Origin of the sequence: Terribacillus sp. 7520-G, assembly GCF_002271665.1 — a bacterium.
Lineage (GTDB): Bacteria > Bacillota > Bacilli > Bacillales > Amphibacillaceae > Terribacillus.
On the sequence record NZ_NQFP01000023.1, the window covers coordinates 57,672 to 115,342 of the forward strand.

The 57,671-nt window shown below is 46.9% G+C and carries 56 protein-coding genes (1 of these 56 only partly in view); 34 read left to right on the top strand and 22 right to left on the bottom strand.

Annotation, left to right across the window (positions count from 1 at the left end; genetic code table 11):
* The 6 genes from CHH53_RS08780 to CHH53_RS08805 all read left to right on the top strand — a co-directional run.
* Positions 1-463, top strand: partial view of a S1C family serine protease gene (locus CHH53_RS08780; RefSeq protein ID WP_095215746.1) — the end only. It extends 746 nt beyond the left edge of the window; only the last 463 of its 1,209 coding nucleotides appear in the window; its start codon lies off the left edge, out of view; it ends in the stop codon at positions 461-463.
* Between the two features lie 368 nt (positions 464-831).
* On the top strand, positions 832-3,147 hold the full coding sequence (locus CHH53_RS08785; protein ID WP_158221520.1) for a YhgE/Pip domain-containing protein: 2,316 nt from the start codon (positions 832-834) through the stop codon (positions 3,145-3,147).
* A gap of 21 nt (positions 3,148-3,168) precedes the next feature.
* The gene (locus CHH53_RS08790; RefSeq protein WP_095215748.1) at positions 3,169-3,726 is read left to right on the top strand and encodes a TetR/AcrR family transcriptional regulator; all 558 of its coding nucleotides are present in this window, start codon (positions 3,169-3,171) and stop codon (positions 3,724-3,726) included.
* Positions 3,727-3,897: 171 nt separating this feature from the next.
* Positions 3,898-4,851: a mannose-6-phosphate isomerase, class I gene (manA, locus tag CHH53_RS08795; RefSeq protein WP_095215749.1), complete on the top strand. Its 954-nt coding sequence runs from the start codon at positions 3,898-3,900 to the stop codon at positions 4,849-4,851.
* Positions 4,852-4,985: 134 nt separating this feature from the next.
* Positions 4,986-7,010, top strand: a complete 2,025-nt coding sequence (locus CHH53_RS08800; RefSeq protein ID WP_095215750.1) for a penicillin-binding transpeptidase domain-containing protein — start codon at positions 4,986-4,988, stop codon at positions 7,008-7,010.
* 89 nt (positions 7,011-7,099) lie between these two features.
* Positions 7,100-7,366 carry a hypothetical protein gene (locus CHH53_RS08805; RefSeq protein ID WP_095215751.1) on the top strand — a complete coding sequence of 89 codons (267 nt, stop codon included), beginning with the start codon at positions 7,100-7,102 and terminating at the stop codon, positions 7,364-7,366.
* 19 nt (positions 7,367-7,385) lie between these two features.
* Here CHH53_RS08805 and CHH53_RS08810 read toward each other — a convergent pair whose 3' ends face one another.
* Positions 7,386-8,852, bottom strand: coding sequence for an amino acid permease (locus CHH53_RS08810; RefSeq protein WP_233134970.1), 1,467 nt, complete (start codon positions 8,850-8,852; stop codon positions 7,386-7,388).
* Positions 8,853-9,177: 325 nt separating this feature from the next.
* Positions 9,178-10,599: an amidase family protein gene (locus CHH53_RS08815; protein WP_095215752.1), complete on the bottom strand. Its 1,422-nt coding sequence runs from the start codon at positions 10,597-10,599 to the stop codon at positions 9,178-9,180.
* A gap of 471 nt (positions 10,600-11,070) precedes the next feature.
* On the opposite strand from CHH53_RS08815, the gene CHH53_RS08820 reads away from it, so the two are divergent.
* Positions 11,071-12,432, top strand: a complete 1,362-nt coding sequence (locus CHH53_RS08820) for an amino acid permease (RefSeq protein ID WP_095215753.1) — start codon at positions 11,071-11,073, stop codon at positions 12,430-12,432.
* A gap of 36 nt (positions 12,433-12,468) precedes the next feature.
* On the opposite strand, the gene CHH53_RS08825 is transcribed toward CHH53_RS08820, so the two are convergent.
* Both CHH53_RS08825 and CHH53_RS08830 read right to left on the bottom strand, forming a co-directional pair.
* Positions 12,469-13,146 (bottom strand): ABC transporter ATP-binding protein, encoded by a 678-nt coding sequence (locus CHH53_RS08825; RefSeq protein WP_095215754.1) that lies wholly within the window; start codon positions 13,144-13,146, stop codon positions 12,469-12,471.
* A gap of 15 nt (positions 13,147-13,161) precedes the next feature.
* The gene (locus tag CHH53_RS08830) at positions 13,162-14,640 is read right to left on the bottom strand and encodes an ABC transporter permease (protein WP_095215755.1); all 1,479 of its coding nucleotides are present in this window, start codon (positions 14,638-14,640) and stop codon (positions 13,162-13,164) included.
* A gap of 203 nt (positions 14,641-14,843) precedes the next feature.
* Between CHH53_RS08830 and CHH53_RS08835 the strand changes: the two genes are divergently transcribed.
* The gene (locus tag CHH53_RS08835) at positions 14,844-15,521 is read left to right on the top strand and encodes a response regulator transcription factor (protein ID WP_198946037.1); all 678 of its coding nucleotides are present in this window, start codon (positions 14,844-14,846) and stop codon (positions 15,519-15,521) included.
* Positions 15,518-16,948, top strand: a complete 1,431-nt coding sequence (locus CHH53_RS08840; protein WP_095215757.1) for a sensor histidine kinase — start codon at positions 15,518-15,520, stop codon at positions 16,946-16,948. Before CHH53_RS08835 ends, CHH53_RS08840 begins: the two co-directional genes overlap by 4 nt.
* 25 nt (positions 16,949-16,973) lie before the next feature.
* On the opposite strand, the gene CHH53_RS08845 is transcribed toward CHH53_RS08840, so the two are convergent.
* The 3 genes from CHH53_RS08845 to CHH53_RS08860 all read right to left on the bottom strand — a co-directional run bounded on the left by CHH53_RS08845 (position 16,974) and on the right by CHH53_RS08860 (position 20,718).
* Positions 16,974-19,391 (bottom strand): immune inhibitor A domain-containing protein, encoded by a 2,418-nt coding sequence (locus CHH53_RS08845; protein ID WP_369819871.1) that lies wholly within the window; start codon positions 19,389-19,391, stop codon positions 16,974-16,976.
* 504 nt (positions 19,392-19,895) lie between these two features.
* Positions 19,896-20,357: an 8-oxo-dGTP diphosphatase gene (locus tag CHH53_RS08855; protein WP_233134973.1), complete on the bottom strand. Its 462-nt coding sequence runs from the start codon at positions 20,355-20,357 to the stop codon at positions 19,896-19,898.
* Between the two features lies 1 nt (position 20,358).
* Complete coding sequence (locus CHH53_RS08860) at positions 20,359-20,718, bottom strand: Lin0512 family protein (protein WP_095215760.1); 360 nt, start codon at positions 20,716-20,718, stop codon at positions 20,359-20,361.
* A 113-nt stretch (positions 20,719-20,831) separates the two neighbouring features.
* Here CHH53_RS08860 and CHH53_RS08865 point away from each other — a divergent pair, with 113 nt between their 5' ends.
* Positions 20,832-21,284, top strand: coding sequence for an NUDIX hydrolase (locus CHH53_RS08865; protein ID WP_095215846.1), 453 nt, complete (start codon positions 20,832-20,834; stop codon positions 21,282-21,284).
* 63 nt (positions 21,285-21,347) lie between these two features.
* Here CHH53_RS08865 and CHH53_RS08870 read toward each other — a convergent pair whose 3' ends face one another.
* Positions 21,348-22,349: a LacI family DNA-binding transcriptional regulator gene (locus CHH53_RS08870; protein ID WP_095215761.1), complete on the bottom strand. Its 1,002-nt coding sequence runs from the start codon at positions 22,347-22,349 to the stop codon at positions 21,348-21,350.
* A 179-nt stretch (positions 22,350-22,528) separates the two neighbouring features.
* Here CHH53_RS08870 and CHH53_RS08875 point away from each other — a divergent pair, with 179 nt between their 5' ends.
* On the top strand, positions 22,529-23,854 hold the full coding sequence (locus CHH53_RS08875; RefSeq protein ID WP_095215762.1) for a 6-phospho-beta-glucosidase: 1,326 nt from the start codon (positions 22,529-22,531) through the stop codon (positions 23,852-23,854).
* A gap of 48 nt (positions 23,855-23,902) precedes the next feature.
* On the opposite strand, the gene CHH53_RS08880 is transcribed toward CHH53_RS08875, so the two are convergent.
* Complete coding sequence (locus CHH53_RS08880) at positions 23,903-24,883, bottom strand: LacI family DNA-binding transcriptional regulator (RefSeq protein ID WP_095215763.1); 981 nt, start codon at positions 24,881-24,883, stop codon at positions 23,903-23,905.
* A gap of 106 nt (positions 24,884-24,989) precedes the next feature.
* Here CHH53_RS08880 and CHH53_RS08885 point away from each other — a divergent pair, with 106 nt between their 5' ends.
* A complete protein-coding gene (locus CHH53_RS08885) occupies positions 24,990-25,817 on the top strand; it encodes an HAD-IIB family hydrolase (RefSeq protein ID WP_158221521.1) in 828 nt (275 codons plus the stop codon).
* Between the two features lie 492 nt (positions 25,818-26,309).
* Entirely contained in the window at positions 26,310-27,566 is a 1,257-nt protein-coding gene (locus CHH53_RS08890; protein ID WP_095215765.1) for a DNA polymerase IV, read from the top strand.
* Position 27,567: 1 nt separating this feature from the next.
* On the opposite strand, the gene CHH53_RS08895 is transcribed toward CHH53_RS08890, so the two are convergent.
* The 3 genes from CHH53_RS08895 to CHH53_RS08905 all read right to left on the bottom strand — a co-directional run bounded on the left by CHH53_RS08895 (position 27,568) and on the right by CHH53_RS08905 (position 30,884).
* On the bottom strand, positions 27,568-28,887 hold the full coding sequence (locus CHH53_RS08895) for an MATE family efflux transporter (protein ID WP_095215766.1): 1,320 nt from the start codon (positions 28,885-28,887) through the stop codon (positions 27,568-27,570).
* A 127-nt stretch (positions 28,888-29,014) separates the two neighbouring features.
* Positions 29,015-29,491, bottom strand: coding sequence for a FixH family protein (locus tag CHH53_RS08900; RefSeq protein ID WP_158221522.1), 477 nt, complete (start codon positions 29,489-29,491; stop codon positions 29,015-29,017).
* A gap of 16 nt (positions 29,492-29,507) precedes the next feature.
* The gene (locus CHH53_RS08905) at positions 29,508-30,884 is read right to left on the bottom strand and encodes a PepSY-associated TM helix domain-containing protein (protein WP_095215768.1); all 1,377 of its coding nucleotides are present in this window, start codon (positions 30,882-30,884) and stop codon (positions 29,508-29,510) included.
* A 315-nt stretch (positions 30,885-31,199) separates the two neighbouring features.
* Between CHH53_RS08905 and proC the strand changes: the two genes are divergently transcribed.
* From proC to CHH53_RS08945, 8 genes are all read left to right on the top strand, one after another.
* The gene (gene proC, locus CHH53_RS08910) at positions 31,200-32,021 is read left to right on the top strand and encodes a pyrroline-5-carboxylate reductase (protein ID WP_095215769.1); all 822 of its coding nucleotides are present in this window, start codon (positions 31,200-31,202) and stop codon (positions 32,019-32,021) included.
* A gap of 53 nt (positions 32,022-32,074) precedes the next feature.
* Positions 32,075-33,169 (top strand): glutamate 5-kinase, encoded by a 1,095-nt coding sequence (proB, locus tag CHH53_RS08915; RefSeq protein ID WP_095215770.1) that lies wholly within the window; start codon positions 32,075-32,077, stop codon positions 33,167-33,169.
* Between the two features lie 16 nt (positions 33,170-33,185).
* Positions 33,186-34,448: a glutamate-5-semialdehyde dehydrogenase gene (locus tag CHH53_RS08920; RefSeq protein ID WP_095215771.1), complete on the top strand. Its 1,263-nt coding sequence runs from the start codon at positions 33,186-33,188 to the stop codon at positions 34,446-34,448.
* A 224-nt stretch (positions 34,449-34,672) separates the two neighbouring features.
* Positions 34,673-35,620 carry an iron-hydroxamate ABC transporter substrate-binding protein gene (locus CHH53_RS08925; protein WP_095215772.1) on the top strand — a complete coding sequence of 316 codons (948 nt, stop codon included), beginning with the start codon at positions 34,673-34,675 and terminating at the stop codon, positions 35,618-35,620.
* Positions 35,621-35,622: 2 nt separating this feature from the next.
* Complete coding sequence (locus CHH53_RS08930) at positions 35,623-36,639, top strand: FecCD family ABC transporter permease (RefSeq protein WP_095215773.1); 1,017 nt, start codon at positions 35,623-35,625, stop codon at positions 36,637-36,639.
* The gene (locus CHH53_RS08935; protein WP_095215774.1) at positions 36,629-37,657 is read left to right on the top strand and encodes a FecCD family ABC transporter permease; all 1,029 of its coding nucleotides are present in this window, start codon (positions 36,629-36,631) and stop codon (positions 37,655-37,657) included. The genes CHH53_RS08930 and CHH53_RS08935 overlap by 11 nt, the downstream gene beginning before the upstream one ends.
* Positions 37,658-37,666: 9 nt before the next feature.
* Positions 37,667-38,413: an alpha/beta hydrolase gene (locus CHH53_RS08940; protein WP_233134975.1), complete on the top strand. Its 747-nt coding sequence runs from the start codon at positions 37,667-37,669 to the stop codon at positions 38,411-38,413.
* A gap of 71 nt (positions 38,414-38,484) precedes the next feature.
* Positions 38,485-39,126, top strand: a complete 642-nt coding sequence (locus CHH53_RS08945) for a FusB/FusC family EF-G-binding protein (RefSeq protein ID WP_095215776.1) — start codon at positions 38,485-38,487, stop codon at positions 39,124-39,126.
* 42 nt (positions 39,127-39,168) lie between these two features.
* Here CHH53_RS08945 and CHH53_RS08950 read toward each other — a convergent pair whose 3' ends face one another.
* Positions 39,169-39,840 carry a hypothetical protein gene (locus CHH53_RS08950; RefSeq protein WP_095215777.1) on the bottom strand — a complete coding sequence of 224 codons (672 nt, stop codon included), beginning with the start codon at positions 39,838-39,840 and terminating at the stop codon, positions 39,169-39,171.
* 334 nt (positions 39,841-40,174) lie between these two features.
* Between CHH53_RS08950 and CHH53_RS08955 the strand changes: the two genes are divergently transcribed.
* From CHH53_RS08955 to CHH53_RS08965, 3 genes are all read left to right on the top strand, one after another.
* Positions 40,175-40,561, top strand: coding sequence for a PH domain-containing protein (locus tag CHH53_RS08955; RefSeq protein WP_095215778.1), 387 nt, complete (start codon positions 40,175-40,177; stop codon positions 40,559-40,561).
* Positions 40,562-41,016: 455 nt separating this feature from the next.
* Entirely contained in the window at positions 41,017-41,670 is a 654-nt protein-coding gene (locus CHH53_RS08960) for a DUF3298 and DUF4163 domain-containing protein (RefSeq protein WP_095215779.1), read from the top strand.
* Between the two features lie 83 nt (positions 41,671-41,753).
* Positions 41,754-42,719: a Gfo/Idh/MocA family protein gene (locus CHH53_RS08965; RefSeq protein ID WP_095215780.1), complete on the top strand. Its 966-nt coding sequence runs from the start codon at positions 41,754-41,756 to the stop codon at positions 42,717-42,719.
* A gap of 36 nt (positions 42,720-42,755) precedes the next feature.
* On the opposite strand, the gene CHH53_RS08970 is transcribed toward CHH53_RS08965, so the two are convergent.
* From CHH53_RS08970 to CHH53_RS08990, 5 genes are read right to left on the bottom strand one after another with little or no spacing between them, the layout of a single operon-like run.
* Positions 42,756-43,412: an ABC transporter permease gene (locus tag CHH53_RS08970; protein ID WP_095215781.1), complete on the bottom strand. Its 657-nt coding sequence runs from the start codon at positions 43,410-43,412 to the stop codon at positions 42,756-42,758.
* 15 nt (positions 43,413-43,427) lie between these two features.
* A complete protein-coding gene (locus CHH53_RS08975) occupies positions 43,428-44,345 on the bottom strand; it encodes an osmoprotectant ABC transporter substrate-binding protein (RefSeq protein WP_095215782.1) in 918 nt (305 codons plus the stop codon).
* Positions 44,346-44,363: 18 nt separating this feature from the next.
* Entirely contained in the window at positions 44,364-45,017 is a 654-nt protein-coding gene (locus CHH53_RS08980; protein WP_095215783.1) for an ABC transporter permease, read from the bottom strand.
* 18 nt (positions 45,018-45,035) lie between these two features.
* Complete coding sequence (locus tag CHH53_RS08985) at positions 45,036-46,166, bottom strand: betaine/proline/choline family ABC transporter ATP-binding protein (RefSeq protein WP_095215784.1); 1,131 nt, start codon at positions 46,164-46,166, stop codon at positions 45,036-45,038.
* Between the two features lie 15 nt (positions 46,167-46,181).
* Positions 46,182-46,865, bottom strand: a complete 684-nt coding sequence (locus tag CHH53_RS08990; RefSeq protein ID WP_095215785.1) for a TetR/AcrR family transcriptional regulator — start codon at positions 46,863-46,865, stop codon at positions 46,182-46,184.
* Positions 46,866-47,028: 163 nt separating this feature from the next.
* On the opposite strand from CHH53_RS08990, the gene CHH53_RS08995 reads away from it, so the two are divergent.
* From CHH53_RS08995 to pbp4b, 8 genes are all read left to right on the top strand, one after another.
* Positions 47,029-49,077: a CocE/NonD family hydrolase gene (locus tag CHH53_RS08995; protein WP_198946039.1), complete on the top strand. Its 2,049-nt coding sequence runs from the start codon at positions 47,029-47,031 to the stop codon at positions 49,075-49,077.
* A gap of 217 nt (positions 49,078-49,294) precedes the next feature.
* The gene (locus CHH53_RS09000; RefSeq protein ID WP_158221523.1) at positions 49,295-49,690 is read left to right on the top strand and encodes a tetratricopeptide repeat protein; all 396 of its coding nucleotides are present in this window, start codon (positions 49,295-49,297) and stop codon (positions 49,688-49,690) included.
* 119 nt (positions 49,691-49,809) lie between these two features.
* Positions 49,810-49,953 carry a hypothetical protein gene (locus tag CHH53_RS17320; RefSeq protein ID WP_158221524.1) on the top strand — a complete coding sequence of 48 codons (144 nt, stop codon included), beginning with the start codon at positions 49,810-49,812 and terminating at the stop codon, positions 49,951-49,953.
* 310 nt (positions 49,954-50,263) lie between these two features.
* A complete protein-coding gene (locus tag CHH53_RS09005; RefSeq protein WP_095215848.1) occupies positions 50,264-50,593 on the top strand; it encodes a PadR family transcriptional regulator in 330 nt (109 codons plus the stop codon).
* The gene (locus tag CHH53_RS09010) at positions 50,590-51,339 is read left to right on the top strand and encodes an HAAS domain-containing protein (protein ID WP_095215787.1); all 750 of its coding nucleotides are present in this window, start codon (positions 50,590-50,592) and stop codon (positions 51,337-51,339) included. The genes CHH53_RS09005 and CHH53_RS09010 overlap by 4 nt, the downstream gene beginning before the upstream one ends.
* A gap of 99 nt (positions 51,340-51,438) precedes the next feature.
* A complete protein-coding gene (locus CHH53_RS09015) occupies positions 51,439-51,633 on the top strand; it encodes a helix-turn-helix transcriptional regulator (RefSeq protein WP_095215788.1) in 195 nt (64 codons plus the stop codon).
* On the top strand, positions 51,634-52,101 hold the full coding sequence (locus CHH53_RS09020) for a hypothetical protein (protein WP_095215789.1): 468 nt from the start codon (positions 51,634-51,636) through the stop codon (positions 52,099-52,101). It abuts the gene before it with no gap.
* 159 nt (positions 52,102-52,260) lie between these two features.
* Positions 52,261-53,553, top strand: coding sequence for a penicillin binding protein PBP4B (gene pbp4b / locus CHH53_RS09025; protein WP_369819872.1), 1,293 nt, complete (start codon positions 52,261-52,263; stop codon positions 53,551-53,553).
* A gap of 24 nt (positions 53,554-53,577) precedes the next feature.
* On the opposite strand, the gene CHH53_RS09030 is transcribed toward pbp4b, so the two are convergent.
* Positions 53,578-54,171, bottom strand: coding sequence for a C39 family peptidase (locus tag CHH53_RS09030; RefSeq protein ID WP_095215791.1), 594 nt, complete (start codon positions 54,169-54,171; stop codon positions 53,578-53,580).
* A 180-nt stretch (positions 54,172-54,351) separates the two neighbouring features.
* Here CHH53_RS09030 and CHH53_RS17650 point away from each other — a divergent pair, with 180 nt between their 5' ends.
* On the top strand, positions 54,352-54,444 hold the full coding sequence (locus tag CHH53_RS17650) for a putative holin-like toxin (RefSeq protein ID WP_233134979.1): 93 nt from the start codon (positions 54,352-54,354) through the stop codon (positions 54,442-54,444).
* Between the two features lie 144 nt (positions 54,445-54,588).
* Here the strand turns inward: CHH53_RS17650 and CHH53_RS09035 are convergent, their stop codons facing one another.
* On the bottom strand, positions 54,589-55,308 hold the full coding sequence (locus CHH53_RS09035; protein ID WP_095215849.1) for an ArsR/SmtB family transcription factor: 720 nt from the start codon (positions 55,306-55,308) through the stop codon (positions 54,589-54,591).
* A 94-nt stretch (positions 55,309-55,402) separates the two neighbouring features.
* Between CHH53_RS09035 and CHH53_RS09040 the strand changes: the two genes are divergently transcribed.
* Positions 55,403-55,996, top strand: coding sequence for a flavin reductase family protein (locus CHH53_RS09040; RefSeq protein ID WP_095215792.1), 594 nt, complete (start codon positions 55,403-55,405; stop codon positions 55,994-55,996).
* Between the two features lie 36 nt (positions 55,997-56,032).
* Here CHH53_RS09040 and CHH53_RS09045 read toward each other — a convergent pair whose 3' ends face one another.
* Together CHH53_RS09045 and CHH53_RS09050 are read right to left on the bottom strand one after the other, a co-directional pair.
* Positions 56,033-56,710: an HAD family hydrolase gene (locus tag CHH53_RS09045; protein ID WP_095215793.1), complete on the bottom strand. Its 678-nt coding sequence runs from the start codon at positions 56,708-56,710 to the stop codon at positions 56,033-56,035.
* A 12-nt stretch (positions 56,711-56,722) separates the two neighbouring features.
* Complete coding sequence (locus CHH53_RS09050) at positions 56,723-57,487, bottom strand: DeoR/GlpR family DNA-binding transcription regulator (RefSeq protein WP_095215794.1); 765 nt, start codon at positions 57,485-57,487, stop codon at positions 56,723-56,725.
* Positions 57,488-57,671: the final 184 nt, after the last annotated feature.

Sequence of the window (57,671 nt, forward strand, 5' to 3'; positions counted from 1 at the left end):
CGGTGCCCTCATCAATATGGCCGGACAGCTGATTGGAATCAACTCGATGAAGATAGCCGAATCATCTGTCGAAGGAATCGGTTTTGCCATTCCGGTTGACAGCGCAGTCCCTGTAATGGAACAGCTGGAGCAGAATGGGCAAGTGGAGCGTCCGTACCTGGGAGTGGAAGCATACTCATTAAATGAGATTCCAGCCTCTGAACGGGCGGAACATCTGGGCTTGCCGGGCGATATGGAAAATGGAGTCTATATTTGGAGTATCGAGCCACTATCTCCGGCAGAAAATGCCGGATTACAGGAGCTCGATGTCATTACAGAACTGGATGGTCAATCGATAGCAGATATGACATCCTTACGGAAGCATCTTTATGAAGAGAAACAAATCGGCGATAAGATGAAGGTAACTTATTATAGGGATGGAGAAAAGCATGAAACCACTGTAACATTAAGTGCACAGCAATAAGGCAGCCTTATATAGGCTGCTTTTTTAGTTATGCACAACCTGTGGATGTGTATGAGGATAACATACTCTATTTTGTAGGGAACAAATATTCTTATCACTAAATAAAGAATCGGCTTTGTGAATATGTGGATAAGTATGTGGGTAAAGTGTTCATAGTCTGTGGAGCACTGTGTATAAAGATGTTATGCACAAGTTATGCACAGCAACAGTGGATAAATCATGTAAGCGAAAACATGGGAAAAAATGAGCCTAACCGTTGTCGGAGCAGGCTTTTTCTGCTATTATTAGCTAGTAAATTGACCATAATCCCATTTTGGTCATTCGGTCTATGTGGACAACTCGGTGAAGAATATGTAGGAGGAAAAGTTATGAACATGTTGAAGAAGGAATGGCTTCGCATATGGAAAGACCGGAAAATGCTTCTGGCCATATGCGGTATACTGGTTGTTCCTCTGCTTTATAGTGCTATTTTTCTGGCGGCCAACTGGAATCCATATAATAATACTGACAATTTACCGGTCGCTGTCGTAAATCTTGATAAGGGATCCACCTTCGAAGGCAAGGAACTTCATGTCGGCAGCGATTTTGTGGATAACCTGAAAGACAATGACAAATTTGACTGGAAGTTCGTCGATGAGTCAAAAGCTATGGATGGTCTGAAATCAGAGGATTACTATATGGTAGTAAAAATTCCGGAGGATTTTTCTGCAAATGCAGCTACCTTGCTTGATGAAAATCCGAAACAGATGGATATCGATTACTATTCCAATCCGGGGAAGAACTATCCAGCTTCCAAGATTACGGATAGTGCGATGCAGCAATTGGATAAAGAGGTGGCAGAGCAGGTCACGAAGGAATATGCCCATTCCGTATTTGCCAGTCTATCGGATGTTGCAGACGGTCTGAAGCAAGCAAGCGACGGTTCCAAGGATCTTGCCGATGGCTCGAATGAAATCAATGAAGGGGCCAAGAACTTGAGCAAGAATCTTGCCAGTTTATCGGCTAATACAGCCACTTATACAGAGAAAGTGGGTGAAGCAGATGCTGGTATGCAGGATTTGGATCAAGGTATACAAGACCTTGCCTCTCAGTATCCTGAGCTTGATCAAGGAATCACGAAGGTCAATGATGGCCTGCAGGCTTTAAATGGCAAAAGCGGGGAACTGGTCGATGGATCGGATACATTGGTATCTGCCATGGATGATTTGACGAGCGGTCTTGATCAGCTGGAGCAAGCAACAGACCAATTAGCTGGTAAGTTTCCTGAGCTGAATAATGGAATCGCTTCTGCTAATGAGAAAGCACAAGCAGTAAAAGGGGAACTGGAAGATGCTCAATCCAGGCTGTCGGATTTGATGACATTGGCAGAGCAGCTGCAAGACTCGCAGCGGCAAATGGAGGATCAGCAAGCTGAACAGCTGCAAAAAATAAAAGATGCAGTAGCAGTCAGCCAGCTGTCTGATGAGCAGAAAAAAGAGCTCCAAGCCCAGATAGAGCAAATTGGGGGAGCTTCTCCGGATATCCAGCTCCCGGATATCGATCCCGAAGCAATTAAGCAGCAGCTGACAGAGGTCACAGCACAGCTGGATCAAATCAATAAGCTGGCAGAAGGTGCGCAGCAGACACAGACAGCATTGAACAGCATTAATGATGCGGCGGGCAGACTATTGGCTGGCGCGACGGATATCCAATCGGGTCAAAAGGACTTGAATAGCGGTATAGATGCATATACAGATGGTGTGAATCAATTAGCAGATGGTGCACCTGCATTGGTATCCGGTTCCCAATCCGTGACGGATGGATTGAACCAGCTGCAGACAGGCAGCAGCAAGCTTACTGCCGGATTGGATCAATTGAATGCCAATGGTCCGCAATTGGCTGACGGTGCGCAGCAGCTGACAGATGGTTCAAAAACGTTATCCGACGGTACACAAAGTGTGACGGATGGAAGTAATGAACTGCATGATGAGCTGGCTAAAGGTGCTGAAGATGCAAATATCAGCACGAGCGATAAGACGGATACGATGTTTGCGAGTCCGACGGATGTGAAGGATGAAAAGCTGAGCACTGTGCATACCTATGGGGAAGGGCTTGCGCCATACATTCTTTCCATCGGCTTGTTTGTCGGGGCACTCGTATTCACGAACATCTTCCCGCTTCGCGATCCGGCCGGTGAACCGACATCCGGCTTCGCCTGGTTCCTGAGCAAATTCAGTATCATCCTGTTTGTCAGTGTGCTCCAATCTTTATTTGCAGTCATCATGCTTGTCCATATTGTCCATTTGGAAGTGCATAGTGAATGGCGATTGCTTGTATTTGCCATCCTGTTCAGCCTGACAAGCTTCCTGTTGATTCAGCTATTGACAGTTGCATTGGATAATGTGGGACGCTTCTTGGGTATCATCGCGTTGCTGATTCAAATCGGTGCAGGAGCAGGAACTTATCCGGTTGCGCTGCTCCCTGAATTCTTCCAAGTCATCCATAAGTTCGTACCGATGACATATGCCATCAGCGGCTTCCGGGAGATCATTTCGATTGGTGATGACTGGGGCTTCCTCTGGCAGCAGGCAGGTTACTTAAGTATCTTTTCTGTGATATTCTTGGCATTGACAATTCTGGTCTATATATTGCAGGCTCGTAAATTAAAAAAAGACAACAAGGATGAGGCTGCTGTTTCCATGTAAAAGAAAAAGGGGTAGAGAACAATGATAACAGACAAAAAAGAACGAATTATCGAAGCAGCGGCTATGTCCTTCAGTCAATTTGGTTTCAAAGCGACAACAATGGCTTCCGTCGCAAAGATAGCCAAAGTGGCAAAGGGCACGATATATACATTCTTTGAAAGCAAAGAATCATTGTTCTCGACCATCCTTGAACGGACAATGAAACAGCTGCGGCAAGCGGCGGATGCAGCGATACAAGAGGAGGCAGCTTTTCATGAGAATATCCAAGCCATGCTCGATGCGATCCTTGGGTTCCGTGAAAGCCACCAGCTGCTGATCAAATTGAGCCAGGAAGCAAAGGAACTGGGTACAGTGGAAGTATTGGAGATCCTTAATCAGGTAGAGAGATTGATCCTTGATTACATCAAGACGGTCATCGTGAAAGAAACGACAAAAGGCTTTGTCACCAAGCACGATCCCGAGCTTCTGGCCTTTCTCGTGTATAAAACATACATTGCCCTGATCTATGATTGGGAACGCCAGCACAAGCCGCTTCCGAAAGATGCGATAACGGAGATCATCAAATCACAGATCCACTGAGAAAACCGCTGCGTGAATCGCAGCGGTTTTCTTTTCATGCTTCACACGGATGGATCCGGCACACATCATCTAAAAACTTGCAGGAATAAGACAATAATTATATGGTCAGATTCAGGGAACTATTGGTAAAATGAAATTGGAAGAAAGTGCTTAAAAGTGAGGAGATCTTTTATGTATAAACAAGAGCCCATTTTTCTGGATCCCGCTTTGCAAGAACGAATCTGGGGAGGAACCAAACTGGCGGATGTATTCGGTTATCAATTGCCATCCGATCATACGGGCGAGGCTTGGGTGATCTCTGCGCATCCGAACGGTCCGAGCAAAATCCGCAATGGTGAACTAGCCGGGAAAACATTACTGGATGCATGGCAGGATCATCGGGAGTTATTCGGAGAGCATGAAAATGAGGACTATCCGCTGCTTGTGAAGCTCCTTGATGCTAAAACCGATTTGTCTGTACAGGTGCATCCCGCTGATGACTATGCCCGAAAAGTGGAGGATGAGCCTTATGGGAAAACGGAGTGCTGGTATGTGGTGGATGCAGAGCCTGGAGCTGAGATTGTTTTTGGACATCATGCACAAACAAAAGAACAGCTTGAACGGATGATAGATAATGGAGAATGGAATCAGCTCCTGCGCCGGATTCCGGCGAAAAAGGGTGATTTCATCTATGTTCCGAGCGGGGCCATCCACGCTATCGGGGCAGGTATCGTCATCTTGGAAACCCAGCAAAGCTCCGATATAACTTATCGTGTGTATGATTATGACCGCAAGGACGATCAAGGGAATAAACGGGAGCTGCATTTGGATGCTGCCAAGGCGGTTTCGACTGTTCCACATGAAACAATCGAAACAAGGGAATCTCCTGTAAAGGTTGGGACAAGAACAGAGCAGAAACTAGTAGAAAGTGAATATTTCACCGTTTATCATTGGCAAATAGCAGGAGAAACTGAATTAGAAATGCCAGGCTCGTTCCTGCAAGTAAGTATCATTGAAGGTGGCGGTGAGATCGTGATTGAGGATCGATCCTATGAATTGAATAAAGGCGATCATTTCGTGCTTCCGGTTCATATCAAGACATGCAAGTTGAAAGGGCAGCTGGAAGCGATTGTTTCCCATGTATGAGAGCAAGTGACAACTTGCTCTTTTTTTGATGGGTTTTGTCTATTTCCTGGGAAATACACGAAGAAATTCTGCAAAGTTTTTCCTCCCCTATGCTATAATTGGGGAACAGTTTACAGAGACAGGAAAGGTGAGCTATGAAACGATTAGCAGCAATATTATTTGTGGTTTGTATGGTGTTCCTGCTTTCCGCTTGTTCGGATGATCAGTCAGCGAAGGAAGGACTCGATCAGTTTGTCGACAACTGGAATGCCCAGGACTTCGATAAAATGTATGATCAGTTGTCCGAAGAATCGCAAAAAGATATTTCCAAGGAAGATTTCATTAAACGGTATACAGATATTTATGATCAGGCTGGAGTATCCGATTTGAAGGTCACGGCAGGTGATGTGTCTGAAGAGGATGAAAAATCAGATGCGGATACCCAACAGCTTCCTTTATCTGTCAGCATGCAGACGGTTGCCGGAAAAGTGGAGTTTGACAAAAAAGCGGAGCTTGTGAAAGTAGATGGGGAAGACGGTGCGACTTGGAAGGTGAATTGGGACCCTTCCTATATCTTTGCCCAGCTTAATGACAACGAAAGCGTCCGTATAACTTCAGTGGAACCGGAACGCGGCCGGATCTTGGATACGAATGGGGAAGAGCTGGCATTCAATGCAACGGTTCCATCCGTCGGAATCATTCCGGGTCAGCTGGAGGCGGACGGAATGAGCCGGGATGAGGCCCTGGATCAAGTGGCTGAGGTCCTTGATATGGACAGGGAAGAAATTGACGCTCTGCTGGATCAGAGCTGGGTGACAGATGAAGTGGATGTACCGATTAAAATATTGCGCCCTGATCAGCGTGACCTGGCTAAGGAGGTCGATTCACTTCCTGGTGTCCAAATAACCGACACAACTTCAAGATTCTATCCATATGGGGAAGCTGCAGCACATTTGACCGGATATGTGAAAAAAGTGGATGCAGAGTTCCTCGAGAAAGATGACAATGCTTCCAATTATGATGCGGATTCCTATGTTGGCTCGACAGGATTGGAATCCGTCTATGAGGATAAGCTTCGAGGCACTATCGGATGGAAGATCTATACGGTTTCAAAGACGAGCGATGAACAAGAAGTGATTGCCGAGACGGAGGTGCAGAACGGGGAAGATGTCGAGACGACAATCGATATCGGTACCCAAGAAAAGATTTACGATCAGCTGAAGGACGACAGCGGGGCATCAGTTGCCCTGGATCCCAAATCTGGAGCTACCTTGGCACTGGTGAGCACACCATCCTATGATCCGAATAACTTCATTTTCGGCTGGGATGATGAGGAATATGAAAAACTATCCAATGATGAACATAGTCCATTCTCAGCTAAATTCAATAAAGCCTATGCTCCTGGTTCGACCATCAAGCCGCTTACAGCTGCTATCGGATTGGAAAATGGCGTCATTACACCAGACGAGAAGAAGCATATCGAAGGGCTGAAATGGGACAATGATGGCAAATTCGGAAATTACAGTGTGACACGTGTTTCGGATAGCTTATCGGATGTTGACCTGGAGAATGCATTGATCACATCGGATAACATATACTTTGCGCAGACGGCCGTGGATACAGGAGCGGAAAACTTTGAGAAAGGCTTGAAATCTTTCGGTTTTGGTGAAGAGCTGGATTATGAGTTCCCGACCGCAGCCTCATCGATTTCCAATGATGGCTTGGACAATGAGACACTTCTTGCTGATTCCGGCTATGGGCAAGGACAGGTGCTTATGTCTCCGCTTCATTTGGCAGCGGCTTACACTCCTTTCGTCAACGATGGCAACTTGATTAAGCCGACGCTGCTCAAGTCGAAAGCTGAAAAGCCTGTCGTATGGCATGAAGGTGTCCTGCCTAAAGAAGGTGCAGATGCAATCACGGAAGGACTTCGGGGTGTTGTGGAAGATGAACGCGGCTCGGCGCATAATCCTGTAGTGGATGGACTGACATTGGCAGGTAAAACTGGTACTGCGGAATTGAAGCAAAGCCAGGATGATAAGAATGGCACAGAAAATGGCTGGTTTGTTGCGTATGATTATGATAATCAGGATATGCTGATCAGCATGATGGTAGAAGGTGTTCAGGATAAGGGCGGCAGCCATTATACTGTTGAAAAAGTGAAAAATGTATTCAAATGAGGCAAAGCGTGCGGATGATCCGTGCGCTTTTTCTATATTTGGAAAAATAAGCTATAATGAAAATGAATGGGAGGAAGGAGATAAGGATAATGGAAGAAAAACGATATTCGCCATCTGGCACGTTAGCACTTGGCATTGTGACGATTCTCATCCCGGTGATCGGGATTATAACAGGTATTCTGGCAATCATATTTGCAAATAAGAGTCTCAAAATAACAGATGACGCAGAAGCGATAAAGGCATTATATCTCGGCGGAAGGGTATGTGCGATAATTGGGCTGTGCTACCAAGGCTTGATTTTCATTTATTTGATTTTTGTAATCGTGATAGCGTTAGCAGCTCCAGGATTTTATTGACGAAAAAACAGCCTCGGACTCAGTCCGGGGCTGTTTCATGTTCGGGAGTCGTCAAATCGACATCCTCGAGCTTATGCACTTTTGTTTTATATTTCACCTTGTAGATAATCCAGCAGAGCAAAAAGATCGGGATGCCGATATAGGAAGCAATAAAACTGCCGATATCAAAACCATCTTCCGTAAAGGATGATAGACTCTGTCCGACTACTACAATGATGCTTAAGGTGAGCGCGAATAATGGGGCAAAGGGATAGAATTTCGCCCTGTATGGCAAATCCTTTAGATCGTAGCCCTGTGCTACATACGCTTTGCGGAAACGATAATGGCTGATTGCAATACCGATCCAGATGATGAATCCAGTCATACCGGCCACATTCAACAGCCATGTGTAGACGATACCGTTTCCGAAGAAGGATGTCAGGAAGGCCGCACAGCCAACTGCTGCAGTACCGATCAAGGCATTGACGGGTACACCATTCTTATTCAATTTGCCAAGGAAGCGAGGGGCTTTCCCTTCTTTCGCCAAATTCCACAGCATCCTGGTGCTTGCGTACATACCAGAGTTCCCGGCAGATAAGACTGCTGTCAGGATGACCGCATTCATCACAGATGCCGCAAAGGCGATACCAGCTTTTTCGAAGACGAGTGTGAATGGGCTCAGCTGGACATCTTCACTTGCCAAGCTGTCTGTCGTATATGGAATCAGCATTCCGATCACGAAGATAGCCAGGATATAGAATAGCAAAATACGCCAGAAAACAGATCGAATCGCTTTTGGTATCGATACCTTTGGATTATCTGCTTCCCCTGCTGCTGCACCGAGCAATTCCGTCCCCTGGAAGGAGAATCCTGCTGCCATGAACACACCGATCAAAGCAAGGAAACCGCCATTGAATGGGGCATCGCCTACGGTAAAGTTCGAGAAGCCTGGCGATTCCCCGCCTAGGATTCCGACTATCATCAAAAGACCGACGATGATGAATACAATGACCGTGATGACCTTTATCAAGGCAAACCAATATTCAGATTCCCCGAAGCCTTTGACAGAAATATAATTCAATAGGAACATGATGATCAGACTGGCGGCACTCCAGATCCAGGATGGCGTATTGGGGAACCAGAAATCCATGATCAATGTCACGGCAACCAGCTCGGCTGCTATCGTCGCGGCCCAGCTGAACCAATAGTTCCATCCCAGGGCAAAACCAAGAGATTCATCCACGAATTTTGTCGCATAGGTGCTGAAGCTTCCCGAGACAGGCATGAAGGCCGCCATCTCAGCCAGACTGTTCATCAGGAAGAAGACCATGCAGCCAATGAGGGCATATGCCAGCAGCGCTCCGCCAGGGCCAGCTTGACTGATTGCACCTCCGCTGGCAAGGAACAGGCCTGTCCCGATGGTTCCTCCAAGGGAGATCATCCCCAAATGACGGGCTTTGAGCTTTCTTTGTAAGCCTGGCTCTGTGTTGTTTTGTTTGTTGCCCAATTCTTTCACCTCGTCTATAGTATGGCATGCTGCCGTGAACTTAACGAAAAAAGCCGTATCGGATATTCTTGCTAATCCGAACGGCTTATTTTATACAACAGCATCATTCCAGAATAAATAAGATATCGCAGCATATGAATATATATCATGTGCTCGTTCTGTCCCCATTCGGTCCAGATGCAGCTTTTCACTTTGTTTGGAAAAGCCGCATATCACACTCATTGATTGATGATTGCCTATGCAATCCAATGAGTTCTTATGCAATTAAAAACATCCCTAACTTTACTATACAACACGAGATATTTCAACTGTATTCCGGAATGGATTATTTTGGAGCTTTACGGTGCTTTGTGGCGCACTCGTAGCCATAGCCGATTTCTATTAAGGTAGTTTCCTCAAATGCGCCGGCTGTAAACGTAATTCCGAATGGTTCGCCAGTCTCTGTGTAACCAGCAGGCACGGTGATCGACGGGTATCCTGCCTTGGCTGCGATGTCGCATCCATGATAGCTGGGGAAAATGACTGCATCAAGTCCTGCATCCGACATGACAGGATCCAGGCCTTCCGTGCGGGATTCTCTTATGTCGGCCAGCCGATCCCGTAAATATTCTGCCTGTTTAAGCGTCCCATCCGTCTTCTCGGCAGCTTCAAGGATATCTTGACCATGTATGAGGGCAGACTCGGTGTTGATGCGATTCCATTCGATCACTTCTTTCAATGTATGGGCCGGAAGATGCGGGGATACTGTTCGCAGGTATCGGTTCACGCCGTGCTTGAATTCATGATACAGCACGCTTGATTCCCTGGTGATTTCCGGAACTTGCACATGGATAAGCTCAGCACCTTGAGTCCGCAGTACCATAAAGGCTTTTTCCATAAGCTCGCGTTTTTCGGGGGACAGGCTATTCAATGTGTGCCCATCTATACCAAGACGCTTACCCTGCAATCCCTCTTTTTGGAGTGATGCTGTATAATCTGGGAGAACCGGAGCCGATAGCGTGGCTGGATCCGATTCATCCTTGCCGGCGATCACTTGAAGCAGGATGGCCGCATCTTCGACGGATCTCGTCATCGGCCCTGCAGTATCCTGACTGTGAGCAATGGGAATGATGCCATTGCGCGATACAAGTCCCACGGTCGGCTTGATGCCGACCAATGAATTGCTGCTGGATGGGCTGAGGATGGAGCCGCTTGTTTCCGTTCCGATACCTGCAGCGGCCAAATTATCAGCAATAGCTGCACCTGTCCCAGAGCTGGAGCCGCCGACATCGAAACTTCCGTAAGGGTTTCGTACTTGACCGCCGCGGGCGCTGTAGCCATTCGGCATAGGCTCTGACATGAAGTTTGCCCACTCCGTCATATTGACCTTTCCTAAAATGATGGCACCAGCTTCACGCAGCTTTCGGACGATGAAGGCATCCTGCTTGGCATAGTTATCAGCAAGTACAAGGGTCCCGGCACTTGTGTGCATGCCATCCGCCGTATCTATGTTGTCTTTGATCAAGACAGGAATACCATGAAGCGGTCCGCGCAGCTGTTCTTCTTTTCTCTCCTTATCCATTTGTCCTGCAAGGAATAATGCATCTGGATTGACCTCCAGCACACTATTTGTCCCGCCCTGGACGGAATCTTTCTTTGCTATCCGTTCCAGATAGGCTTCGACCAAGGCAGTCGATGTCAGTTTACCTGCTGTCAGGTCGTTCTGTAAGGATGATATAGTTGCTTCTTCGAATGGAAAAGTATTCATGGACTGGATTCTCCCCTGTAATATGTGTATGATAAAAAAACTTCTATAATTTGGCCAAAACAGCTATACTCATTATACTAAATTTTCTTACAATGAAACATGAGAGACTTTGATTCATCCGGGAACACATAAATATACAGAGGCAGATCGATCTTGTGTTGGTCAGACCAATAGCATCACAGCCACCTGGCTAGGCTTGCAGAATCGGCAGGGATGAAATTTGTAAATACTATTTTCTGGTTATCTTGCGTCATATGATCCATAACGTATCAATTTTTTGTACAACTGACTATTGATTTTCGATTTTATGGTTTATCTTTGTGTCCATTTGAGATAGCATATGGAATAACCCGTACGCTTGCGGGCGTTTCGGTATCAATTATTTTTACTATTATCTTTCCATCGACCTGCTTCTGTGCTGCTGCGCACCAATATGCAAGAGGAAAATGATAGTAGGCAAGGGGCATAGACATGGCAAGAAATGATCGATCATCAAATGATTTACACAAAGGTTTAAAAAACCGCCATGTGCAGATGATTGCGCTTGGCGGAGCAATAGGAACAGGCTTGTTCTATGGTTCTGCATCCTCGATCGGATTGGCTGGACCGGCAATTGCACTTGCATATCTTATCGGCGGCATCATGATTTTCTTCATTATGCGAGCACTGGGCGAACTATCGGTGGATACACCGAATTCGGGTTCCATCAGTTATTACGCCTATCAGAATCTAGGTGATTTCTTTGGATTCGTCTCAGGCTGGAATTATTGGTTCAATTATGTGGCAGTAAGCATGGCGGAACTGACGGTTGTCGGTATCTACGTCCAGTATTGGTTCCCGAGTGTCCCGACTTGGGTGACGGCATTTGGCTTCCTGATTTTGATTACATGCATCAATCTATTAAGTGTCAAACTGTATGGGGAGTTCGAATTCTATTTTGCCATCATCAAAGTTGTCGCAATTATCGGGATGATCATCCTCGGCTTGGTAATCATTTTAACTGGTATTGGGAATGATGGCGTTCCTACGGGCTTCTCCAATTTGTTTGATGAGGGAGGCTTCATGCCGAATGGCCTGACAGGTGTGATCTTGTCACTTGTGCTTGTCATGTTCAGTTTCGGCGGGGTCGAATTGGTGGGTATCACAGCCGGAGAAGTGGATACACCGAAGAAGACGATACCAAAGGCAATCAATCAAGTGGTCTACCGGATATTGATTTTCTACGTTGGTGCGCTGCTTGTCATCATGTCCGTCTTCCCATGGAATCAAATCGACGGCCAAAGCAGTCCATTCGTGCAAATATTCGATGGCGTCGGCATTCCGGCGGCTGCAGGGATATTGAATGTCGTCGTCCTTACTGCCGCAGTGTCTGCACATAACAGCAGCCTTTACAGTAATGGACGGATGCTGCATTCCTTAGCCAAGCAAGGGAATGCACCGAGGTTCTTGGGCAGGGTCGGCAAACGTACCGGTGCCCCGGTGGCAGCGATTCTGGTGTCATCTGGGGTAGCAGCGATAGCTGTAATCATAAACTTCCTGTTTCCTGAAAAAGTATTCAGCTATCTGATGGCAATTGCGACCATAGCCGTTGTCATCAACTGGATCATGATTGTCATCATCCATCTAGCTTTCCGGAAACGAATCGGAAAGGAAGCAGCAAGTAAACTCTCTTTCAAACTGCCGCTTCACCCGATATCCAATTATCTTGTCTTGTTATTCCTGATTGCCGTAATCGTCATCATGGGATTCATCCCGGATTACCGTCTGGCACTGTTCATCTTGCCGATATGGGTGATCATTCTATCCGTCGGTTATAAGCTGAAACGAAAATGAAAAATGCGTATCCTGGAGGGGATACGCATTTTTATTTTAGATATGCTGCAGCAGACGGAAGCTGCCGTTGGATAGCTGTATGTTTACATCTGACTGAGCCGCGATTTGTGGATCATGGGTGACCATGATCACGCATTTGTTCTCTTGGTGGGCAAGGTCGATGAAGAGCTTCACGATTTCCTTGGATGTCTTGTCATCCAGGTTGCCTGTCGGTTCATCCGCTACGATCAAGTCCGTGTCACAGCAGAAAGCCCTGGTGATGGCCACGCGCTGCTGCTGTCCGCCGCTGAGTGTGAGCACACGCTGCTTTGCATGCTCCTCGGAGATACCGACCTTCGCCAGCATTTTTAGGATATAATCTTCTTGGTCACCCACTTTTTTCCCTGTAATAGCCATTGCGGATGCTATGTTTTGATAAGCTGTCATGTAAGGAATCAGATTATAAGACTGGAAGATGATCGAGACATAATCATGGCGGAATTTCCCGAGCCCCATTTTACGGATCGATTTCCCGTCATATTCGATGTCCCCTTCCCTAGGCTTGTCCAGCCCTCCTGCCAAAGACAGGAAGGTGGTCTTGCCCGATCCGGAGGTGCCGGTGATCGTATAGAATGTATTTTTATGAAAATCGATACTCACATTTTGGAATAAAGCATTTTCTTTGTCGGTGTACCAGTAGCCAACGTCTTTGAATGCCAATAATGGTGCTGTCATAAATACCCCTGCTTTCTATTCTTGTTTTGTCAAAATGCTTTTCGGCTGCAATCTTAGGATCGAAATGGATGGGATAAGAGCTGCAATGACAGCCACTGCCAATCCGATACCGCCTAGTATCAAGATATTTTCCCATGTTATGTTGATATTCAGGCTGCTGATTGCTTCACTCGGCTGGCTGAATGCATCAGAGACAGCTTGTCCCGGACCGCCGCCCATCGGACCGCCGCCACCGCCAGGTCCTTGCTGCATGGAGGAGGACGAAGTATCGGCGGATGCAGTCGTTTGCTGAACCAATAGCTGATTACCTAGTACGTTAGCAATCGGATTTCCAAAAAGGGAAGATAATCCAACTGCAACGATGGCGATGACCACGATTTCGGTAATGAACTGTCCTGCAAGCTTCCATTTCTTTTCTCCTATCGCCATCAGGACACCCATTTCATATTTACGTTCCCGAATGGAAAGCATGACGATCAACGCAAGAATGATAGCACCGGCAATCGTCACTAGATAGACGATGTTCTTTGCGAAGGAAGCAACATTTTCGATTGGTCCGACCATTTGCTGATAAAGGTCATCATTTGCATCCAGTTCATAAACATCGAAATCGACATCTGTTTTCTTGGCAGCGGCCAGGAATGCATCGATATTTTCTGCATCATCCATTTGGTAAGTCACGGATTCGACCGTATCCGTGTAGTCTTCGCCTTTAAGCGTGTTGGCTGCTGTATATGGCACATAGATCGTGTTGTACGGATTCAGGAAGGAGAAGTTCATTGCCTGGTCGCTTCCTGCAGAACTTGTTTCGTAAATACCGACGATTTCCAATTCCTGCGTGATATCTTCATCATTTGAGGAGCTGATGGTGATGGTGTCTCCGATAGCCAAATCATTTTCCTCAGCAAGTGTCTGCTCGATGACGGCAACGTCGCTGCCGGCATCTGCTTCTTCGATACCGCGGCCATCGACGATTTCTACTTCCCCATCGCTGAAGCTATCTGCTTCATCACTGGTCAGCGTACCGTTTACAGTAAGGTCAGCTTGCACCATGCCGCCCCGGCCTTGATCACCTCCAGGAGCCTGCGTATCTTCAGCTTCGCTGCTGTCGTCAGCAGACATGCTGCTTTCGATGATGTCGAAGTCTTCTGCATTGGCAGAAGCAGAAACGGTATAGTTGTAGCTTTTCACATGATCTAAAGCTGCGACGGACTCTGCATCATCCAGACTGATCGGCGTGCTGGTGAACTGCGGCGGACCGTCTGATTCACTTTGCTCGCTTTTTTGATTCTCCATGGCTGCTTCCCGGTCTACTTGAAGTGTGACGGATCCCCCCAGTTCCTGCCTTGCCAATTCACTGGATGCTTTGGCTGCCGATTGAATCGTAAGTCCCGATAGGACGAATACACATATGACGGTGAAGATCACCAGTTGCAATAAGGTCTTTCCTTTTTTTGCTTTCATACTCCAGAAAGCACGTTTCAAGAAATTCATCTTGCCATCTCCTTTACTTTTTCGGGGCATGCTATAATGCTTCTGTGCTTGTCCCCTTTGCCTAATTGACAGTATGGAGCCAGGTGCTGAAGTGCACTTGAAAGCTAGCTGAAGATTTGCTGAAAGTGAGGAAATTCAGGAATCTTCAGCTGGTTTTCAGCTAGTTGTTCCATAATAAAGAAAAAAGAAGAATGGATGACAGAATGGATAACATAAAAGTATTGGTCGTCGATGATGAACAGACAATCACACAGTTCCTGATGCTTGGATTGCAAAATGAAGGTTATATCGTAGAGAGTGCGGCTGATGGTATGCAAGCTATTGCCAAGGCAGAGCAGTTCGAGCCTCATATCGTCATATTGGATGTCATGATGCCGGGAATGGATGGGTTCGAAGTGTGCCGGATGCTGAAAAAGAAAGGCAGGAAGCTTTCTATCATTATGTTGACAGCACGAGATCAAGTGGATGATCGTGTCAAAGGATTGAATGGCGGAGCAGATGATTACTTGGTCAAACCATTCAGTTTTGAGGAATTGCTCGCCAGGATGCAGGCACGGCTCCGCAATCAATTTCCGGAACTGGGCGATTCCCTTGTGGCAGGCCCTTTACGAATCGATGATCGCCGTAAAGAAGTTTACTTGGAGGAAGAGCTGCTGCAGCTCTCTCCGACAGAGTATGAGCTATTGAAATATCTTGCGATGAATCAAGGAATTGTACTGAGCAAGGCACTTATCCTCGATAAGGTATGGGGATATGCATTTGGTGGAGAAGAAAACATTGTGGAAGTGTATATCCGTTCTCTGCGGGAAAAACTCCACGATAAAGATCGGCAGCTGATTCGCACAATCAGGGGAGCGGGCTATCGCCTGGATGTCAGATGAAGCGAATACGCAACTTAAAACCAAGAACATTGAACAAGCAGATCGTTGCTTTATCCTGTCTTATTCTTGCTATTATCCTGACAGTCGTCGGTATCCTGCAGTACTTCTTGATGAAAGATTTCCTGTATCAGAATGAAGCAGATGCCATGCAGTCACAGCTGCATTCGCTTCCGCCGGCACTGCTTGAACAAAATGATGCTATGCATCAGCCGTTTCTTTTCGATCGTTCTTTAGCCAGAATCGATACGTCCGGTACCTACACAGACATATCAGAGGAGAACGGACTCTCCAGTCCGCGCTTGAGCCAGGAAGAGCTTCGTAAGCATATGAATAGCAGGGATGATAAGTCCGCCCGGTACATCGTGATGGAGGACGAAGACGGGAAAGAGCAGCTCATTGTCATTGTAGCTGATCGACGGTTTGGTGATATAACAGGTTATTTGCAGGCTGGGACAGAGACGGCATCAATCAACGATGTCATCAAAGGGCAGCTGCAGGTATTTTTCCTGTTGGCCATTGTGGCATTGGGAGCGGGCATCCTGCTTTACACAAGCGTTATCAAAAAAGCACTCGATCCGCTGCACCGGATCATCCGGAGAGTAGAACGGACGAGTGCCGAGAATCTATCCGAGCGGATGGAAGAGGATTCCGACCAAATCGAAATCAAACGGCTTACGATTGCTTTCAATCAAATGGTAGAAAGGATCGATAACTCTTTCCAGTCAGAACGGGAAGCAAAAGAACAAATGCAGCAGTTCATTGCGGATGCGTCCCATGAACTGCGGACTCCGCTCACTTCCATTCATGGATTTTTGGAAGTGCTATTAAGAGGAGCTGCTAAGAATCCGAATCAGCTCTATCCGGCACTTGAAAGCATGCTCAAGGAATCGAAGCGGATCAAGAAACTGGTCGAGGATCTGCTTCTACTCACAAAGCTGGATCAGTCTGAGGATCTGCAGCTGCAGGATTTGGAGGTGAGTGTTGTACTGGAGGAAATGATGCCGCATTTTGATATGCTTGCCGGCAGCAGGAAAGTACAGCTTTCAGTGGATGAGCAACTGATGGTAGCTGCCGATAAGGACAAATTGAAACAAGTGTTATTGAATCTATTTTATAATGCAGTCCAGCATACAGATTCAGAGCATGGAGAAATCCATATAACGCTTGGGACAACAGAACATGATGCTGAGATCCTCGTAAAAGATAATGGAGCCGGTATACCAAAAGCGCATCTTCCGCATGTGTTCGACCGATTCTATCGAAGTGATAGTTCACGCGCACGCCAGCAAGGCGGCGCGGGTCTTGGTCTTTCCATCAGCCAGTCTATCGTCAAGGCGCATCATGGTACGATAAAAGTGGAGAGTGAAGAAGGCAAGGGTACTATCTTCCGAGTATTACTGCCAAAAAAAGAAGGAACCCGTAAATGAACGGGTTCCTTCTGTGCTGTTAATCTTAGCGGGAGATTTCAATCTTCCCTACTGTACCATCCGGACTGTCTTCTTTGACCTCAAACTCAAGTCCATACTCTGGGACGTTACGTCCAGCGTCAGGAAGGGCTTTATTCAAATAAGTTTTATCATCCTTGAACTTATCATAGCTCTTCGTGTGATTATCTTTCAGCGTCAAGCCATTCGTAGCACGATAATCGAGGAACATCTTCTCGGATTTATCTTTGCTGAAGGCTGCATCGTGAATTTGATAACGAGTGGAAGCTACTGATTCATCGCTCCAGTAAAGTCCCTTTTGATCGGCATCCACTACACCTAGGAAGCCTTCACCCGGATGTGTGCCAGTCCAGTTGTCATCATAAGAATTATCGACGTACCAGACTAGCAGACCAGTGTTGTAGCTCATCAAGCTGTCACCACGGCGGATATGGTCAAGGCCGATATCAACGCCATTATGCGTACGCCATTCCAGCAAGTAGTAGTGCTCGGAAAGGGAAACGCCTTTATCTTGCGCAAATCCAGCTAGCTCAAAACTACTGTCAGCTTCTGCATCGTCTGTCAGGACAGAGCTGCCATCAGCTGTCACTTGAATGTCATCCACGTAGAATCCAGCGTTGTTTACAGCGACATCCGTCCAATAATTCAAGGAAAGCTCGATTTCCTGGCCTGCGTAGGCACTCAAATCGAAAGTAGCATCCACCCAGCCCTCAGACGTCCCGGTAATACCATCCCCCGGATTCTGGTCGTTCGGGTTTTCTGTAGTCGTAATGCTGCCAGGAACAGTTTCCCCGTTCACTTTGACAGAAGCATAATCCCAATCTTGTTCGATATCATACCAAGTTTTGAATGTCAGTTCAGCAGAAGAAGCATTGGTCAAATCAACAGTCGCTGTCATGCTGTTATCAACATTATTGCCTTTACCGCCGAAGTAAGCATACGTGCCGCTAGCAGGCTTCGTTACTTCTGTTTCTTTATCCGGCAGGTTTACGCGAATTACATCGTTGTTTGTACCTTTTGTTACAGCTTCATCCAGCAGCAGTTCTACTTTATCTCCATCCAAATCCTCTGCATCGATCGTCGTACCGCTCAGCCAGTTGCCGCCATGTGCGTTTTGCAAGTATTCCTTCGCATAGGCACTGAATCCAGATGGCTCGGTCCCTGGCACATCACCAGCCCAGCTTCCGCTGGCCATGATGGACCAATAAGCAACAGCTTCCCCTTGGCCAGTGTAGTTCGTGTCGTATTCATCCGGCAAGCCTAGGTCATGACCGTATTCATGGGCGAATACCCCCATGGCTCCGTCTTCCGGTTCGATTGTGTAGTCATAAGCGGCAAGCTGTCCGTCGAAACGGTCACTTGCAGAGCTTCCGCCAGGCACTGCGACTAGTCCTCCCAGATTCCAGCGGTGGGACCAGATGGCATCGCCGCCAAGGCTTCCGCCGCCAGCTTCTTCACCGACACCTGCGTGAATGACCATCAAGTGGTCGATGATACCGTCTGGCTCATGGTAAACGCCATCGCCATCATAGTCATCGCGATCCCATTGATCGTATTCTCTCAAGTCGACATTAGGATCTTGTCCAGCTTTCGTTAGGGCTTCATACACCAATTCCCTTGCAGCTGTATCACTGCCGTCTGGAGCAGGATCGTTGGCACCATAGTAAGCTGCAGGATGGTCTGCTGTGTACCATCCGGCGATCTCCCCGTCAACAGTATAGCTGCCGCCGGATTGCGCTTCATAGTATTGCTTCATGGAAGTGAAGTCCTGGCCATCCGGGCCAGTATAGCCATCCTCACCGAAGATCATGTTCTGGAAGTGATCATGTGTATAATCCTCATACCACATATCCGTTTCTTCCGGTGTGATGGAGCTGTTTTTGTAATCAGGGAAGTCGATTGCCAAGACGAGCACTTTGTCTTCGCGTACTTCTCCTTCATACTTCTCTTCCTTCACATTATCGACTTTCCTGTCTTTTTTCTTATCCTTTCCTTTATCCTTGCCTTTCTTCAATGCTTCTTGCTTCTGGGAAGCACTTGCGGCATTGTCGGCATTGCCATTTGGTTTGTCGGTGTCACTTACTACATTTTCATCAATTGCGGCTTCCTCCAGCTCTTTTGGCAAAGGCTGTTTAGCTGCTTCGGCACTTTGTTCTTCCCGTTGCTTGAGATAGGCATTCAATGCTTCCTGAGCTTCCGCTTCGGTAGCATCCTGACTGATTTTGCCTTCTTCCTTGAGCATTTCAATCAATTTGTCCTCATTGGCGATGGCACTGTCGAAGGGTGCACCGCCCTGTGAAGCTTTCGGTGAGTACGTCACGGCTGGTGCTTTCTCGGTGGAAGCTTCGGCTTGTGCTTCCTGCGCTGGCGCGAATGATAATGTAAAAGTGCTGAATCCGATAACGGCAGCCATCGCAGAAGCCATCCATTTATTCTTCTTCAAGCAAGTCACTCTCCTTGTGCTAATAGTTTAAATAGTCGGAAAACAAAAGACGTATGTAGGTAAAGTTTTCCTTAGAAGGTAGTATAGCTACTAGTCTGCTAGATTTACAATGGTACTTTGGACGGGTGCGATGCTTGTATGCCTTAAGTTGATGCGATTTTTGGAAGATATCATTACATTATCCGACATGTTTTCCAATGAAGTTGGGAAATATCGTAGAGGAAATTCGCATAAAAATATAGAAACTTGGAGAATGGCAGGGGAAGTTGGGAAAGTGAAGCCGATTTGAAAATATGAAAAATGAGTGGATAGACCTATCCATTGAACTAGATTCAGAGAATCAATTACATAGATAAAGGGAGGGGATGATGTAATTCGGCCTTGGCATCGCCGCATTTAAGTTTTGGATCAATTCATCTTCCATATCTTTATCCTGCTTCGCAGTGACCATGATACAAGGAAAGGAAGCTGGAGGCTTCCCCTTGTCTAAGTATGCAGTATCTCTTCTTCATAATCCGCGGTGCCCGATTTCGCGTGCAGATACAATTCGAATGTACCTTCTTGGAAGAATAATGGAAAGGCAGTGCGGACGACATCCTGCATTGGCAGATTCATGGCTTCCGGCTTCTTGAACCAAGAGGGGTTGCCTTCTCTTGAGTCCGTCAGCAGTGTGCCGGAAAAGGAGTCCGTGACATAATAGAATATTAAATATCGGACATTCCGCTCCTCATTCACATAATGCTGGACACCTTTATACTCGAGATTCCAGACATCCAGCCCGGTCTCTTCCTTCACTTCCCGGATGGCGCTTGCAGTGAGGCTTTCCGGGAAATCGACTTTCCCGCCTGGCGGGATGAAGCCGTTGAAGTCGTCGTGCTGCCGGTCCAGCAGAAGTACTTGATCTCCCTTATGCACCATCACCATATTATAGATTTTGTGTTCGATCATTTCAGTAGCCTGTCTCGACAGAGGCATTCACGATATACATCATATCGTTCTTGTCATTTTTTTCCTCCAAATAGATGGCGCTGGATGTCAGCATGCCCCCATCGATCACTTCCACTGTCACAGTACCGTATGGAATGCGGGCCTTCACTTGCTCGATATCCAATTTGTCCTTGTCTGCAGGGACGGCCAAGCGGACATTCACCTTCATATTATGTAAGTCATTTTCAGGAAGGACACTTGTGATTCCTGGCATGGAATTCGTATGAATGGCGTTGACCACTGCCCGAACCGCTGCTTTCGTGACATCCTGACCGTGTACATCGACACCGAATCCGGTTTGGATGAACATGATTTTTTCCATATGATCACTCCTAGTTCGTTCTGATATAGTTACTGTATCATAGGAGGAACAAAGAATTCTATCAGCTATATCGGTCATTTTGGTAAACTGGACAAAAGGAAGGTGATATGCCCGTGAGTTATGTGGAAAATCTTCGTAAATACGTTGGCCATCAGCCTGTCATCCTGGTGGGGGCATTATGCCTGATTCTGGATGGAAAACAGCATATCCTGTTACAAAAGCGGGTGCATCCGCCTGAAACATGGGGTTTGCCCGGCGGACTGATGGAGCTGGGGGAATCAGCTGAACAAACCGCTGCCAGGGAAGTCCTCGAGGAAACGGGTCTGACGGTGGAGGATCTGCAGCTGGTCAATGTGTATTCCGGAAAAGATAATTTTGCCGTTGCAGCCAATGGTGATGAGTTTTACAATGTGACGATCGTGTATCGGACGGATCGGTTTAGTGGGGAGCTGATGCATGATGAAAAAGAATCCATGGAGCTGGCCTTTTTCCCTCTCGATGGACTTCCGGAAAAGATGATCGGGAGTCACCGCCGTTTTATCATGGATTTCAGTGAAAAGGAGTAGCTTGGCAGCTATTCCTTTTCTGTCCCGCTAACTAGAGCGAGGGGACGATTATACAGGAAACCTTCATATCTGCATTCGTTCCATGCTTCTGGCAGTAGACTGGCGTTCCGTCAAGGAGAAGGAAAGGTCAGCTGCTGTATACGGTGTTTGCGTCAGCTCCGCATGCATGCGGCGGAATGCCTCTGCCCCCATCTGCTTAAGGGGATTGCGTACATGCGTCAGCTCCATCAGGCCGGCTATATCGCTTTGATCGGATTCAAAGCCGACTAACCCCAGCTGATCAGGGACATGGATTCCCTTTGCTCGTGCTTGGGCTGCCATTCCGGCCGCAACATAATCGCTGGCATGGATAACCGCATCGGGCATCTCTTTGCCGGCTAATAGCTTCTGCAAAGCTTTGCGACCGTCATCGACTGTGAATGTCTCATCCAGGATCCATTCGGGATGGACGGGAAGGCTGTGCTTTTGCAAAATATCCTCGAATGCCTTCTTTCGTTCCAGGCTGTTTCTGCTTTCGGCTCTTCCTATTGTGCAGGCAATGCGGGTATAGCCTTTTTCTATCAAATGCTCCAGTCCGAGCTGGAACCCTTCATAATGATTCATATAGATGGATTGGATTTTTGGATGCTGCAGCGGTTCACAGGTCATGATGGGACCGTATTTCGTATAGGCGGCGACTTTTTCCCAGCCTATCCCGCAGCGCAGGATGATCAGTCCGTCAAGCTTCTTTTGACGCAGCATTTCCAATGCCTGTAATTCCTGATCCGGTTTCTCATTTGTTTGATACAGCAGGGTTTGATACTGGCAGGAGGTGCCGGCTTCGGCAATGCCTTGGACGATTTGCATGAAATAGTGACTGATGGATGGCGAAACGACGCCGATTGTATTCGTCCTGCCTTTCTTCAGCTGCACGGCATTGCTGTTCTGGATGTAATCCAGCTCATCGATGATTTGCTGGACCTTGCGCCGAGTATCTTCATGGACATGGGGATGGTGATTGAGGACGCGCGAAACAGTGCTGCGGGAAACGCCGGCCATCTGTGCGATCTGCTTGATATTACTCATGTGCATCACCTCTTTGGAAATCGCTTTCTTACCCTTATTTTAGCGGAAAACGAACGTTTTGTAAGCTCTGGACAGCCTCTTTGCAAATTACTTACGAATTTGTGCTTGACCTGGGATGCATTCCAGCATTTAAGCTGAGGTTGTAGATCTAAAACGTAACCATATAGGAGGCTTTAATCATGGGAAAATTGAAGATCGTGACAATCGGCGGCGGATCAAGCTACACACCGGAAATCGTGGAAGGGTTCATCAAACGCTATGACGAATTGCCAATCACGGAGCTTTGGCTCGTGGACGTAGAGGCAGGGAAAGAAAAGCTTGAGATTGTAGGGAATATGGCTAAGCGCATGGTGAAAAAAGCAGGTCTGCCGATCGATGTGCATTTGACATTGGATCGCCGGGAAGCTTTGAAGGATGCAGATTTCGTTACGACACAATTCCGTGTCGGCCTTTTGGATGCGCGGGCGAAGGACGAACGGATTCCATTGAAATATAATGTCATCGGCCAGGAAACAAACGGACCAGGCGGATTGTTCAAAGGACTGCGGACAATTCCGGTCATCCTGGACATCTGTAAGGACATGGAGGAGCTTTGCCCGAATGCATGGCTCGTCAACTTCACGAACCCAGCGGGTATGGTGACGGAAGCTGTCCTTCGTTATTCCAATATCAAAAATGTCGTCGGCTTGTGTAATGTGCCGATCAAGATGAAGATGGAAATCGCAGAGCTGCTCGGTGCGGATGCGGATCGTGTGCATGTTGACTTTGCGGGGCTGAATCATATGGTATTTGGCTTGAACGTCTACTTGGACGGGGACAACGTGACAGAGACAGTCTTGGATAAAATGACAAGTGATGATAATGAAATGACTATGGAAAATATCAAGTTCTTCAGCTGGGAGCCTGGCTTCATCAAAGGATTGAAAGCCATCCCTTGCCCGTATCACCGTTATTACTACCAAACATCCAAGATGCTTGAAGCAGAGCTCGAAGCAGCAGATGCGGAGGGTACACGTGCCGAGGTCGTTCAAGGCGTAGAGCGCGATTTGTTCGAGCTTTACAAGGATCCGAATCTGGCACATAAACCGGAGCAGCTTTCCAAGCGCGGCGGTGCCTACTACAGCGATGCTGCCTGCAGCTTGATCAACTCCATTTACAATGACAAGCGTGATATCCAGACTGTGAATACGATCAATAATGGTGCCATCCAAAGTATCCCGAATGATTCTGCCATCGAGATCAACTGTGTCATTACAAAAGATGGTCCGAAACCGATCGGCATCGGTGACCTGCCAGTACCAGTACGCGGACTTGTTCAGCAGATCAAATCCTTTGAACGTGTCGGTGCCGAAGCGGCTGTCACAGGTGATTACAACACTGCCTTGCTTGCGATGACGATCAACCCGCTTGTACCATCCGATGAGATTGCGAAGAAATTGGTCGATGACCTGTTGGAAGCACATAAGGAGCATCTGCCGCAGTTCTTCAATAAGATAGAAGCATAAGACTTGACCCGTTCCGTGCAAAAGTGAGCGCGAAACGGGTCTGTCTTTTTATGCGGAATTCCTCGGTACAAGATATCCTTTCCATAGTAAACGTTTGGGTGCATATGTATTGCCAGTCAGCTGCAAGTCTAATTGCTCAACAGTCTCTTGTGCCATAGCAGCAATGTCATTATCATAAGTGGTCAGCGGTGGATCGGTTATCTGGGAAATGGGGTGGTTATCGAACCCAGTAACGGCGCACTTTTCTGGTACGGAAATTCCGTGCTGCTTGGCAGCATGCAGGATACCAGCTGCAACGAAGTCACTCCCGGCAAATATGCCGTCTATCAGCGATTGATCATCGCGGAATAACTCGTTCCCCAAACGAATGCCATCCTCAATCGTCACCATTTCTTCTATTCGTTGCGCACCTTCTTGTACATTTTTCTCAGCCAAGGCTTTTAGAAAACCTTTATATCTAGCTTCTTGGGATGGAGAGATTTGGTCGAGGCAGAATAAAAGACGTTTCTTGCCTGTTTGCAGCATATGCATCGTCAATTTGTAGGCTGCATGCTCTTCGTCCAGACTGCATACGGTTGTATCGATTTCATATTTTTCATTGCAAATAAGTATAGGACCATTTTCTAGGCAATGGGTTAAAAGGGGAGCGTCCAGTGCTGATGATGTAGCGATTATGCCATCTAATTCACGGTGTTTGAGTTTGGCAAATACATCCAGTTCCCGCTTTTTATCACCGAATGTCTGAAAGATGACGGGTTTCCATCCTTTTGCTGCACAGGCATTCGATAAAGATTGGACGAGCGATGCGAAATAAGGATGATCGACTTGGGGTGTGATTATGCCTATGGCAGAGGTCTTGCGCTTACGAAATTGAACAGCCAGATTGTTCGGGGTGAACCCGGATTCCTCGATGGCAGAAAGGACCTTCTGCCGCTTTTGTTCAGACACATAAGGATGCCCATTCAATACGCGGGAGACAGTGCTCTTGGAAACACCGCATTGTCTTGCGATATCGTTGATGGTACGCATTCAACCAGCTCCTTGGACTTTAGATGTAGCTATATCATAGCATATCTATTTTTTTGTTGACTTGGGAACGTTCCCATCTTTTATGGTAGGCAAGGAGGTGTTTGCAGTGGATGCTAAAAGATGCTTTGCCAGTACCGATAGCACAAAATCGCTTATTTGTTTTGATTTTGATGAAACTTATTTTCCTCATGCATGCGAGGACGGACAGTTGGAGGATTTGCATGGAATGGAACTGTATCTCGATCGGATTGCCAGGCAGTATCATGTGAAGATAGCGTGGGTTACTGGCAGTGATTGTGCATCCCTGGCTGATAAAATGAAACGTGCGCACCTGACGTACATGCCCCATTTCATTGCAGCCAATCTGGGGACGGAACTGTACCAGATAACAGCTAGTGGGGAACGCAAGGAGATATATGCTTGGAAACGGTTTTTACCTGTCCAAGAAGAATTCAATGAACGCGTGGATGGTCTGATTGATAAGCTTTCCCTGGACGGGATAGCGTTGCAGCCGCAGACAATGCATGGACAGAGCATGTACAAAAAGAACTTCTATTACTTTCCTGATGGGGGTGATTTGACCGATGTGCTGCATAGAGTAAGACAGGCAGCTGCTGCAGCTGAGGTAGGACTGAATGTGAACGCGTGCAATCCACGGGCGGGGGATCCGGACGGCGCATATGATATTGATTTCATTCCACTAAATACCGGAAAACGGGCAGCTGTCCGGTTCTTGGCAAGTCACTGCATGGTGGAGCCTGCCCGGATCTATGCTTTTGGAGACAGTGGGAATGATCTCGAAATGCTGCAATATGCGGGAAATGGTTACCTTGTTGCTAATGCTACGGAGGAAGCAAAACAGAAGCATGGTCAGATGTGCGAGTCCCCTTATGCAGCCGGTATTCAATCAACACTGCAGCATTTCTTTTTGTAATGAGGGCTGCTGATATAGGGGATACTATCATGCAAAGCTTTGCCTTGAATGCAATGGGGAGTATGGAGTCATCAGCTATTCTGCGTCCTAAAGTGGAGTGTCACTTTAGGACGCATTTCCATACCAAGGGATTTTTTAAGTCAAGATGATGGATGCTCGTGTTGTTCCCGTTTCGCAGCATATATAGCGCATAACCGACTAATCGGTATCGCTAGGTAAAACCATTTCATGTGCCCATCCAGAACGAGTTCATAAATAATTTCAACTGCTGTTAAGATTCCTATTACTTAATGAAAAATCAACCATTTTCTCATCCTTGAACACATCTGGCTGAAACATATCCTTTTAAGCACTATATCACCAAATAATACAAGATTGCCAAAGCGATCTTTTTTCGATTTTCCTCTCCATCCAAAAATTACAGCTACTATAACAGCTGCAAATCGGGTAATCTAAAATAAGAACATTTGTTCCCTTTTGGAGGTGGAGAAGATGGATTACAGCGGATTTCAGCAGCATGAGGTACTTTGTGTGGATATGCGCAGTTTTTATGCCAGTGTGGAATGTGTCAAACGCGGTCTCGATCCGATGACGGCGTTGCTTGCAGTGGTCGGGGATACGAAGCGGCCGGGAAGCATTGTGCTGGCTGCCAGTCCGGCATTGAAGAAGAAGCATGGCGTCAGCAATGTCAGCCGATATTTCGAATTGCCGGAGGATCCGGAAATCGTGATTGCGCAAGCACATATGAAGGATTATCTGGAGGTTTCGGTGGCGATTACCGAGCTCGTGCATGAGTATGTCCCGATGGAAGCAATCCATGTCTATTCGATCGATGAATTTTGGGTGACGCTTGATGGTACGGAAAAGCTGCATGGAACCGCGCGAGAGACAGCGGCCAAGCTGCAGGCAGATATCCTGGAGCAATTCGGGGTCACGGCGGCAATTGGAATCGGGGACAATAAGTTTCTCGCCAAGGTCGTGATGGATATCCATGCAAAGAAACAGACTTCTGGCATCGCTATTTGCCGCTATCAGGATGTCCCGCGTTTATTATGGCCCGTTCCCATACAGGATATTTGGGGAATCGGACGCCGGATGCAGCGGAACTTGAATCGGATGGGGATTGTCACGCTCGGACATCTGGCGCATGCTTCACTCGATCATCTCAAAAAACGATACGGTGTGATGGGGGAGCAGTTATATTGGCATGCATGGGGAATCGATGAGAGCGAGGTACTGGGGGATTTCGTCAAACAGGAGCAGAAAAGCTACGGACATGGCATTACCCTGCTGCGTAATTATCGGGGGGAAGAAATCCCGACCATCATCCTGGAGCTGTGTGAGGAAGCCTGCAGACGGGCGAGGCGGGATAGGAAGGAAGGCAATACGGTTCATTTGTCCATTGGATATGCGAGTCAGCATGGCGGAGGATTCAGCCGCTCCCGTTCCTTCACGAGTCCCTCCAATCTGACGACGGATATGTATAAGCTGTGCCTGGAATTATTTCATGAGCATTACCAAAAAGGCTATGAAGTCAGGAGGGTGTCTGTCTCCCTGACCAATTTATACGATGAAGAAGCGACACAGCTCAGCTTATTCGAGGACAAAAGCAAGCAAAAGGATCTGAGCCGGGCGATGGATGAAATCCGTGCACGTTTCGGGACTGCTGCGATACTGCGTGCCAGCAGCTATACAGCTGCTGGCATGACGATAGAGCGCAGTACGAAAATCGGAGGCCACCAGGCCTGATTCATGCTGCTGCCGTCTGCTGGAACAGCCGGCGCAGCTTTGGTACATACATGATAAGAAAGACGGAACGTCCAAGGCTGAACAGGAGGAAAGCAATCCACAGGCCATGGTTGCCGAGCGGCTGCAGCGCATAAAGTGCCGCCAAATACAGCAGGGCAGCAAGAATCATGGAGTTGCGGACAAAGCGCACTTCCGTCACACCCGTAAACACACCATAATAGACAAGTCCGAGACTAGCCACAATTGGGAACAGGGCAAGCCAGTTGGCATAGGATGCGGTCAGCGCAATGATATGCTGCTGATCGGAGAATAGCGGATAAATCCACCTTTGACCAGCAAGGAAGAGAAGTGCCAATGCCACCGCGATACCGAGCCCCCATTGCAGGGATAGACGCAGTGACTGGGAGAAAAGTTTTTCATTGCGCTCCCCGAGTGCGCGGCCGGCGACAATGCTTGAAGCATTAGCGAACCCGTCAAAGAAATATGCCATCATATAGTGGATCTGGATCAAGATTGCATTGGCTGCCAGCACATCTTCTCCCAATTCAGCCCCTTTTGCAGTAAATAAATTAAAGACAACGAGCAGGCATATTGTCCGAATGAACAAATCACGATTGACCTTCATCATGTGCCACATAGGCTTGGGATCCACAGCCCGGCGCAAAGCTTGGACAAATGGATGCTTCCAGATGCTGCGGGCGTATCTGCGCAGCAGCAAAAAGCCAAACAGGCAGGAGAAAATCTCGGCAATCAGCGTGGAAGCTCCCACGCCTGCCACTCCCCAATCCCACACATGGACAGACAGAATGCAAAGGATGATATTGAGCACATTCGTGCAGATTTGCAGGATAAGCGTTGCTTTGATATACGACATCCCAATCAGCCAGCCGAGGATGACATAGTTGGCAAGCGCGAATGGTGCACCCCAAATCCGGATGGAAAAATAAGCCGAAGCACTGCTATTGACTGCATCGCTCGCTCCGAGGAAGGAGAGGGAGTAGTGCAGAATCGGCTGCTGGATGAGAACAAACAGCAAACCTACAGCAAACGCAACCACAGAAGGCCGCAGTAATGCCATGACATGCTCTTCTGTATCCAGACTGGCGGATGCCTGGGCAGCGAAGCCGGAGGTGCTGACCCGGAGGAATCCGAACAGCCAGTACATGGTATTGAAGATGATAGTGCCGATAGCGACCCCGCCAATATAGGAAGCATCGGAAAGCTGGCCGACGACCGCTGTATCGACAACGCCGAGCAAAGGTGTCGTGATTGTCGATAATGTCAGCGGAAGGGCAAGTGCTAAATAGTTTTTATGCTGCATACGCTCACCTTAAATAGTAGTAATTACGAATAATATACCGCACCTATCAAAAGAAGTAAATGCTTATCAATCCGGGAATTCACCATAGAAAAAAGCCGTATTCCGATTCGGAATACGGCTTTTTTTATTAATGATGGTGGTGACCGCCGCTATCATGCTGTTTTTTCTGTTCTTGCTCTTGTTTTATCTTCTCGATTTCTTCTTCCGTCAATTCGCCGACTCTGATTTGCTTCGTCGGCATCAGATGGATATTACCGACCCTTACGTCTGCTTTTATAAAGTAGACTCCATCTGACGGGAAGTTATATTCGAGATGGTATGTTCCGTCGGCGTCCAGTGATGCCGGAATTTCGTCGGCATCTGCTTTGTTATCGTCTTTCCAGATAAGGAAATGGACTTCCGCTTCCTGTTCGAGTGCTTGTCCATCTTGTGTGAGCTTTACATCGATTTGCGGAGCAGAATCAGCTTCGATGGATGAAGGAGCCTCAATGTTCACATTCACTTCTTCCCGTTTGGCATAGTGATCAGCCGCTTCGGGATCGGCAGAGCATGCAGCAAGCAGGAAGAGCGTCAGTAACCATGGTATATATGCAAGTCGTCGCATCTGCTTTTCCCCTTTCTTATGCATTGAAGAACCTCTTCAGTGCCGGTACACGCGGGATGACAAATCGGTCGAACAGCCACACGAATATGAGCGAGATACCGACGAGCGGGAAGATGATGCCAAGGATGATGATCAGCACGATGACACCTTTCATGACTTTGTCAGGTGGTGCTTTCGGAGAGCCCAGCTTCCCTTCTGGTTTCCGGGAGAGCCATAATAGGAATCCGCTCACAGCGATACCGATGATCCCGATACAGACAAGGACACCGATGATCTGGTTCCAGATGCCGAATTCCGTTCCTTTGTGGATGGTGATCCCGTAAGCAATGATTTTCCCGAGCGTATGATAATTATCGTAGCGGTAATCTGCCAGGACAGCGCCTGTATACTGATCGATATGCATCGTCACTTCATCACGAGCATGCGGTGGAAAAGCAGATAAAGTGAATACACCATCCTGTGTTTGCGGAATCATGATGGTATATCCGGGCTTCACGCCTTCCTCTTCTGCTATCGACACGACATCGTCGACGGACAGCTGCGTGTATTGCTGATTGGTGGAAACAGGGACAGGCAAATTCTCTGCCGACCAAGGTACGTCTGCGATTTCTTTTGTTTTGACATCGGATGCAGGAGCATCCCCTACCCAAACAGAAGGCGGATAACCGATGCCGGCATTTGTAGTGAGCGCTTGGAAATTGTTACCCCACAATCCTGACCAAGGCAATCCCGTCATGATCAAAAAGAGCAGACCTAAAGAAATCCAGAATGCAGGGACGACGTGTAAATCGCGTGCCCGCAGCTTTTTCCCTTTGTTCAGGCGAGGAACCAAGACCCCGCGGATTTTAGATTTTCCTTTCATCTTCGGCCAGCCCAGATAGACGCCGGTAATGATCAAAATCAGTGCCCAGCAAGCGGCCCACTCGACGATGCGATCCCCGACAGTGCCCATGAGGAGCTCACCATGGATCTTCTCGATTACATTGACAAGTTTGTATGAATCCTCCAATTTACCGAGTATGACATTCGTATATGGATCGACATAAACGGTATATGCTTTGCCATCTTCTGAGATTCCTACCTCTGCTGAACGATCAGGACTGTCACTTGGGCGGTAAGAAGTCACTGCTGCATCAGGATAGATCGTTTCCACCGTATGGATTTGCTCGGATGGGTCCGTGGCATTTGCTTGCGGTGTGACTTCATAATAGTCCTGATAAAGAGCTGCTTCGATTTGGGGCTTGAAGAGATAAATGCCTCCTGTGCCAGCCAGGATGATGAGGAATGGCATGATGATAAGACCGGCATAGAAATGCCAGCGCCAAACCGACTGGTAAAGGGACCGGCGTTTTTGTTTCTTCTTCGAAACCGATGGGTCCTTTTTTGCCTCCATATGGATAACTCCTTTTCTTCTATAGTAAAAGTATGATTATTTTCAAGTAAGACAAGGTTAAGCTTATGGGATTTCACGCTTTTATACAAGTAGGGGGAAAGAGGATTTTATGACCATTCTTTGAACTAGATCGATAATAATATATGAAGCGCTTACAATGTGTTGGCCATAGGAATGAAACGCAGGCGGGGCGGGCTTTGGGGCCGTCACATTCCTTGACATGGGGTCCTATAGTGTTAGGATAGATAACTGTTAACAAAGAACGAAATATTCAAATAAAAGGAGCGATTAGGTATCTTAATTAACAAACGGATTATGTATGTAGGAGCAGGATCGATGGCAGAGGGAATGATTGCCGGTATGCAGGCTTCGGATCGTTTGCAAAACGAGCAGATTCATGTGACGAACCGATCGAATGCAAAGCGTTTGCTGGAGCTGGAGGATCGTTATGGCATTACCGCAATTCCTCGGGAAAAGGTGGATTGGCATAGTATGGATGTGATAATACTTGCGATGAAACCAAAGGATATGACCGCTGCATTGATCGATTTGCAAGAGAAGGTTCAAAAAGGACAGCTGATATTATCGGTAGCTGCAGGTATCCAGAATGAACAGATCGAGCATTATCTGCCAGACAATCAACCCGTTGTTCGTATTATGCCTAACACATCCAGCACCATTGGTGAGTCTGCCACTGCCATTGCACCAGGGAAGCATATTTCCGCAGACCAGCTCGCATTGGTCAAGGAGCTGGTTCGGACATTCGGCGAAGCGTTTGTGATCGATGAAGAGCAAATGGATGTTTTCACTGGTATGGCTGGCAGCGGACCTGCCTATTTTTATAAGCTGTTGGAGCACTTTGAGGAAACCGGCGTTGCCGCAGGATTCGATCGGGAAACAGCAAGGAAAATCGGAACCCGGACCATGCTTGGTGCGGCCAGGATGCTTTTGGAAACGACAGAAGGGCCAAGCGTTCTGAGGAAGAAAGTGACTTCCCCGAATGGAACGACTGCAGCTGGCCTGAAAGCACTGAATGAGGCGGGAGCCGGGGAAGCGATGGCCGAAGCCATTCTATCAGCAGCCGCTCGATCGAATGAAATCAGCGAGGAGCTCAAAAAACAACTGCTGGCACGCTGACATGCAAAAGGGAAAAATAAAAACTGGAGGATGTTATCATTTCTAAACAAGCAATGGAACCGAAGCGGATAGTCGTCAAAATCGGAAGCAGTTCATTGACCAGCCTGCACGGGGAAATCAGCAGGAAGAAGCTGGAGAAACTAGTGGAGCAGCTTGTGAAACTGAAGGACAATGGCTATGAGGTGCTGCTTGTTTCATCTGGAGCAGTTGCAGCTGGCTATCGTAAGCTGGGTTTTCTGGAAAGACCGCAATTATTGCCGGAAAAACAAGCAGCTGCATCGATCGGTCAAGGCTTGCTGATGGAAGCTTATTCGGATTTATTTTTGTCCCATGGCTATGTGGCTTCACAGATTTTGATTACGCGAGGCGACTTCTTGGATGAAACCCGGTATAATAATGTCAGAAATACGATAAATGTTTTAGTTGATCGCGGTATCATCCCGATCATAAATGAAAATGATACCGTTACAGTCGACAGGCTGCGCTTTGGGGACAATGACACACTTTCGGCCAAGGTTGCCGGTTTGGTCGGCGCGGATTTTTTGGCGGTTTTGTCCGATGTTGATGGACTGTATACCGATAATCCAGTCAAGAATCCGGAAGCAGCGCGCCTCGATCGCGTGAAAGCCATCACACCCGAGATCGAGGCGGCTGCAGGCGATGCAGGAAGTGCAGTCGGAACCGGCGGCATGAAGTCGAAGCTGGATGCATTCAAGATAGCGATGGCATCGGGTATCAAAGGTTTCCTTGGCGATGCAACAGAAGAGGATATCATTTACCGTTCGGTATTGGGTCAGGCTGGAGGCACGTATTTTGAAGCTGATCAAGATACGGATTACTTGAATCGCAAGAAACAGTGGATTGCCTTCAATTCTGGTCCCGAGGGCGAAATTATCATAAAGCATACTGACGAAGTGCCGGATTCGATAGAATTTGCCGATATCACTTCGATCAAGGGCAATTTCAAAAAGGGCGATGTCGTACGGATTCAGGACGAAACAGGAGCGAGAATCGGACTTGGCATCGTAAATCAAGCTGCGTCTGAGCTTTGGCAAGCGTTGACTAGTCCGGTACGAAATAGGAAAGAAGTAATCGTCGACCAGGAAGCATTTGTTTGTGAGCTGGAGCACACTGTACCAATTCGATGACAGGAGGAGGAAAAACGTGGAGCATATAAGAGAGGCAGTAACAGTCGAGGAGCAAGCCATTGCAGCAAAAGCAGGAGCTAAAAAGCTCGCACTTTTGACAACGGCAGAAAAAAATGAAGCACTGCTTGCAGTGGCAGAGTATTTGGAGAAAGAATATGAAGCGATACTTGCGGCGAATGAGGAGGATATGAAGGCTGGGGAAGAAAAAGGCTTCGATGCAGCATTCCTGGACCGTTTAAAGTTGACTCGCGGACGCATCGAGGACTTTGCGAATGGCCTGAAGGAAGTTGTTGAGCTGAAGGATCCGACAGGACAGGTAGTCAGTGAATGGACATTGGAAAACGGATTGCATGTCAGCCGTATCACCGTTCCGCTTGGAGTCATCGGCATGATCTATGAAGCTCGTCCAAATGTAACGGCAGATGCCACGGGTCTTGCCCTTAAGTCGGGTAATGCAATCGTCTTGAAGGGCGGATCATCAGCCATTCATACGAATACAGCAATCGTGGAGGTCATCAAGAAAGCACTGCAGGATACGAAAGTACCTGCCGAGGCGGTCCAGCTCATCCAATCGACTGATCGGAAAGAGACGGCGAAGCTCTTTACGATGAAGGAGCATATCGATGTACTGATCCCTCGCGGCGGGGCCTCACTCATCCAAGCCGTTGTTGATTCTGCGACAGTACCAGTGCTTGAAACAGGTGTGGGCAATTGCCATATGTATATCGATAAAACTGCTAAGGTTGATATGGCAATCCGTACATTCTTGAATGCCAAGACCGATCGTCCGGCTGTTTGCAATGCGTTGGAGACATTGATCATCCATCGCGAATGGCTGGATGCAAATAAAGATGCATTAGTGCAGGCATTGCGCGACCATGGCATACAGGCACATGGGGATGAGACAGCTGTGCAGCAGCTGCCTGGCTGCACCCCTGCAGCAGAAGAGGATTGGGCGAATGAATACCTTAGTCTGGATGTAGCAGTACGCGTCGTCGATTCAGTGGAAGAAGCCATCGACCATATCGACCGCTATGGGACAAAGCACTCGGAGGCAATCATTTCCGAAGATGATGAAGCAGTCGGCAAATTCATGAAGGCAGTCGATGCAGCAGCACTTTATCATAATGCATCAACGCGGTTCACAGATGGTCATGCTCTTGGATTCGGAGCGGAAATCGGTATCTCCACCCAGAAACTTCATGCACGCGGACCGATGGGGCTGCCGGCACTGACCACTTATAAATACATGATGAAAGGCCAAGGCCAAACGAGATAAGAAAAGCTCATCCATCCGGATGAGCTTTTCACTTTAAATGTACTTCTGCTTTATTTGAGGCAAAGCTGCGGGATTCCCGCAGCTTATTTATTTTTTCTATGGAATCGATGGTCATTTCTTATTGCATCTATTTCCAATTTTGTTATAGTTGATTATGATAATCATTATCAATTATAAGCGATCTTTGGTTCTGATCAGACTGAAGGAAAAAGGAGAAGAGCAAAATGAAGTGGAAAACGATATCCGGTATTGGACTTGCGGCAGCCATGAGCTTTTCCTTGGCGGCTTGCGGGAATGGGGAAGATACTGCCTCTGGTGAGGCATCTGAGAGTAAAGAACAGCAGATTACATATTTGGATAAGGAATATACGCTGCCTGCCGAGACGGATACAATCGTGGCAGCAAGTCTTGAATCAATGGAGGATGCAGCCGTCTTAGGAGTGAAACCCGCCGGAGCCCTATCTGTAGGCGGTGAAACACCAGCATATCTGGAGGAAGATTTGTCAGGTGTAGAACTGATTGGCGAGAAGATGCAGCCGAATTATGAAACGATCCTCTCCCTTGGACCAGACGTGATCCTGGGCTCCTCGAAATTTCCGGAAGATGTGAGCAAATCCTTGAATGATATTGCTGCAACGATTCCATATTCCCATATTTCTGAAAATTGGGAAGCGAACCTGGAGCTGATGGGCTCTCTGACAGGAAAAGAGGAAGAGGCAGACCAAATCATAGCAGATTATAAGGAAGACGCAGAATCGGCTAAGGCCGAATTAGGAGAGAAGCTACAAGATAAGCAAGTTCTTGTTGTACGTATCCGGGCAGGCAGCCTCTATGTTTATCCTCGGAACGTTTATCTGAATCCGGTATTATACGATGATTTAGGTTTGTCAGTACCTGAAGTGGTCAAAGAAGCAAAGGCACAGGCTGAAATATCCCTTGAAAAATTGGCCGAAGTGAATCCCGACTATCTGTTCCTCCAATTCGAAGCGACTGAAAATCCGGAGAATGCCAGTGCTTTGGATGATTTGCAAGCCAATGAAATATTTAAATCGATCAATGCAGCCAAGGAAGATCATGTATTCGTAAACTCGATTGATCCGCTTGCCCAAGGAGGGACAGCATGGAGTAAAACGGAATTCCTGAAAGTAGCAACCGAGAAGCTGGCTGAGTAAGCATGTATCCAGGTACGAAAAATAGAATTGCTTTGTTAGTATTGCTGACGGCGCCGTTGACGGGCACTCTGGTTATGTTGATTTCTGTATTGTATGGAGTTAAGGATATGCCAGTCACTACGATTTGGGACGCAATTTTCCATTATGATGCGCAAAATGTGGACCATGCCATCCTTTTGACTGCCAGATTGCCAAGGGCGCTGGCAGCGTTGCTGGTCGGTGCATTCCTGGCCATAGCCGGGGCGATTATGCAGGGAATCACGAGGAATTATCTTGCCTCTCCATCCATTATGGGTGTCAATGATGGATCGGCATTGGTGATTACTATGTGCATGGTATTGGTTCCCGGTTTATCCGATCATATGATGATTCTATATTCCATGGCAGGATCGGCACTCGGCGCCGGCATCGTATTTGGTTTTGCATCGCTGCTGAAAAACGGAATGGCACCTGTCCAGCTGGCGATAATCGGGACAGTTATCGGCACCTTCTTGAGCGGCTTGGCTGCAGCATTTGCATCCTACTACCAGGTGTCACAGCATGTCAGCATTTGGTATAACGCAAGAATGGATGGTGTGGATGTCCATATGCTCAAGTTGGCTGTACCGATTGGTCTGGTTGGTTTGGTTTTGGCCATGTCCGTTTCCAAGTCGGTCACAGTCATGGCATTGGGAGAAGAGGTTGCAGCCGGATTGGGCCAGAAGACAGTTTATATCAGACTGATCAGTATGCTCAGTGTTGTCTGCCTGACTGGTACGGCTGTCGCCCTTGTTGGAAAAATCGCCTTTGTCGGGCTGGTTGTACCCCATATCACGCGCTTTTTGATCGGTGTCGATTATCGGCTGCTCATTCCATGCTCTGCGGTCATCGGCGGGATATTTCTTTGCTTGTCGGATGTGGTCAGCCGCTTTATCAATGCGCCGTTCGAGACGCCGATTGGTGTCGTGACTGCCTTTATCGGCGTTCCGTTCTTCCTCTGTCTCATCTGGAGAAAGGGAGGGAAACAATATGCAGCTTAGAATCGGATCGAAGCTGATGCTCAGCGGACTCATCCTTACCGTGCTGCTCCTGTTCTTCATCTACCTGCATCTCACAAGCGGAAGCTATGCGATGAGTCTCGGGGAAATTTTACGGACCCTTTTTGGATGGAATGATGATCGCAAGCTTGAACTGGTCATTTTTCAGTTCCGTCTGCCTCGGATCATCATCGGAGCGCTTGTGGGTGCAGGTCTTGGCATCGCCGGGTCTGTCATGCAAGGCATCACACGCAATGGTCTGGCGGATCCGGGAATACTTGGCATCAATGCCGGAGCCGGGACTGCTATCGTCATATATATCTTCTTCTTCCAAGGGATGATCCAATCAGAGTCGATCGGCGGCTGGCTGGCTGTGCTGATGATGCCGATATTCGGCTTTGCCGGCGGTCTGCTGGTGGCGCTGCTCATATTCGCTTTCTCTTGGCGGCAAGGTACGCTGGATATGCAGCGCCTCATCCTGACCGGTATTGCTTTGGGAACAGGGTTTGGTGCGCTTTCTTTGTACATATCATTGAAGATGAACGCCAATGATTTTGAAATGGCCGCCGTTTGGTCCACAGGAAGCATCTATAATGCGAACTGGATTTATATTTATGCCATGCTGCCATGGATCATCATCCTTGGCGCCGTGCTCTATCGGAAATCATATCTGCTCAATTATTTTCAGCTGAGTGAAGACTCGGTCCGGAGTCTCGGTATCCGCAACGAGCGTGAAAAGGCGATCATGCTGCTGGCCAGCATCGGTTTGGTGAGTGCCTGTGTATCCGTCTCCGGCGGGATTGCCTTTGTCGGCTTGATTGCACCGCATATCAGCAGGCGTCTTGTGGGGAATGATTATCGCAGCAATATGCCAATCAGTGCGCTGACTGGCATGGTACTGCTCGTTTTTTCGGATTATATCGCGAAAACGGTCTTCGCCCCTGCTGAATTGGCAGTAGGAATTGTCGTTTCGATCATTGGTGTACCTTATTTCTTATATTTACTGATGAAAGCGAACTAAGGAGGATGAATGATGATAGAAGAATGGATACTTCCTGGTAAGGAATCGGAAGTGCGGTATCGCGTCCAAATATACATTCCGGAACAATCCCCGCCGCCAGAGGGATTTCCTGTCATTTATGTATTGGATGGGCATATGTATTTCGGATATGGTGCCGATGTGATACGCAATCAATCTTTTAATGCATCAAAAACAGGAATCGAGCCTGCAATCATTGTAGGAATAGCATTAGAGGCGGAAGATGCCATCATCAGGGAGCGGCGGTTTTATGATTTCACACCACCAGCTGCAGTCTATAAGTACCCAGACAGGTTTAAAGGTGTGACGATTGATAAGCATGGGGGAGCGGATATTTTCCTTGATTGGATCATCGGGGAGCTGCAGCCCAAAGTCGTGGAAAGCTATCCTGTACAGTCCGACAAGCAGTGCTTATATGGACATTCCCTGGGCGGATTGTTTACTCTGTACAGCATGTTCAAACGTCCGGAAGCCTTCCAGTGCTATTTGGCAATCAGCCCATCCATCTGGTGGAATGAGAAGCATATTTATTCGTTTGTAAATGACGTCAAAGAGTCGAAATTATTCATGGGTGTAGGAAAAGAAGAAGGTTTTATGGTCGAAGATGCCACAGCGTTCTATCATTCGTTGCCAAGCGGCTTGGAAGAGAGGGCGTCCTGCTATGTAGCAGAAGGTGAAAACCATGCATCAGTCGTTCCGACGACGATGAGTCGTGCATTTCGTTATTTCTTCCAGTGATCCGGTTTTTTTGTTTCCTGCTCGATATCTGCTAAAATGAGAGGAAGCGATCAAAACGGAGGGATGTCCACATGCAAGCCTTTATCCGGAATGACCAATATAACAATATTAAAGAACAGGTGCAGCAGCTTGTGAATAGCTCTGCTGCTGTCAAAGATATAGACGTGATTTACGGACTCCGCTCACTGGCAGAAAAGAAGATCAAAAACAGATTCGAGGAGCTTTCGGAAGAAGAAGCAGAAATGCTCGGAAGAATAAGGGATGTGCAGGATGAAATCGATGCAGAGCTTTTTCTGGCGCAGCTGCGTCCATCCATCAAAGCCTTCCCTGCTTTGACAGAGGAGCAGCTTAGGAAGCTGTTTCCGAAAGTGAAGCATCTCCATCTGCCAAAGCTGAATGATGTAGATTGGGAGAAGACATCTTATCTTGGCTGGAATGATAACGGCCAGCAGGCGAAATATATGGTTGCCCCGCATCAAGAAGGAATGATAGCTGCTCGCGGTACATTTACGCCATCCTCCCAGCCCGGTATCTGCACGATTTGCAACAAGCTGGAAAGCGTGGGGTTATTCATGGCAGGACCAATCGGCCGCGGTCAAGGAACCTATGTGAAGCGAGGAAATTATATTTGCAGGGACAGTGCCAAGTGCAACAGGAACTTAACTGACATCAACCGGTTCTATGACTTCATATCCCATCTGCATGCCTCATGAAGAAACAAGGAGCACTCGCCATTCAGACGTGTGCTCCTTGTTTTAGTTTGCAGGCAGATCAAATGTGATATCTGCTGCCAGCAAGTCTTCTTCTTCTGTATCCGTGATACTGGATATACGAAGGGAGAAATCATCTTCCTCTTTGTAATCCGCTTGATCCATCAGGAAGACGACATATTTGGTGGAAGTCTGGCCAGGTTCGATTTCCCCGGAATCCGCTTCCAGTACATTATGGTTCAGAATCCGGTAAGTCGAGGTTTCAAGGAAGGCACCCATATCTTTCAAAGGCACTGGTTCCTCCCCATCATTCTTCACTTCCAGCATTGCTGTCGCAGCAACGATCTTTTCCGGGTCCTTGAAGCCGGTAAAGGATTCCTCATAGGAATCTGCCGGTTTCAGCTTTGTATATTGAATCCCTTTGAGGGTCACTTCCAGGTTATCATCAGTTTCGGACTGATCAAAGTTCTGTTCAGACAGCATTTCCTTTTCCGCAACCGAATCTTTTGTCAGGCGGTCCGGGAAAAAGGGATTGTCGGCTGATACAGTGTCCGTCAATTCGGCAGACAATGCATCTGTATCCTCGTTTCCTTCTGCGGCTGCGTCCGCTGCAGGCGTTTTTGGCTCATCAGCTGCTTTATCATCATTACTGCAGGCAGATAAAGCCAATGCGATGGCACACAGCAAGAGTGCAACTGGAATACGGAACAGTTTCATATACTTCTTTCATCCTCTCTTTTAACAAGGTCGTCTTGTGAAAAAATAAACAAATTAAGACATAAATATCATACCGTAACCCTATATGGAATGAAATGAAAAGTGTCTAAATTCCTAGAAGAAAGTCTAGGCAAGGCTGGAAAAATTGGAGATGGGAGGTATCATTCTCTTTATATAGCTGGTAATATGTAGGAGAGTGAGTGAGATTTCTTAACAGCAGGAAAGAGATGAATTTGCAGTATTTTTTTATTGCATATTTTCAGAAGTGCGATATATATTTAGAAAGTATGAATCAGGATTGGAAGCAAGTATATTAAGTGAGGAGAAGCGGAGAATGGGGCAGAAAAGGGATCTGAAGGAATTGTCCACGTACCTAGATGAAGATGAACGGATTTTTCTCTATGTACAAAGTAAGCTTAATGAGAGGACTGGTATCCTTGGCGTCACACAAAACCGAATCCTGTTTACGCACAAACCGCTGATCAAGCCAAGCTATCTGGATACAACCAGCTATGACAGTATCGATTATGTCCTTTATACTGAGGGAACAGGAGAGGGCGAATTATCCATTCATTTAAATAATGGAGATATTAAGTATATAACAAGCCATCGTCTGATTCATCTGAAGGGTGTAAGTGATATAGTCAGAATGTTCGTTAATAATCATCAGCGGGATCTCTTGTACCGGAATACGTTCAACCGCAAGCAATTATTGGAGTAGATAGACGCAATTATTTGCACGAGTGGATTGCAAGTATAGAGCCGACAGGAAGCCTGGATATCAAAAATAGGGACGCCATCTTTCAGTTTTTACAGGATATGAACAAATTGGGAAGACAATTATCGTAATTACACATGATTGGGAATTAGTAAGGGCATCATCAGCTCAGCTTGAAATCTGACATCAAATGCATCCTATCAAGATTTATTATATTTCCATCTATAAAATTGTTTTTATACAGAGTCCATTGTCCAATCAGCAGACAATGGACTTATTTTTTTGAACAATGCCCGATATTGCGGAGGGAAATAGGAACCATTTGTAGAATGTTTGCAGAAGGATAAGTTTTGTTCGGAATCCAGGCTGAGATAAGCCTATAAGAGAATCTGTATTCCTCATAAATAATCGGTGACCTGCACACACTGTAGACGAGATGAAATAGTGGAGGGAAACTGATGAAGAAAGCGATGATCGGGTTTGTGTTTGTACTTGCTTTTTCTGTCTTTACACAATCGATACAAGCACAGCCCACAAAGAATGTAATTGTGGAAACGGAATACTACGATGATATCGAGGAGCTGAAATACCCGCAAGTGAAGCAGGCGGGCACTCCGAAGGTTACACGGATGATCAATAAGGATTTCAGGTCATATATCGAGAAGGCTGCCGAGGCACGCAAGGAGAATATCGAGGCGGGCAATAAGTATGATTATGACCCCGATTTTCAAACTGATTTCGAAGTGAAATATAATTCGGATCACTTGCTCAGCATCTTGATGAGCAGCTATATATTTACCGGGGGAGCACATGGATCTACTGCCGTGGAATCGTTTAATTACGACTTACAGGCTAAAAAACGCATTTTTTTGACGGATATCCTGCAGACGCCGAATCAGTTAAAGAAGGTTCAGCACTATGTATTCACTTATGCAAAGGCTAGGCCGGAGATATTCTATCCCGACCTCAAGGCGGAGGATGTGCAACTGAATGAGAAAACAGCCTTCTTCTTTACTGATGATGGAATCGCGCTTGTTTTCCAACAGTATGATATTGCGCCATATGTATCAGGTAATCAGGTAATTAAAATACCCAGGAAAATATACAGCTGAGAGAGAAGCCATGGAAGTATGCTGCATCCATGGCTTTTTCGGGTATATCTACAATAATACAAAAGAGAAGAGGGGAGAAACGGATGATCAATTGGGCTATTTTGGGACCAGGTTCCATTGCACATCATTTTGCAGCTGCCTTGAAGGAAGAAGGGGCATCGCTATTGGCGGTCGGGGCAAGGAATGAAGCGAAGGGGCAAGCTTTCGCGGAAAAATTCGGGATACCTAAAGTGTATGAAGGGTTCCAGGGCGTGCTGGAGGATCCGGAAGTGGACGTTGTATACATATCCACGCCCCATGCCTATCATTATGAGACAATCAAGGAAGCATTGCAGCGCGGGAAGCATGTGCTTGCAGAAAAAGCGATTACAGTGAATGCAACCCAGCTTGAGGAAATCATGGATTTAGCTGCAAAGAAACAATTGATTGTGGCCGAAGCAATGACTATTTATCATATGCCGATTTATAAGGAACTGCGGCAATTGATAGATGCGGGAAAAATCGGTGAGGTTCAGACTTTGAGCGTGAATTTCAACAGCATCAAGGAAAATGATCCCCAGAATCGCTTTTTCAATCCTGAATTGGCAGGTGGAGCGCTATTGGATATAGGAGTCTATGCTCTGTCATTTGTTCGTTTGTTCATTAAAGAGGAGCCAAATGAAATCATCAGCACCGTTACAAAGCATGAAACAGGCGTTGATCAGCAGGCAGGAATCATCCTGAAGAACAAGCAGGGGCAGCTCGCAGCCATCACCTTATCCTTTATGGTGGAATCGCCTGAACGTGCTACGATCATGGGTACGAAAGGATTCATCGATATCGAGCGGTTTTCACGCGCAGAGAAAGCGACGATTTGTTATATAGAGGAGGGCAAGACGGAAATCATTGAATCCGGAAAGACGGAGAAAGCTTTGCAGTATGAAGTCAGGGCGATGAAGGAACTCATTGAAAAGGATGTTCCACATGTAACATTGCCATATACGAAGGATGTCATGAAGATCATGGATAAGCTTCGGAAGCAATGGGAAATCAGCTTTAGCTTCGAATAAAAAATGCTCCGGAAATATCCGGAGCATTTTGCTATTTCAGCTTAATTTCCTGCTGTTGGCAGGAGAAAGCAATCGTTCGAACCAACCCATGACAAAGTCGGCCAGTACTGCCATGAGTGCAGTCGGAATGGCGCCTGCCAGGATGATGGCTCCTCCTTCTGCTGCATTCGTGCCTCGGACAATAATGGATCCTAGTCCGCCTGCGCCGATGAAGGTCCCGATTGTCGCAATACCGATTGCGATGACAAGGGCGGTGCGCAAGCCTGCCATGATAACGGAAAGGGAAAGTGGCAGTTCCACCATCCGCAGGATTTGAAATCTAGTCATCCCCATCGCACTGCCTGCTTCTTTCAATGTCTTATCCACACCAAGGATACCGGTATACGTATTCTTTACAATCGGTAGCAGGGAGTAAAGGAACAATGCCAGGATGACGGTATTCGTACCCAATCCCATCACCAGCATAAGCACAGCGAGCAAGGCAAGGGCAGGAATTGTCTGGATGACATTCACAAATGAAATAACCCAGGGGCTGAGTTTGCTGTAACGGGCTATCAGGATGCCGATCGGAATGCCGACAATGGCAGCGAATAATACACCATAGGCCGACATCAGGAAGTGCCGATAGAATTCAGTCCAAACATAGGCTCCATTATCACTGTAATAGGTCACTAATTCTTTCAGTAAGTCCAATTTTCCGCACCTCCTTTATTCCTCTTCAAAGTAGTTATGGACTTCCAGATATTCCTTGGCAATGGTACTTGGTTCTTTTTTCTCGATATCGGCTTGGTAATTGAGTTCAATGATCGTATCATTATCGAATTTCCCTACAAGCTTCTGGAGGATATCATCAATTTCCGGGTGTTCTTGAAGCAATTCATTGGAAGCAACCGGAGAGGCATCATAAGGAGGGAAGAAATGTTTATCGTCTTCCAAGGTGGCCAAGTTAAATTGCTTTAATCTGGCATCGGTGGAGTAGGCCAGGACAGCATCCATTTTCTTGCTGTTCAAGGCGGAATATACAAGTCCTATCTGCATCGGGAAAACCATGTTGAACTCAAAACCGTATGTTTTCACGAATTCGTCATATCCGATTCCTTCACGGTTGATCCAGCTGTTATCCACACCGAATTGGTACTTATCAGCAACCGATGAAAGGTCAGAAACTTTCTCCAGTCCTTCCTTTTCAGCTACATCCTGCCGTACAGAGAGGACATAGGTGTTATCGAATCCGTATGTGTCGTACCATTTTTGATCGAATTGTTCCTGGAATTCCCGCTGGACGATTTCCATTGCTTCATCAGGGTCATTTACAAGATCCATATGCAGTGCCCCGCTCAAATCGGTACCGGTATATCTTGCAGCGGATATATCTACATCGCCATTTACCATAGCCTGGTGCATCACGATGGAGGACCCCAAGTTGCCGACGATTTCGGCATTTAAATCTGTATAATGCTCGATCATGTATTTCTGTATATAGCCGAGCGTCTGTGTCTCGGAGGTAGTGACTGTACCGATTTTGATCGTTTCCCCAGATCCGCCGCCCAGACCTGGAAGCGAACAGCCAGATAGAAGAAGGGCTGTCAACATACCAATCATGATCAGTTTGCTTAGCTTTTTCATTTTTGCTGTCGCTCCTTCCTATGCCGTTTCCTGCTGTGCGCTTTTTGTTGTCGGTGTCAGTTTCGTCTCGATTCTTCCCAGGATAAAATCAGCTAGCAAAGCCAGGATGGTAGATGGAATGGCACCTGCTAAAATCAGCTCCGGCTGATATAGATTCAATCCGTCGAAAATGAAGTCACCAAGTCCCCCGGCTCCGACGAATGATGCGAGTGTGGCCCAACCGATTAGATAGACCGTGGAAACTCGTATACCAGCCATGATGACCGGGATGGCGAGCGGCAGTTCAACGCTGAAGATGAGCTGAGCATTGGTCATGCCCATGCCGCGGCCTGCTTCCAGCAGATTTTTATCTGTATTTTTTATGCCGATATAGGTATTGCGGAGAATCGGCAGCATGGAGTAGAAAAATAAGGCGACAATGGCCGGCAGCTTGCCTACACCTAATATCGGAATGAAGAATGCCAGGATGGCAAGGCTTGGAAAGGTTTGGATGATGCTGATGATACGGATGACTGTATCAGCTGCCCGCTCGAATCTTGTGAGCAGGATGCCGACTGGTACAGCGACAAGGATACCGAGCAGAACGGCAATCAAGGAAATATATAAATGCTCCCATGTCTTCAGTGCAAGTGTGCTGCCTTGTTCCTGGAAGAATTGGATCAATGCATCCATCGGGTCTGCACCTCCTTCTTAGTTTTCATCCTCGTCACCCCAGATAGATTCATAGACTAGGTCGGCAAGCGTTGCCCGTGTGACGATACCTTTAAGCCGATTGTGCTCATCCACGACAGGTACATATTTGGTCTGCCTGCGGAGCATTTTTTGGATGGTATCCCGTATGAGGCTGTCTTCTTTGACTCGGTAAAGCTCTGTTTCGACAATTTCACCGACAAGCGTAGATCTTTTTCGGTTTTCCTCGATATCTTCCACGTCGATATAGCCCTCAAGTGTCTGATCTTCACCAATGACCAGCAAGGAATCCACGCGTTTTTCCTTCATTCGCTGGATAGCGGTGGATAATGTCTCTTCTTTATGGACGGTTGCCGGTATCTTATTCATGATCTGACCGACTGTTTTTACATCAGGCTTTGTTTGGATAAGGCGCTCTTTCCCGATGAAGGATTCCACGAATTCATTTGCCGGATTGCGCAGGATTTCATCAGGCGTGTCAACCTGCACGATCTCCCCGTCCCGCATAATGACGATGCGATCCGCCAATTTGATAGCTTCATCCATGTCGTGGGTGACGAAGACGATGGTCTTGCCCAGCTTTCTTTGCAAGTTCTTGAATTCTTCCTGTAATCCATCACGTGTAATCGGATCCAGTGCACCAAAAGGTTCATCCATCAGAATGAGAGGCGGATTGGAGGCCAGTGCACGCAAAACACCGATGCGCTGCTGCTGCCCGCCGCTCAGTTCCTGTGGATAGCGATCAAGGTATTCTTCCGGCAGATTGACCAATTTGATCAATTCTTCCGCCCGCTCACGCCGCTTCTCTTTGGACCATTGGAGCAGCTTCGGGACAAGCGTGATATTATCGCTGATCGTCATATGCGGGAACAGTCCTATCTGTTGGATGACATAGCCTATTTCTCTCCGCATCTGCACACGGTTTTGCTTCATGATATCTTTGCCGTCAATCAGGATCCTTCCTTCAGTCGGCTCGATCAGGCGGTTGACCATTTTCATGCTGGTCGTTTTACCGCAGCCGCTCGGTCCGATGAAGCAAATGAATTCGCCTTTTTCTATTTCCAGGTTCAAATTATTCACGGCTTTTTTATTGCCGCTGTAGATCTTCGTTACATTCTCGAATGTCAGCACATGATAACCTCCTGTTTACGGTGCAAATTTATTTTCCGAAAAATCGAAAGCTGCCTCATTCCGGACTACTTCTGTAATGTATTGCATCGTTTTCTGCATCGCCCGCTGCGGATCGTATGACCGGCGATGATTCAGCACATTGTTGAACATTCCTTGCCAGATGAGGATCGTCAATTCATTGATGGCATCTACATTCTTTTCGCTGATTTCGCCAGCTTCGAGTGCCAGCTCCAAGGCAGAACGCCCGCGTTTGGACATATTGCGTTCCAGCAATGTCGAGTGCAGTTCCTCTGGAATGTTTATCAGATCCTTGGGGAACTTTGTGTAATAACGCTCCAGCATATTTTCTGGGCTGTCGCCAAGATCCATGATGAAAATGGCATGGAATAGCTTTGGATAACGGAAGGAATATGTGCAAAAGCATTCCCAGGCCAATAGATACTTTTCCAGAGGCTTATCGGATCGATTCATATAAGCGACGACTTCTTCGGTATAGTCCTTCAGGAATGTCATGGACGCAAAGAAGATGAGATGGGATAGATCGGAGAAGTAATTGTAAATCGTGGCGCTATTGTAGCCAGCGCGATCCGCCACTTTCCGGATCGTCACTTTTTCTAATCCTTCCTCGCGGATAATATCTGCTGTCGCTTCCACAAAGTATTTCCACATCCGGCTCTTTTGGATTTCTTTCTTGTTCATCGTGCTTTTCTGTCTCCTTTACATACGCGTTCGTGCTCGCCTCCCCGTGGTTGTTAAGTCGTAATCGCGTATGATAAAATAATCAAAGTTAAAAAGTAATCATGATTATAAATTATAGCATAGTCATTCATCAATGCAAATCGGCCTAGGAAGGAAGAGGAAGATGGTATTCAATGTGCGAGATAACCAGCTGCAAATAAAAACGTCCTATCCGCATTCCGTGAAAGAGATACGTCATATTTGGATCCCGATGCGGGACGGGGTGAGATTATCAGCAAGAATCTGGCTTCCTGAGGATGCCAACGAAACACCGGTACCGGCGATTTTGGAATATATCCCTTATCGGAAAGATGATTTCACCGCATTGCGTGATTCCATCCGTCATCCATACTTTGCGGGTCACGGATATGCAAGTGTGCGAGTGGACATCCGCGGCAGCGGTGACTCAGAAGGCATTCTTTACGATGAGTATCTGCCGCAGGAACAGGATGATGCAGAAGACGTATTGAAATGGATAGCTGATCAAGCCTGGTCGACAGGCGAGGTAGGCATGATCGGGAAATCCTGGGGCGGATTCAATGGTTTGCAGGTTGCTGCCAGACGGCCGCCAGAATTGAAAGCTGTCATTACCATCTGTTCGACGGATGATCGGTATGCAGATGATGTGCATTATAAAGGCGGGGCATTGCTTGCTTCCGATATGCTTTGGTGGGCTTCGACGATGTTTGCTTACAATGCAAGACCAGCCGATCCGGAAATTGTCGGAGAGAAATGGCGGGAAGATTGGATACGGCGGATGGATGAGACACCTCCCTTTGCGGAGGAGTGGGTTCGTCATCAGCGCCGGGATGCTTATTGGAAGCACGGCTCAGTCAATGAGGATTATGCAGATATAGAGATACCTGTATTTGCTGTCGGCGGCTGGGCGGATGGTTATACGAATGCCATCCCTCGTTTGCTGGAAGGCTTGAAAGTACCGAAAAAAGGATTGATCGGGCCCTGGGCGCATGAATATCCCGAAGTTGCCATCCCGGGCCCTTCCATCGGATTCCTGCAAGAATGTCTGCGCTGGTGGGATCATTGGCTGAAAGGTCATGAAACAGGCATCATGGAAGAGCCGATGCTGCGTGCCTGGATGCAGGAAAGTGTTCCGCCTGAGGTGGAATACGAAGAAAGACCAGGACGATGGGTTGCCGAGATGGAATGGCCATCCACGGCAATCGGACAGTATGCTTTGTATCTAAATGGCCAGGAGCTGAGGAACCGAGCAGGTGCTGGTCTGCCAGTCACCGTTTCAAGCATGCAGCAGCATGGTCTTTACGCGGGTGTATTTTGTCCATTTGGGCAGCCTGGTGATATGCCATCCGATCAGCGCTTGGAAAATGGTTTTGCCACTCTATTCACCAGTGCTCCTCTGGAAGAAAGGATGGAAATACTCGGAGCCCCTAAATTGCAGCTGGAGCTTTCGAGCGATCAGGAACAAGCATTGGTGGCGGTCCGATTGAACGATGTGGCTCCGGACGGAAGTGTTACACGTGTAACATGGGGGATGCTCAACCTGACTCACCGGGATAGTCATGAATTTCCTGAGGCTTTGACGCCGGGAGAGAAGATTTCAGTGACTGTTCAGTTGAATGATATTGCCCATGCTCTTCCTGCAGGACATCGCTGGCAAGTGGCAGTTGCGCCGACTTATTGGCCGCATGCTTGGCCATCTCCAAAAGAAGCAACGCTTACCATTTATCCTGGAGAAAAAACAAAACTGCTGCTCCCAATCAGGAAAAGTCAGGCTATCGATGATCAGCTGCCGGCTTTCCAGCAGCCAGAAACTGCACCCGTCCTGGAGAAGGAAATATTGCGTCCGGAAAGCCGCCGGCGCCAAATACGGTATGATACAGTGGAGAAAACCTGGATTCTGGATGATTATTCGGATGAGGGTGCACGTAAGCTGGCTGATAACGATCTGGAGTATGGCAGCACAAATCGCAATGTGTATACAATCAAAGAAGGCGATCCGCTTTCAGCCAGCGTCCAATGTGATTGGACAATGGATGTCGGGCGAGGAGATTGGCAGACACATATGGATCTGTCCTGTCACATGTGGTGTGATGAAACGCATTTTTATCTTAAGCATAAGCTGCGTGCCTTTGAGAACGAAAAAGAGATATTCGCAAAGGAATGGAACGAACAAGTTCCCAGGGATTTTATTTGAAAAAAGAGGCTTGGACATAACTAGTCAAAAGTATTGAAAAGATCTGCATCACCGTTTTTGGGTAATGCAGATCTTTTTTGATTGGTCATATTGATAATTCGAGAGGAGGCTTACCTTCCTGGCGATGTATTACCTTATGTGCACCGCCATAAAGACAAACCCTAATTCGTTTTCTATCTTCTCTTCTCCATCTTACGGTTTGAACTATGCAGATGTAATGGACTATGAGAATGCTGAAGAATATCTTCATCGAGCAAAGTCTTCTTTCAAAAATACAGGGAATGGAGATTTTGTTTCTTATGCAAACCTTAATCTTGGAGACCTCTATGTCAAAAAGGAATTTCCAGGTACAGCAACTTGCTATCTGGAAGAAGCGCTACAAGCTAATCCGGAACGTGGACGTCTGAAAATCTTGTATTTGTTGGCTGATTGTTATTGGAAGACAAATCAATCTTCCAAGGCATTGGAATTCTATACGGAAGGATTCCAGGATAGCGTGGATAAAGGGGATTTAACGAAGAAGTGGGAATTCGCCATGCTTCATAAAAAATATGAAGACAGAAACAATTTCAAAGCGTATGGCAAGAAGGAATCGAATACTTCCGAAGAGTAAATGATATTTACAACGTCAGGCTCTTTTCAAGGGAACTTGCACAGTATTATGCTGGAAATAAGCAATATGAGCTTGCGACGAAATATTATCTATTAGCTCTAATATAGGGTGGGTTTATAATGAAAAAAATTATCTTTTCGGTAATTCTTATTGGAACGATTGTGGTAAGTGGTCTTGTAGGATACACGAGCCAAGAGAACCAGGCAGGAAAGCAAACAGAGCTTGGAAGTGTAGTATTTTCCTTGAATTTGTTTGAAAAGTAAGCAATAGCCTCCGGGCGTTTACTAACGATTGCTGTTGCAATACGTTAGGCTTTTATATCCTCTGGCTGACTGAACATCGAAATAATTAACAAGCAGGCATCATGGCGATGCCTGCTTGTTTTTTTTACCGTAAGTACACTTGTTACGAGCTGATATGGATAAATCACCCAAATTCAATGGAAAAGTATGGTTGTTTTTGGAAGGGAATCATGGTAGAGTATAACTATCTTGTAAAGCAAAGTAGTTGATGGGCTTCTTTTTTTGATCAACTATCTTGCTAAACAATATAGTTGGGGGGGGGGAAGTGGATTTGTCATCCAGCCAATTATTAAAAGGCATTCTCGAAGGATGCCTGCTTTCCATCATTGCTGAACGCGAAACGTATGGCTATGAGATGGTGGAGAAGCTTGCTTCCTATGGGTTTACCATGGTAAGCGAGGGCAGTATCTATCCATTGCTGCTGCGCATGAAAAAAGAAGGTCTCGTTACGACAACAAGCAAGGCATTGCCATCAGGCGGACCAAAGCGGAAATATTATCAATTGACTGCAGAAGGACAGGCAGAATTAGAAGAATTCAAGATAAGGTGGGCAGCAATTTCGTCCAGCGTAGAAAATATACTAAGGAGGAATCAATCATGACATTATCCAAGGAAAGTCAGGCATTTCTCGATGACATGCGGATTTATCTCTTTGCCAGCAGCAAAAAAGAAGAAGAAGTGATGGAATTAATGGAAGAGCTGGAGGATCACTTGTATGAAGCGGAGCGGAATGGAAAAAGCGTCGAGCATATCGTCGGGAAGTCCCCGAAAGCTTACATGAAGGAAATAGAAGCAGAAGTGGAAACGGATGGGCGGTTCTGGTTTGTCTTTGTCCCGCTTATCCTGCTGAATGCCTTTGCCTATCTGATCATGAATAAAGCGATAGCGGATGAAAGGGATTACTCCCTCCTGGCACTCATTGGAAATCCGATTGTATTTATTATCACTATATTTTTATTGTTTGGTCTGTATCGCTTTACTGCTGCAAATAAAGTATCCAAGAAAGTGACTGTAATGCTGTATCTGCTGATGGGAATGGCACCGACTGCAATGTTCGTAGGAATACTGGTAGCGGATCTTTTTATAGAGACACCAGTGGTGACAATAAGTCCAGCCGTGAATATAGCGGTGATTATAGCAGCTTGCTTCATTTTCATTGCGGCAGCACTATATTGGAAAGCGTGGATTTCTGTCATCGTCCCGGCAGTTCTATACACTCCGCAGGTGATTTTGCGGTACATCGATATCGATGAGCAAAGCAAGCTTATCATCATACTCTCGATCATTATCGTTTTCTCCCTATCGCTGATAACCTGGCAATTCATCCAAAATAAGAAAGATAAATAACGCATGCGCTGGCATGCGTTTTGTCTTGACCGATGGAAACCCCGGATGTAATATATATCTAACAAATGCAAATTATATATTGCATAGGGGAATTTAAAAGTGAAAAATAAAGTGAAATTCACGCGAATGGAGCAGAAAATGACGCAGGAGCAGCTGGCCAGGCGAGTGCATGTCACCAGACAGACGATCGGATTGATCGAAAAAGGAGAATACAATCCGACGCTGCAGCTTTGTGTAGCGATTGCAAAGACACTGGGAAAGACATTGGATGATTTATTCTGGGAGGTAGACTGAATGGAGAAAACATGGCTTCGTTTTTTGCTGCCGGATGATGAATATAAGCGAAGGAATATACTTGTTTACTTTGCGGAGGCTGCCATTTTACAGCTGATGGCTATCTTGGCTCTGATTGTCATTTCTCGATTTGATTTTATTCTTATGGATGGTGTCATTGTTCTGATTGGGATTTTGTTCGGGACAATGGCTTACGTCTGGATTCGTTATATTCTGTCTGGTATGGAGTTTGCCGAGGTCATGACGGAAAAAGCCTATCGACGGGAGCGGAAAGTGATTGTAATGAAATCGATGTCATTTCTTGTCCTTATGTGTGCGAGTATTTCGGTGCTCTACTTATTTGACAGGATGACGGTTCCTCTGATAGAAGGTCTGATCGTCAGCTTCATTGGAGCATTACTGCTTTTCCTAACCAATTATGTATCACTGAAAAGGTCCTATCGGAAAAACAGGGAGCTGATCGACTGACCAGATCATTTACCTGTCAAAGCACTGCATAGCGCAGTGCTTTTTTCGTATTTTTCCACTTCGGAAAGGAATTTGATTTTGCTTAAGGGAAACAGTAGACAAGACAAAGGAGGAGTGCGGATGAAACGTTTAGGGCAGCGGGTCAGCATCTTATCACTTATGTTCTTGTTTTTGATTGTTCCTTCTGCAGCATGGGCTGACACAATCGATTATCCAACATTGAAAATGGTGAAAGATCCTGAGGAGGCAGGCTTTGCCGAGGAAGGATTAAAGAAAGTCGACGAACTGATTGAGAATGATATCGAGAATGGGTTTCCAGGGGCGTCATTGATGATCATAAAAGACGGAAAAATCGTGAAAGATTCCCGTTATGGTTTTCGGCAGGTTTATGACGGGCTGGAGGAGCTTGAACATCCGAAGAAAGTCAAGAAAGGGACTTTATACGATCTTGCCTCCAATACAAAGATGTATGCCACCAACTTTGCATTGCAGCATCTGGTCAGTGAAGGCGAAATCAGTTTGATGGATAAAGTCAGTGATTATATCCCTGAATTCAAGGATGAAGCAGATGCGGAGATAAAAGGGAAAGATAGGATCCTGATTCAAGACTTGCTGCAGCATCAAGCGGGTTTTCCTGCGAGCATCGAGTTCCATAATCCCGATATCGCAGGTGCATTCTACTCGCAGGACCGCGAGCGTACAATCGGACTCCTGCCTAAAGTGCCGCTCCAATACGAGCCGGGAAAGGATCATCTGTACAGCGATATCGATTACATGCTCCTGGGTCTGATAGTGGAACGTGTGACAGGGGAACGCCTGGATACGTATGTGGAAGAGACCTTCTATGAGCCGCTCCATTTGAAGAATACGATGTTCAATCCATTGGAGAACGGTGTGAAGGCGAAAGATATAGCGGCGACAGAACGTCTGGGAAATACAAGGGATGGATATGTCACTTTCCCGAATATCAGGACGGAGACGATCATTGGTGAAGTGCATGATGAGAAGAGCTATTATTCGATGGATGGAATTTCGGGTCATGCCGGGCTTTTCTCGACGACGCATGATATGGCGGTATTGCTGCAGGTCATGCTGAATGGAGGCGGATATGGTTCCGAAGAATTTTTTGAGGAGGCTGTCATCGATCGGTTTACAGCGGCATCACCAACCAATGGGACGTATGGTCTTGGCTGGCGCAGGAATGGAGACGAAGGATCGATGGATTGGATGTTCGGTTCCTTGGCAAGCGACAGGGCATATGGACATACAGGCTGGACAGGAACTGTCACGATCATCGATCCGGAATATGATCTGGGGATTGTATTGCTGACGAACAAGAAGCATACACCTGTACTTGATCCGGAACAAAACAGCAATCTGTTTGCAGGGGATGAATATGCCACAGGTGGTTACGGACCCGTTATCCAAGCAATATATGAAGCGATGGAATGAAACACGGTCATGGACCGTGTTTTTCTATGTGATGACAAGGGCGCGTCTACCCATCGCATCATAGATCCGGATGAAGCGGTCTTTTTCGACCTTCACGTGTTTGCCGCTTTTTTCAGTCGATTCGCAGTCGTGGAAATAAACGTACTCGTCATCGATACCAGTGACGACAATACAATGCAGCGGCCGGGGTGCTTGTACGGCCTTGCCGGCTGGCGTATGCCAAATGCGGGATGTCGGCATGTCATGGTGAATGGTGAACCAGACTAATACAGGATGGCCGTTTGCTGTATGTGTTTCTATGATGCTGAATTCCTGTTGATACAGTGCCAGGCTGCAGGATCGGTACTTGTCCGCCACGCGCTTTAACGGATTGGGATTGATCGTGATGCCATTATCGAACGGGTCACCGACAAAACCGTCTTCCGGATCGCCCCATATGCGTATCGTCCCGTCCTCATTGCGTTCTGCAGGGACATCATTCCTTGGCATCTCACGGGCTAATGTAAGTTTATCGACGGCTTCTCCATGATAGGATAATGCCATTGCCAAGGCAGTTGCTTCACACCCGGAAGGAAGCTCGGGGCGCTGCTTGATATACGGTACATCCAGTAAGTGCATATTCCGTCCCACCCACCTTACATTTGTTTTTTTAATTATAGCAATATACCGGCTTATAATGGCAGATAAATTCCATCGAAAGTAAGATGTCGCCCAAAGGCCACCCTGATATAATGGACAGACAATAGCATAGATGACTCAAGGGTGGTCGGCTCACTTATCCCTCCAGGGAGGGAGGTGATGCCTCTGACAGTATTCGAGACGCTGACACTGATGATTTCTTTCGGTACGCTCATCGTTGCGATCATGTCTGATAAAAACCAAAAAAAATAACCACCCTTGAGTGACGGCTCATGATGGGTAGGTTATTTTTCGCATTTGTGGGCTGATTCCTTTGAGGAATCCTTGCTATTGCTTGACCGTTTGGTGTTACCAGCACCGAGCGGTCTTTTTTATCGTTGTTATCTTATGCACATTTTATCGTAAATAAACCTTGTTGTCATGTGTTTTATGCTGATTGGAAGTGTCCAAATCGAAAACCTCGGCGAATCCGCTTCTCCCGGTCTCCGTGAGAAGGAGTGCGCGTGATCCGGATTTTCTTTTCAGCCAATTCAATTCAAAAAAGCGTTCCAGCAATGCATTCCCCAAGGAACCAGCCAGATGATGCTTACGCTCGCTCCAGTCCAAGCAGCAATGGCAGAATGAACGTCTTTTTTTTCGTAGTGTTCGCAAGTCGATGCCAAAGCTTGAGAAGAAGGCTTCTCCCATGGGGGTTAAGGTGAATTGTTCTTGTTCTTTCCTGACATATTCATTCGAGGCAAGCGTTTCTGCAACGAGTATGCCAAGGGAACCAGCCAGATGATCATAGCAGGTCCGGGCAAAGCGGATGGCCTGATCCTCTGCTGCCTGATTGAAGGAGGAGACTTGAACCGGCGGGGTGATTGTCAGCAGTGATTCCATGACCTGCGCAATGGCGGGATCCTTTAATCCATAATAGCGATGGCGCCCCTGCTTCGCTCGTGACAGGAATCCAGCCTCCTCCAGCTTCTTTAGATGGAAGCTTGCTGTTTGAGGCGTGATGCCGGCAGCCCGGGCAAGCTCACCTGAGGTATGGAATCGGCCATCCATCATCATGGTAAGCATGATACTTCGTGATTCTTCACTGAGCAGACTGGCAGCTGCGGCAACGTGCTGCATATGCAAATCGATTCTCCTTTCCAGACATCCATATTTCGATGACGTTCGCAGTATCTATATTTTAAGCTAAAAATGGAAAGGGGAGTAGCAAATTATGGTACATAAAACAATCAATCCGAAAATCTTATATTACGGCAACCCAGTCATCCTGCTTACGACAATGAATGAAGATGGGTCCACGAATATCAGTCCGATTTCCTCCTCATGGGCATTGGATCATTTTCTTGTCATTGGCCTTGGTGCAGAGGGGAAAGCATATGAAAACTTGAAGCAGCGCGGTGAATGTGTGCTGAATATTCCGGGTCCGGATTTATGGGAGCGGGTGGAAAGCCTTGCTGCCTGCACCGGTAAAGAAATGGTTCCTCCAGGAAAAGCGGCATATGGCTGTGTCTATGTAAAAGATAAATTCCAGGCTGCTGGTCTGACTGGAAAAAAATCTTCAGCGGTGAGTGCGGATGCCATTGCAGAATGCCCTATACAGATAGAAGGGAAAGTAAGGCATATCCGGGAGCCTGACTATATGGAGGGCATTGCTATTGCGGAAGTGGAAGCTGCAGCCATTCATGCACAAGAAGACATTATAAAGGAAGGGCATCATATCGATCCTGGTAAATGGAGTCCGCTCATTTATAACTTCCGGCATTACTTTGGACTTGGCAAGGAATTAGGGAAGACAGCGCGGGCATGACGGAAGAACCCCTCATCGATGGGATGAGGGGTTCTGTTATTTAACGAGCAGAAGTTCACGGAATGTGGTGAAATCTTGAATGATACCGCCGCATCCGAGCTGATTTTGTTTAAAGGCTTCATGATTCTTTCCGAAAGGATCGATTGCGATGACCGTACCGATGCCGGCTTCCTTGGCTGCTGTCAAACCAGAAAAGGCATCTTCGACCACAAGGCACTCGCTTGGCTGCAGCCCCAGTTTCTTGGCTGCAATCAGGAAGATATCAGGAGCAGGCTTTCCAGGGAAGCTGCCATCATCGAAGGTGACGGCATTGAAATCGAACCACCTGTCCAGCTTAAAAACATCAAAATAGAAGGAAACATTTTCTTTGACTGTGGCTGTTGCAATTGTTCGAGGTATATCCTGTGCTTTCAAATGATCCAAAGTATCCGTTAAGCCCTTCGTAAGCACAAGATCCTTCTTGTTTTGCAGGCAGAGCTCCCGGTAAAAACCTTCCTTTTCATCGGACAGCTCCCTGATATCATCGTCAGACAGCTCCTTACTGACAAAATGCCGCAGGATTTCACTATTCGTACGACCATGTATATTCTTGAAAATCTCTTCATCCGAAATGGATCCAGCAGCATATTTCCGGACCATATGGAACCAAGCCTGTTCATGTAAGTGGGAATCCAAAAACATAGTGCCATTGAAATCGAATATGACGCCCTTCATTCCTTCTCCTCCTTAAGCCTTCTTCGGCAGCTGAACCTCGACATATTGTTCGTAATGGGACTGAACATCTTCGCGAAGCTGATCGTCCGTTATCAAATAATCCATATCGTGCAGGTTATAAAATACATAGAAGTCTTCCCGGTTGAATTTTGTATGATCGACAAGCAAGTATTTACTGCGGGAGTTGTTCAGTGCGATTTGATGTGCTTCTCCTTCCTCGATACTATATGTGGAAATCTCTTCGTTATGGACCCCGTTTGCACTGATGAAAGCTTTGGTGAAATTGAGTTTTTGCAAACTGCTATTGACCAGCGGTCCGACGAAGGTTCCGGTATTTTTGCGAAAATCCCCGCCGATCAGGAGGATTTCAGCTGTATCACTTTGTGTCAGGATTTCAAATACCGGATAGCTGTTCGTAATGATCCTGATTTTCTTTTGGAGCAAATGACGGGCAAGCAGTTCGATTGTCGTCCCCGGCCCGAGGAAAACGGTATCGCGATCGCTGACGAGAGAGGCGGCCAAGGCTGCAATCTGTGTCTTTTCCTCTACTTGGACGCCAAGCTTTTCCACATGGGATAGTTCCTGATCCATTGCATGGGTGATACTTTGTGCTCCGCCATGTATCCTTACTAACTTACCGGCCTTATCCAATTCATCTAAGTCCCTGCGGATTGTCATATCCGAAACATTCAAATCGTGGATGATATCGTTGACTGTTATGATTCCTTTTTTGTTGACGATGTCCACTATTTTTAATAAGCGCTCTCTTTTCAACATTATTTTCACCTCGAAACTTTAAACATAACTTATCATATGCAACTTTATGCAGTCAATATAAATAAACAAAATCGAACATCTTTAGTTGGATATGATTGGATTAATTCCTGGTATTTAGAAATATATCATTGACACTATTGTTGTATCCGTTTACAATAAACGAAAGACAACAAAAACAAACATT

Bases quoted from the DNA above. Each gene is read 5' to 3' on its own strand.
- CHH53_RS08800 (WP_095215750.1), top strand. From the start codon at position 4,986: ATGAAACGATTAGCAGCAATATTATTTGTGGTTTGTATGGTGTTCCTG.
- CHH53_RS08995 (WP_198946039.1), top strand. From the start codon at position 47,029: ATGGTATTCAATGTGCGAGATAACCAGCTGCAAATAAAAACGTCCTAT.
- CHH53_RS08895 (WP_095215766.1), bottom strand. From the start codon at position 28,887: ATGCAGCATAAAAACTATTTAGCACTTGCCCTTCCGCTGACATTATCG.
- CHH53_RS09045 (WP_095215793.1), bottom strand. From the start codon at position 56,710: ATGAAGGGCGTCATATTCGATTTCAATGGCACTATGTTTTTGGATTCC.
- CHH53_RS08805 (WP_095215751.1), top strand. From the start codon at position 7,100: ATGGAAGAAAAACGATATTCGCCATCTGGCACGTTAGCACTTGGCATT.
- CHH53_RS08980 (WP_095215783.1), bottom strand. From the start codon at position 45,017: ATGGATGCATTGATCCAATTCTTCCAGGAACAAGGCAGCACACTTGCA.
- CHH53_RS08815 (WP_095215752.1), bottom strand. From the start codon at position 10,599: ATGAATACTTTTCCATTCGAAGAAGCAACTATATCATCCTTACAGAAC.
- CHH53_RS08905 (WP_095215768.1), bottom strand. From the start codon at position 30,884: ATGGAGGCAAAAAAGGACCCATCGGTTTCGAAGAAGAAACAAAAACGC.
- CHH53_RS08830 (WP_095215755.1), bottom strand. From the start codon at position 14,640: ATGAATTTCTTGAAACGTGCTTTCTGGAGTATGAAAGCAAAAAAAGGA.
- CHH53_RS09020 (WP_095215789.1), top strand. From the start codon at position 51,634: ATGGAGAAAACATGGCTTCGTTTTTTGCTGCCGGATGATGAATATAAG.
- CHH53_RS08925 (WP_095215772.1), top strand. From the start codon at position 34,673: ATGAAGTGGAAAACGATATCCGGTATTGGACTTGCGGCAGCCATGAGC.
- CHH53_RS08945 (WP_095215776.1), top strand. From the start codon at position 38,485: ATGCAAGCCTTTATCCGGAATGACCAATATAACAATATTAAAGAACAG.
- proC (WP_095215769.1), top strand. From the start codon at position 31,200: ATGTATGTAGGAGCAGGATCGATGGCAGAGGGAATGATTGCCGGTATG.
- CHH53_RS08835 (WP_198946037.1), top strand. From the start codon at position 14,844: ATGGATAACATAAAAGTATTGGTCGTCGATGATGAACAGACAATCACA.
- CHH53_RS08880 (WP_095215763.1), bottom strand. From the start codon at position 24,883: ATGCGTACCATCAACGATATCGCAAGACAATGCGGTGTTTCCAAGAGC.
- CHH53_RS08855 (WP_233134973.1), bottom strand. From the start codon at position 20,357: ATGATCGAACACAAAATCTATAATATGGTGATGGTGCATAAGGGAGAT.
- CHH53_RS08790 (WP_095215748.1), top strand. From the start codon at position 3,169: ATGATAACAGACAAAAAAGAACGAATTATCGAAGCAGCGGCTATGTCC.
- CHH53_RS08990 (WP_095215785.1), bottom strand. From the start codon at position 46,865: ATGAACAAGAAAGAAATCCAAAAGAGCCGGATGTGGAAATACTTTGTG.
- pbp4b (WP_369819872.1), top strand. From the start codon at position 52,261: ATGTTCTTGTTTTTGATTGTTCCTTCTGCAGCATGGGCTGACACAATC.
- CHH53_RS08940 (WP_233134975.1), top strand. From the start codon at position 37,667: ATGATGATAGAAGAATGGATACTTCCTGGTAAGGAATCGGAAGTGCGG.
- CHH53_RS09035 (WP_095215849.1), bottom strand. From the start codon at position 55,308: ATGCAGCACGTTGCCGCAGCTGCCAGTCTGCTCAGTGAAGAATCACGA.
- CHH53_RS08870 (WP_095215761.1), bottom strand. From the start codon at position 22,349: ATGAGTAATATCAAGCAGATCGCACAGATGGCCGGCGTTTCCCGCAGC.
- CHH53_RS09030 (WP_095215791.1), bottom strand. From the start codon at position 54,171: ATGCACTTACTGGATGTACCGTATATCAAGCAGCGCCCCGAGCTTCCT.
- CHH53_RS08930 (WP_095215773.1), top strand. From the start codon at position 35,623: ATGTATCCAGGTACGAAAAATAGAATTGCTTTGTTAGTATTGCTGACG.
- manA (WP_095215749.1), top strand. From the start codon at position 3,898: ATGTATAAACAAGAGCCCATTTTTCTGGATCCCGCTTTGCAAGAACGA.
- CHH53_RS08955 (WP_095215778.1), top strand. From the start codon at position 40,175: ATGGGGCAGAAAAGGGATCTGAAGGAATTGTCCACGTACCTAGATGAA.
- CHH53_RS08900 (WP_158221522.1), bottom strand. From the start codon at position 29,491: ATGCGACGACTTGCATATATACCATGGTTACTGACGCTCTTCCTGCTT.
- CHH53_RS08890 (WP_095215765.1), top strand. From the start codon at position 26,310: ATGGATTACAGCGGATTTCAGCAGCATGAGGTACTTTGTGTGGATATG.
- CHH53_RS08845 (WP_369819871.1), bottom strand. From the start codon at position 19,391: ATGGCTTCTGCGATGGCTGCCGTTATCGGATTCAGCACTTTTACATTA.
- CHH53_RS08825 (WP_095215754.1), bottom strand. From the start codon at position 13,146: ATGACAGCACCATTATTGGCATTCAAAGACGTTGGCTACTGGTACACC.
- CHH53_RS08935 (WP_095215774.1), top strand. From the start codon at position 36,629: ATGCAGCTTAGAATCGGATCGAAGCTGATGCTCAGCGGACTCATCCTT.
- CHH53_RS17650 (WP_233134979.1), top strand. From the start codon at position 54,352: ATGCCTCTGACAGTATTCGAGACGCTGACACTGATGATTTCTTTCGGT.
- CHH53_RS08840 (WP_095215757.1), top strand. From the start codon at position 15,518: ATGAAGCGAATACGCAACTTAAAACCAAGAACATTGAACAAGCAGATC.
- CHH53_RS08860 (WP_095215760.1), bottom strand. From the start codon at position 20,718: ATGGAAAAAATCATGTTCATCCAAACCGGATTCGGTGTCGATGTACAC.
- CHH53_RS17320 (WP_158221524.1), top strand. From the start codon at position 49,810: ATGAAAAAAATTATCTTTTCGGTAATTCTTATTGGAACGATTGTGGTA.
- CHH53_RS08950 (WP_095215777.1), bottom strand. From the start codon at position 39,840: ATGAAACTGTTCCGTATTCCAGTTGCACTCTTGCTGTGTGCCATCGCA.
- CHH53_RS09000 (WP_158221523.1), top strand. From the start codon at position 49,295: ATGGACTATGAGAATGCTGAAGAATATCTTCATCGAGCAAAGTCTTCT.
- CHH53_RS09010 (WP_095215787.1), top strand. From the start codon at position 50,590: ATGACATTATCCAAGGAAAGTCAGGCATTTCTCGATGACATGCGGATT.
- CHH53_RS08965 (WP_095215780.1), top strand. From the start codon at position 41,754: ATGATCAATTGGGCTATTTTGGGACCAGGTTCCATTGCACATCATTTT.
- CHH53_RS08820 (WP_095215753.1), top strand. From the start codon at position 11,071: ATGGCAAGAAATGATCGATCATCAAATGATTTACACAAAGGTTTAAAA.
- CHH53_RS08785 (WP_158221520.1), top strand. From the start codon at position 832: ATGAACATGTTGAAGAAGGAATGGCTTCGCATATGGAAAGACCGGAAA.
- proB (WP_095215770.1), top strand. From the start codon at position 32,075: ATGGAACCGAAGCGGATAGTCGTCAAAATCGGAAGCAGTTCATTGACC.
- CHH53_RS08975 (WP_095215782.1), bottom strand. From the start codon at position 44,345: ATGAAAAAGCTAAGCAAACTGATCATGATTGGTATGTTGACAGCCCTT.
- CHH53_RS09050 (WP_095215794.1), bottom strand. From the start codon at position 57,487: ATGTTGAAAAGAGAGCGCTTATTAAAAATAGTGGACATCGTCAACAAA.
- CHH53_RS09040 (WP_095215792.1), top strand. From the start codon at position 55,403: ATGGTACATAAAACAATCAATCCGAAAATCTTATATTACGGCAACCCA.
- CHH53_RS08875 (WP_095215762.1), top strand. From the start codon at position 22,529: ATGGGAAAATTGAAGATCGTGACAATCGGCGGCGGATCAAGCTACACA.
- CHH53_RS08960 (WP_095215779.1), top strand. From the start codon at position 41,017: ATGAAGAAAGCGATGATCGGGTTTGTGTTTGTACTTGCTTTTTCTGTC.